Origin of the sequence: Halomonas sp. QHL1 (genome assembly GCF_001882345.1) — a bacterium.
In the GTDB taxonomy this organism is placed as follows: domain Bacteria; phylum Pseudomonadota; class Gammaproteobacteria; order Pseudomonadales; family Halomonadaceae; genus Vreelandella.
Map to the genome: position 1 here is coordinate 1,274,352 of NZ_MINL01000001.1, position 57,671 is coordinate 1,332,022.

General features: G+C 53.8%; 46 protein-coding genes, 4 tRNA genes, 3 rRNA genes and 1 pseudogene (1 of these 54 only partly in view). 16 read left to right on the forward strand and 38 right to left on the reverse strand.

All coding sequences use genetic code 11. The features are described from left to right. Positions 1-102: 102 nt before the first annotated feature. The 7 genes from rrf to QHL1GM_RS05860 form a co-directional block, all read right to left on the reverse strand. A 5S ribosomal RNA gene (rrf, locus tag QHL1GM_RS05830) occupies positions 103-218 on the reverse strand. 162 nt (positions 219-380) lie between these two features. Beyond that, positions 381-3,273, reverse strand: a 23S ribosomal RNA gene (locus tag QHL1GM_RS05835). Positions 3,274-3,591: 318 nt separating this feature from the next. Beyond that, positions 3,592-5,124 (reverse strand): 16S ribosomal RNA (locus QHL1GM_RS05840). Together the 16S, 23S and 5S rRNA genes form the textbook arrangement of a ribosomal RNA operon. Before the next feature lie 530 nt (positions 5,125-5,654). After that, entirely contained in the window at positions 5,655-7,460 is a 1,806-nt protein-coding gene (locus tag QHL1GM_RS05845; RefSeq protein ID WP_071693631.1) for an acyl-CoA dehydrogenase C-terminal domain-containing protein, read from the reverse strand. 241 nt (positions 7,461-7,701) lie between these two features. Further along, entirely contained in the window at positions 7,702-8,469 is a 768-nt protein-coding gene (locus QHL1GM_RS05850) for an SDR family NAD(P)-dependent oxidoreductase (protein WP_071693632.1), read from the reverse strand. Positions 8,470-8,521: 52 nt separating this feature from the next. Then, a complete protein-coding gene (locus QHL1GM_RS05855) occupies positions 8,522-10,192 on the reverse strand; it encodes an AMP-binding protein (protein WP_071693633.1) in 1,671 nt (556 codons plus the stop codon). A gap of 189 nt (positions 10,193-10,381) precedes the next feature. Next, complete coding sequence (locus QHL1GM_RS05860) at positions 10,382-10,951, reverse strand: TetR/AcrR family transcriptional regulator (protein ID WP_071693634.1); 570 nt, start codon at positions 10,949-10,951, stop codon at positions 10,382-10,384. 126 nt (positions 10,952-11,077) lie between these two features. Between QHL1GM_RS05860 and QHL1GM_RS05865 the strand changes: the two genes are divergently transcribed. Further along, positions 11,078-12,280 (forward strand): acetyl-CoA C-acyltransferase, encoded by a 1,203-nt coding sequence (locus tag QHL1GM_RS05865; RefSeq protein ID WP_071693635.1) that lies wholly within the window; start codon positions 11,078-11,080, stop codon positions 12,278-12,280. A gap of 67 nt (positions 12,281-12,347) precedes the next feature. Here QHL1GM_RS05865 and QHL1GM_RS05870 read toward each other — a convergent pair whose 3' ends face one another. Both QHL1GM_RS05870 and QHL1GM_RS05875 read right to left on the reverse strand, forming a co-directional pair. Continuing rightward, on the reverse strand, positions 12,348-14,045 hold the full coding sequence (locus tag QHL1GM_RS05870) for a methyl-accepting chemotaxis protein (RefSeq protein WP_071693636.1): 1,698 nt from the start codon (positions 14,043-14,045) through the stop codon (positions 12,348-12,350). Positions 14,046-14,068: 23 nt separating this feature from the next. Further along, positions 14,069-14,482, reverse strand: coding sequence for an arsenate reductase ArsC (locus QHL1GM_RS05875; protein ID WP_071693637.1), 414 nt, complete (start codon positions 14,480-14,482; stop codon positions 14,069-14,071). A gap of 151 nt (positions 14,483-14,633) precedes the next feature. Here QHL1GM_RS05875 and arsH point away from each other — a divergent pair, with 151 nt between their 5' ends. The 5 genes and pseudogenes from arsH to QHL1GM_RS05900 all read left to right on the forward strand — a co-directional run bounded on the left by arsH (position 14,634) and on the right by QHL1GM_RS05900 (position 17,706). Then, complete coding sequence (gene arsH, locus QHL1GM_RS05880) at positions 14,634-15,371, forward strand: arsenical resistance protein ArsH (protein WP_071693638.1); 738 nt, start codon at positions 14,634-14,636, stop codon at positions 15,369-15,371. A 13-nt stretch (positions 15,372-15,384) separates the two neighbouring features. Then, positions 15,385-16,461, forward strand: coding sequence for an ACR3 family arsenite efflux transporter (arsB, locus tag QHL1GM_RS05885; RefSeq protein WP_071693639.1), 1,077 nt, complete (start codon positions 15,385-15,387; stop codon positions 16,459-16,461). A 15-nt stretch (positions 16,462-16,476) separates the two neighbouring features. Further along, positions 16,477-17,145 (forward strand): NADPH-dependent FMN reductase, encoded by a 669-nt coding sequence (locus QHL1GM_RS05890; RefSeq protein ID WP_071693640.1) that lies wholly within the window; start codon positions 16,477-16,479, stop codon positions 17,143-17,145. A 37-nt stretch (positions 17,146-17,182) separates the two neighbouring features. After that, positions 17,183-17,365, forward strand: a pseudogene (locus QHL1GM_RS05895) (ArsC/Spx/MgsR family protein); the annotation flags it as partial. A 32-nt stretch (positions 17,366-17,397) separates the two neighbouring features. Continuing rightward, positions 17,398-17,706, forward strand: a complete 309-nt coding sequence (locus QHL1GM_RS05900; RefSeq protein ID WP_071693641.1) for a CC/Se motif family (seleno)protein — start codon at positions 17,398-17,400, stop codon at positions 17,704-17,706. Here the strand turns inward: QHL1GM_RS05900 and QHL1GM_RS05905 are convergent. The 17 genes from QHL1GM_RS05905 to QHL1GM_RS05985 form a co-directional block, all read right to left on the reverse strand. After that, positions 17,671-18,834 carry an MFS transporter gene (locus tag QHL1GM_RS05905; protein ID WP_071693642.1) on the reverse strand — a complete coding sequence of 388 codons (1,164 nt, stop codon included), beginning with the start codon at positions 18,832-18,834 and terminating at the stop codon, positions 17,671-17,673. The genes QHL1GM_RS05900 and QHL1GM_RS05905 overlap by 36 nt on opposite strands. Then, on the reverse strand, positions 18,831-20,042 hold the full coding sequence (gene arsJ, locus QHL1GM_RS05910; RefSeq protein ID WP_071695928.1) for an organoarsenical effux MFS transporter ArsJ: 1,212 nt from the start codon (positions 20,040-20,042) through the stop codon (positions 18,831-18,833). Before arsJ ends, QHL1GM_RS05905 begins: the two co-directional genes overlap by 4 nt. 16 nt (positions 20,043-20,058) lie before the next feature. Further along, positions 20,059-21,105, reverse strand: coding sequence for an ArsJ-associated glyceraldehyde-3-phosphate dehydrogenase (locus QHL1GM_RS05915; RefSeq protein ID WP_071693643.1), 1,047 nt, complete (start codon positions 21,103-21,105; stop codon positions 20,059-20,061). 164 nt (positions 21,106-21,269) lie between these two features. Next, positions 21,270-22,109: a phosphate ABC transporter ATP-binding protein PstB gene (gene pstB / locus QHL1GM_RS05920; RefSeq protein WP_071693644.1), complete on the reverse strand. Its 840-nt coding sequence runs from the start codon at positions 22,107-22,109 to the stop codon at positions 21,270-21,272. A 24-nt stretch (positions 22,110-22,133) separates the two neighbouring features. Further along, positions 22,134-23,300 carry a phosphate ABC transporter permease PstA gene (gene pstA / locus QHL1GM_RS05925; protein ID WP_071693645.1) on the reverse strand — a complete coding sequence of 389 codons (1,167 nt, stop codon included), beginning with the start codon at positions 23,298-23,300 and terminating at the stop codon, positions 22,134-22,136. 18 nt (positions 23,301-23,318) lie between these two features. Next, a complete protein-coding gene (gene pstC, locus QHL1GM_RS05930) occupies positions 23,319-24,569 on the reverse strand; it encodes a phosphate ABC transporter permease subunit PstC (RefSeq protein WP_071693646.1) in 1,251 nt (416 codons plus the stop codon). A gap of 153 nt (positions 24,570-24,722) precedes the next feature. Then, positions 24,723-25,733 (reverse strand): substrate-binding domain-containing protein, encoded by a 1,011-nt coding sequence (locus QHL1GM_RS05935; RefSeq protein ID WP_071693647.1) that lies wholly within the window; start codon positions 25,731-25,733, stop codon positions 24,723-24,725. A gap of 130 nt (positions 25,734-25,863) precedes the next feature. Further along, positions 25,864-26,595, reverse strand: a complete 732-nt coding sequence (locus tag QHL1GM_RS05940) for a sulfite exporter TauE/SafE family protein (protein ID WP_071693648.1) — start codon at positions 26,593-26,595, stop codon at positions 25,864-25,866. An 18-nt stretch (positions 26,596-26,613) separates the two neighbouring features. Further along, positions 26,614-27,801, reverse strand: a complete 1,188-nt coding sequence (locus tag QHL1GM_RS05945; protein ID WP_071693649.1) for a Bcr/CflA family multidrug efflux MFS transporter — start codon at positions 27,799-27,801, stop codon at positions 26,614-26,616. Positions 27,802-27,983: 182 nt separating this feature from the next. Continuing rightward, the gene (locus QHL1GM_RS05950) at positions 27,984-28,502 is read right to left on the reverse strand and encodes an STAS domain-containing protein (RefSeq protein WP_071693650.1); all 519 of its coding nucleotides are present in this window, start codon (positions 28,500-28,502) and stop codon (positions 27,984-27,986) included. Continuing rightward, positions 28,492-29,685, reverse strand: coding sequence for a PP2C family protein-serine/threonine phosphatase (locus tag QHL1GM_RS05955; RefSeq protein ID WP_071693651.1), 1,194 nt, complete (start codon positions 29,683-29,685; stop codon positions 28,492-28,494). The genes QHL1GM_RS05950 and QHL1GM_RS05955 overlap by 11 nt, the downstream gene beginning before the upstream one ends. 8 nt (positions 29,686-29,693) lie before the next feature. Next, a complete protein-coding gene (locus tag QHL1GM_RS05960) occupies positions 29,694-30,548 on the reverse strand; it encodes a VacJ family lipoprotein (protein WP_071693652.1) in 855 nt (284 codons plus the stop codon). Between the two features lie 32 nt (positions 30,549-30,580). Further along, positions 30,581-31,702: a beta-ketoacyl-ACP synthase III gene (locus QHL1GM_RS05965; RefSeq protein ID WP_071693653.1), complete on the reverse strand. Its 1,122-nt coding sequence runs from the start codon at positions 31,700-31,702 to the stop codon at positions 30,581-30,583. 128 nt (positions 31,703-31,830) lie between these two features. Continuing rightward, entirely contained in the window at positions 31,831-35,841 is a 4,011-nt protein-coding gene (gene hrpA / locus QHL1GM_RS05970; RefSeq protein ID WP_071693654.1) for an ATP-dependent RNA helicase HrpA, read from the reverse strand. Positions 35,842-35,970: 129 nt separating this feature from the next. Then, complete coding sequence (locus QHL1GM_RS05975) at positions 35,971-37,641, reverse strand: AMP-binding protein (protein ID WP_071693655.1); 1,671 nt, start codon at positions 37,639-37,641, stop codon at positions 35,971-35,973. A gap of 207 nt (positions 37,642-37,848) precedes the next feature. Next, positions 37,849-38,628, reverse strand: a complete 780-nt coding sequence (locus tag QHL1GM_RS05980; RefSeq protein ID WP_071693656.1) for a class II glutamine amidotransferase — start codon at positions 38,626-38,628, stop codon at positions 37,849-37,851. Between the two features lie 46 nt (positions 38,629-38,674). Then, a complete protein-coding gene (locus QHL1GM_RS05985; protein WP_071693657.1) occupies positions 38,675-39,100 on the reverse strand; it encodes a hypothetical protein in 426 nt (141 codons plus the stop codon). Positions 39,101-39,162: 62 nt separating this feature from the next. Here QHL1GM_RS05985 and QHL1GM_RS05990 point away from each other — a divergent pair, with 62 nt between their 5' ends. Then, entirely contained in the window at positions 39,163-41,265 is a 2,103-nt protein-coding gene (locus QHL1GM_RS05990; protein WP_071693658.1) for a S9 family peptidase, read from the forward strand. A 15-nt stretch (positions 41,266-41,280) separates the two neighbouring features. Here QHL1GM_RS05990 and QHL1GM_RS05995 read toward each other — a convergent pair whose 3' ends face one another. From QHL1GM_RS05995 to grxD, 8 genes are all read right to left on the reverse strand, one after another. Continuing rightward, positions 41,281-41,736: a YcgN family cysteine cluster protein gene (locus QHL1GM_RS05995; RefSeq protein WP_071693659.1), complete on the reverse strand. Its 456-nt coding sequence runs from the start codon at positions 41,734-41,736 to the stop codon at positions 41,281-41,283. 30 nt (positions 41,737-41,766) lie between these two features. Beyond that, complete coding sequence (locus tag QHL1GM_RS06000) at positions 41,767-42,345, reverse strand: ACP phosphodiesterase (RefSeq protein ID WP_071693660.1); 579 nt, start codon at positions 42,343-42,345, stop codon at positions 41,767-41,769. A gap of 12 nt (positions 42,346-42,357) precedes the next feature. Then, on the reverse strand, positions 42,358-42,672 hold the full coding sequence (locus QHL1GM_RS06005) for a YcgL domain-containing protein (protein WP_071693661.1): 315 nt from the start codon (positions 42,670-42,672) through the stop codon (positions 42,358-42,360). After that, positions 42,669-43,805 carry a ribonuclease D gene (gene rnd, locus QHL1GM_RS06010; RefSeq protein WP_083571078.1) on the reverse strand — a complete coding sequence of 379 codons (1,137 nt, stop codon included), beginning with the start codon at positions 43,803-43,805 and terminating at the stop codon, positions 42,669-42,671. The genes QHL1GM_RS06005 and rnd overlap by 4 nt, the downstream gene beginning before the upstream one ends. 47 nt (positions 43,806-43,852) lie before the next feature. Continuing rightward, positions 43,853-44,458 (reverse strand): recombination mediator RecR, encoded by a 606-nt coding sequence (gene recR, locus QHL1GM_RS06015; RefSeq protein WP_071693663.1) that lies wholly within the window; start codon positions 44,456-44,458, stop codon positions 43,853-43,855. Positions 44,459-44,461: 3 nt separating this feature from the next. Next, positions 44,462-44,788 (reverse strand): YbaB/EbfC family nucleoid-associated protein, encoded by a 327-nt coding sequence (locus tag QHL1GM_RS06020; RefSeq protein WP_071693664.1) that lies wholly within the window; start codon positions 44,786-44,788, stop codon positions 44,462-44,464. An 87-nt stretch (positions 44,789-44,875) separates the two neighbouring features. Then, positions 44,876-46,855 carry a DNA polymerase III subunit gamma/tau gene (dnaX, locus tag QHL1GM_RS06025; RefSeq protein WP_071693665.1) on the reverse strand — a complete coding sequence of 660 codons (1,980 nt, stop codon included), beginning with the start codon at positions 46,853-46,855 and terminating at the stop codon, positions 44,876-44,878. A 160-nt stretch (positions 46,856-47,015) separates the two neighbouring features. After that, a complete protein-coding gene (grxD, locus tag QHL1GM_RS06030) occupies positions 47,016-47,366 on the reverse strand; it encodes a Grx4 family monothiol glutaredoxin (protein ID WP_071693666.1) in 351 nt (116 codons plus the stop codon). Between the two features lie 169 nt (positions 47,367-47,535). Here grxD and argF point away from each other — a divergent pair, with 169 nt between their 5' ends. Beyond that, a complete protein-coding gene (gene argF, locus QHL1GM_RS06035; RefSeq protein ID WP_071693667.1) occupies positions 47,536-48,471 on the forward strand; it encodes an ornithine carbamoyltransferase in 936 nt (311 codons plus the stop codon). A 72-nt stretch (positions 48,472-48,543) separates the two neighbouring features. Here argF and QHL1GM_RS06040 read toward each other — a convergent pair. After that, positions 48,544-48,619, reverse strand: a tRNA-Ala gene (locus QHL1GM_RS06040). 195 nt (positions 48,620-48,814) lie between these two features. Between QHL1GM_RS06040 and uvrY the strand changes: the two genes are divergently transcribed. From uvrY to QHL1GM_RS06085, 8 genes are all read left to right on the forward strand, one after another. Next, a complete protein-coding gene (gene uvrY / locus QHL1GM_RS06045) occupies positions 48,815-49,465 on the forward strand; it encodes a UvrY/SirA/GacA family response regulator transcription factor (RefSeq protein WP_071693668.1) in 651 nt (216 codons plus the stop codon). Between the two features lie 41 nt (positions 49,466-49,506). Further along, entirely contained in the window at positions 49,507-51,321 is a 1,815-nt protein-coding gene (gene uvrC / locus QHL1GM_RS06050; RefSeq protein ID WP_071693669.1) for an excinuclease ABC subunit UvrC, read from the forward strand. A 96-nt stretch (positions 51,322-51,417) separates the two neighbouring features. After that, on the forward strand, positions 51,418-51,966 hold the full coding sequence (pgsA, locus tag QHL1GM_RS06055; protein WP_071693670.1) for a CDP-diacylglycerol--glycerol-3-phosphate 3-phosphatidyltransferase: 549 nt from the start codon (positions 51,418-51,420) through the stop codon (positions 51,964-51,966). An 84-nt stretch (positions 51,967-52,050) separates the two neighbouring features. Beyond that, positions 52,051-52,125: transfer RNA gene (locus QHL1GM_RS06060), tRNA-Gly, on the forward strand. An 11-nt stretch (positions 52,126-52,136) separates the two neighbouring features. After that, positions 52,137-52,210 (forward strand) — tRNA-Cys (locus QHL1GM_RS06065). 264 nt (positions 52,211-52,474) lie between these two features. Continuing rightward, positions 52,475-52,560 (forward strand) — tRNA-Leu (locus tag QHL1GM_RS06070). 1,171 nt (positions 52,561-53,731) lie between these two features. After that, positions 53,732-54,016, forward strand: coding sequence for a tripartite tricarboxylate transporter permease (locus QHL1GM_RS06080; protein WP_254795263.1), 285 nt, complete (start codon positions 53,732-53,734; stop codon positions 54,014-54,016). 363 nt (positions 54,017-54,379) lie between these two features. After that, on the forward strand, positions 54,380-54,700 hold the full coding sequence (locus tag QHL1GM_RS06085) for a hypothetical protein (RefSeq protein WP_071693672.1): 321 nt from the start codon (positions 54,380-54,382) through the stop codon (positions 54,698-54,700). A gap of 326 nt (positions 54,701-55,026) precedes the next feature. Here the strand turns inward: QHL1GM_RS06085 and QHL1GM_RS06090 are convergent, their stop codons facing one another. The 3 genes from QHL1GM_RS06090 to QHL1GM_RS06100 all read right to left on the reverse strand — a co-directional run. Continuing rightward, positions 55,027-55,584, reverse strand: a complete 558-nt coding sequence (locus tag QHL1GM_RS06090) for a hypothetical protein (RefSeq protein ID WP_254795264.1) — start codon at positions 55,582-55,584, stop codon at positions 55,027-55,029. A 271-nt stretch (positions 55,585-55,855) separates the two neighbouring features. Beyond that, a complete protein-coding gene (locus tag QHL1GM_RS06095; protein ID WP_071693673.1) occupies positions 55,856-56,407 on the reverse strand; it encodes a hypothetical protein in 552 nt (183 codons plus the stop codon). Positions 56,408-57,347: 940 nt separating this feature from the next. Further along, positions 57,348-57,671, reverse strand: partial view of a molecular chaperone DnaK gene (locus tag QHL1GM_RS06100; RefSeq protein WP_071693674.1) — the 3' portion only. It continues 18 nt past the right edge of the window; the window shows 324 of its 342 coding nt (coding positions 19-342); its start codon lies beyond the right edge, outside the window; its stop codon occupies positions 57,348-57,350.

Genomic DNA, 57,671 nt, shown 5'->3' on the forward strand with positions numbered 1-57,671 from the left:
AGTCGGCCGGCGCTCCGGGACTCTCCATGGGGAGACCCCTTGGTTTTCGTTCGCACAACTAAAATACCCCAGCTTCTCTCGAAGCTGGGGTACGGTATAGGTGCCTGACGATGACCTACTCTCGCATGGGGAGACCCCACACTACCATCGGCGCTAAGCGGTTTCACTGCTGAGTTCGGCAAGGGATCAGGTGGTTCACGCGTGCTATGGTCGTCAGGCGTAACGGGTGGTATATCATGCTGACGAGCGAGCTTTCTATCGTTGCTTGCTCAATTGTGTGCGTCTCATCGTGCCGCCCTGGCAGTTTGTTGCTTGGGCCACACGCTGCGTATCCGGTGTTCATTGACGTCATCATCGCGACCAGACCCCTTGGGTGTTATAGGGTCAAGCCTCACGGGCCATTAGTACACGTTAGCTCAACGCCTTGCAGCGCTTCCACACCGTGCCTATCAACCAGCTGGTCTCGCTGGGCCCTTCAGGAGGCTCTAGGCCTCAGGGATGTCTCATCTTGAAGGGGGCTTCCCGCTTAGATGCTTTCAGCGGTTATCCCGTCCGACCATAGCTACCCGGCAATGCCACTGGCGTGACAACCGGAACACCAGAGGGTCGTCCACTCCGGTCCTCTCGTACTAGGAGCAGCCCTTCTCAAACATCCAACGCCCACGGCAGATAGGGACCGAACTGTCTCACGACGTTCTAAACCCAGCTCGCGTACCACTTTAAATGGCGAACAGCCATACCCTTGGGACCGACTTCAGCCCCAGGATGTGATGAGCCGACATCGAGGTGCCAAACACCGCCGTCGATGTGAACTCTTGGGCGGTATCAGCCTGTTATCCCCGGAGTACCTTTTATCCGTTGAGCGATGGCCCTTCCATACAGAACCACCGGATCACTAGAACCTGCTTTCGCACCTGCTCGACGTGTCTGTCTCGCAGTCAAGCACCCTTATGCTCTTGCACTCAATGCACGATGTCCGACCGTGCTGAGGGTACCTTCGTGCTCCTCCGTTACTCTTTAGGAGGAGACCGCCCCAGTCAAACTACCCACCACACACTGTCCTCGATCCGGATAACGGACCTGAGTGAGAACGCCAATGATGCCAGGCTGGTATTTCAAGGTTGGCTCCCTCCGAACTGGCGTCCAGAGTTCAAAGCCTCCCAGCTATCCTACACAGGCAACATCAGCGTCCAGTGTGAAGCTATAGTAAAGGTTCACGGGGTCTTTCCGTCTAGCCGCGGGTACACCGCATCTTCACGGCGATTTCAATTTCACTGAGTCTCGGGTGGAGACAGCGTGGCCATCATTACGCCATTCGTGCAGGTCGGAACTTACCCGACAAGGAATTTCGCTACCTTAGGACCGTTATAGTTACGGCCGCCGTTTACCGGGGCTTCAATCAAGAGCTTCGCCTTGCGGCTAACACCATCATTTAACCTTCCGGCACCGGGCAGGCGTCACACCCTATACGTCCGCTTGCGCGTTAGCAGAGTGCTGTGTTTTTAATAAACAGTTGCAGCCACCTGGTATCTTCGACCGGTTCGGGCTTAGAGAGCAAGTCTCATCACCCTACGCCGGCGTGCCTTCTCCCGAAGTTACGGCACCATTTTGCCTAGTTCCTTCACCCGAGTTCTCTCAAGCGCCTTGGGATTCTCACCCTGACCACCTGTGTCGGTTTGGGGTACGGTCGCACATGATCTGAAGCTTAGAGGCTTTTCCTGGAAGCGTGGCATCAGTGACTTCCTGACCGTGGTCAGTTCATCTCGTGTCTCGGCCTTAAAAGGGTCCGGATTTACCTAAACCCTCAGCCTACTCACTTTCACCAGGACAACCAACGCCTGGCTCACCTAGCCTTCTTCGTCCCCCCATCGCAACCATGTCCGGTACGGGAATATTGACCCGTTTCCCATCGACTACGCCTTTCGGCCTCGCCTTAGGGGCCGACTCACTCTGCTCCGATTAGCGTCGAACAGAAACCCTTGGTCTTCCGGCGAGGGAGTTTTTCACTCCCTTTATCGTTACTCATGTCAGCATTCGCACTCGTGATACCTCCAGCAGACTTCTCAATCCACCTTCATTGGCGTACACGACGCTCCTCTACCGCTCATTCCTAAGAATGAACCCGTAGCTTCGGTACCTGGTTTAGCCCCGTTACATCTTCCGCGCAGGCCGACTCGACTAGTGAGCTATTACGCTTTCTTTAAAGGATGGCTGCTTCTAAGCCAACCTCCTAGCTGTCTGAGCCTTCCCACATCGTTTCCCACTTAACCAGGATTTCGGGACCTTAGCTGACGGTCTGGGTTGTTTCCCTTTTCACGACGGACGTTAGCACCCGCCGTGTGTCTCCCACGCGTTACTCACCGGTATTCGGAGTTTGCCTCGGGTTGGTAAGTCGGGATGACCCCCTAGCCGAAACAGTGCTCTACCCCCGGCGGTACTACGTGAGGCGCTACCTAAATAGCTTTCGAGGAGAACCAGCTATCTCCGAGCTTGATTAGCCTTTCACTCCGATCCACAAGTCATCCAAATCTTTTTCAACAGATCCTGGTTCGGGCCTCCAGTTGATGTTACTCAACCTTCACCCTGCTCATGGATAGATCGCTCGGTTTCGGGTCTATATCCAGCGACTGTGTCGCCCAGTTAAGACTCGGTTTCCCTACGGCTCCCCTATACGGTTAACCTCGCCACTGAATATAAGTCGCTGACCCATTATACAAAAGGTACGCAGTCACAGGACTAAGCCTGCTCCTACTGCTTGTACGCACACGGTTTCAGGATCTATTTCACTCCCCTCTCCGGGGTTCTTTTCGCCTTTCCCTCACGGTACTGGTTCACTATCGGTCAGCCAGGAGTATTTAGCCTTGGAGGATGGTCCCCCCGTCTTCAGTCAAGGTTTCTCGTGCCCCGACCTACTCGATTTCACATGATCAGGTTTTCGACTACGTGGCTATCACCCGCTACGGCCAGACTTCCCAATCTGTTCGCCTAATCAGTCACATGCTTAAGGGCTGCTCCCCGTTCGCTCGCCGCTACTAGGGGAATCTCGGTTGATTTCTTTTCCTCAGGGTACTTAGATGTTTCAGTTCCCCTGGTTCGCCTCGTACACCTATGTATTCAGTGCACGATACTCATCTTATGATGAGTGGGTTTCCCCATTCAGAAATGCCCGGGTCACAGGTTGTTGCCACCTCACCGAGCCTTATCGCAGGCTACCACGTCTTTCATCGCCTCTGGCTGCCTAGGCATCCACCGTGTGCGCTTCATTGCTTGACCCTATAACCCGAAGGAGTCTGGATGTCGCAATGATCACGTTTCATTTTGCCGGATACGCTGACGCGTATCACAATTTAAGACGCACTTCTTACGAAGTGTTCTTGTCAGCATGATATACATTGTTAAAGAGCGACTGCTATAAGCAGTGATAAGCGTTCTTTCGACTTAAAAAGAAGAAAAAGACCTTTAAAGATTTACAAACCTTAAAAGCTATTTTTTCTTTTTAACGTGAAAAAACAGAGACGCTTATCACTGCGTATCAACAGCTATCTGATCAGGTAATTCATTGTGGACGCTTGCCAACTGTGACGCATCGTTTAAGGAGGTGATCCAGCCGCAGGTTCCCCTACGGCTACCTTGTTACGACTTCACCCCAGTCATGAACCACACCGTGGTGATCGCCCTCTTGCGTTAGGCTAACCACTTCTGGTGCAGTCCACTCCCATGGTGTGACGGGCGGTGTGTACAAGGCCCGGGAACGTATTCACCGTGACATTCTGATTCACGATTACTAGCGATTCCGACTTCACGGAGTCGAGTTGCAGACTCCGATCCGGACTGAGACCGGCTTTAAGGGATTCGCTGACTCTCGCGAGCTCGCAGCCCTTTGTACCGGCCATTGTAGCACGTGTGTAGCCCTACCCGTAAGGGCCATGATGACTTGACGTCGTCCCCACCTTCCTCCGGTTTGTCACCGGCAGTCTCCTTAGAGTTCCCACCATTACGTGCTGGCAAATAAGGACAAGGGTTGCGCTCGTTACGGGACTTAACCCAACATTTCACAACACGAGCTGACGACAGCCATGCAGCACCTGTCTTACAGTTCCCGAAGGCACACCAGAATCTCTTCCGGCTTCTGTAGATGTCAAGGGTAGGTAAGGTTCTTCGCGTTGCATCGAATTAAACCACATGCTCCACCGCTTGTGCGGGCCCCCGTCAATTCATTTGAGTTTTAACCTTGCGGCCGTACTCCCCAGGCGGTCGACTTATCGCGTTAACTTCGCCACAAAGTGCTCTAGGCACCCAACGGCTGGTCGACATCGTTTACGGCGTGGACTACCAGGGTATCTAATCCTGTTTGCTACCCACGCTTTCGCACCTCAGTGTCAGTGTCAGTCCAGAAGGCCGCCTTCGCCACTGGTATTCCTCCCGATCTCTACGCATTTCACCGCTACACCGGGAATTCTACCTTCCTCTCCTGCACTCTAGCCTGACAGTTCCGGATGCCGTTCCCAGGTTGAGCCCGGGGCTTTCACAACCGGCTTATCAAGCCACCTACGCGCGCTTTACGCCCAGTAATTCCGATTAACGCTTGCACCCTCCGTATTACCGCGGCTGCTGGCACGGAGTTAGCCGGTGCTTCTTCTGCGAGTGATGTCTTTCCTGCCGGGTATTAACCGACAGGCGTTCTTCCTCGCTGAAAGTGCTTTACAACCCGAGGGCCTTCTTCACACACGCGGCATGGCTGGATCAGGGTTGCCCCCATTGTCCAATATTCCCCACTGCTGCCTCCCGTAGGAGTTCGGGCCGTGTCTCAGTCCCGATGTGGCTGATCATCCTCTCAGACCAGCTACGGATCGTTGCCTTGGTGAGCCTTTACCTCACCAACTAGCTAATCCGACATAGGCTCATCCAATAGCGGGAGCCGAAGCCCCCTTTCTCCCGTAGGACGTATGCGGTATTAGCCTGGGTTTCCCCAGGTTATCCCCCACTACCGGGCAGATTCCTATGCATTACTCACCCGTCCGCCGCTCGTCAGCATCTAGCAAGCTAGATCTGTTACCGCTCGACTTGCATGTGTTAGGCCTGCCGCCAGCGTTCAATCTGAGCCATGATCAAACTCTTCAGTTTAAGATCTATGCGGTTCTTACCTGTCACCGAAGCAACAGAAGCGAACCAAACTTGGCTCAAGGTTCAAACGAATTCACTGTGATACTCCGAAGAGTATCGATATGTTCGCTTGCCTTGATATTGGGTGATTTGTCACCAACATCAGCAAGCGCCCACATGAATTACCTGATCAAATTGTTAAAGAGCTGTTTCGCTGTGTTTGACTGGCGAACCGTTGAACTGGCTTGCCGCAGCGAGGAAGGCGTATTCTACGCATTTCCTAGTGGTTGTCAATATGCGATTTTCGCTATCTATAAAACCCTGACACGAAATCGCTAACCCTTTGACAAACCAAGGCTTTTACACCTTATGCACCGCTGGTAACGCTAGGCGTCCCCGGCAGCGGATGCGTACTTTAAGGCCTCACTATCAAGATAGCAAGTAAAAGAAGTTATTGCGTATAAAAAAGCGGCAGAAGGTTATCCTTCTGCCGCAAACCACCGATCAGAACGCCTGACCAGAGAGTGCTCTTTTAACATCCTAGCCGTTAATTAAATTTCAAAACCCAAGCCGAAGTCTTCGCTGGAGATAGCCATTAAGCTGGAAGCGCCTGATTGAATCATCTGTGCATGGGCCTTGGTACGCGGTAATAGCCGCTGGTAATAGAAGCGGGCCGTATTCAATTTAGCGGCATAAAAGGCCTTATCGTCACCTTCTAAAGAGGCAGACGCCTGTTTGGCCGCGCGGGCAAATAGGTACGCCAGCGTGACGTAGCCCGAGTACATAAGATAATCAACGCTAGCCGCGCCTACTTCTTCGCGGTCTTGCATTGCCTTCATGCCTACACCCATGGTCAGTTCGCCCCATTCTGCATTGAGTTTAGCCAGCGGCCCGACAAACTCTTTGAGAGCGGGATTGTCGGCTTCAGCTTTACAGAACTTATGGATCTCTTTAGTGAATACCTTCAGCGATTCACCCTGACTCATGAGTACTTTACGGCCCAGCAGATCTAGCGCCTGTATCCCGGTAGTACCTTCATACAAACGGGTGATACGCGCATCGCGCACCAATTGCTCCATACCCCACTCTTTAATGAAGCCATGACCGCCGTAAATCTGCACGCCCTCGTTGGTGCTTTCAAAACCAACTTCGGTCAGGAAAGCCTTAACGATAGGCGTTAGCAAACCAAGCAGGGTTTCAGCGTGATCTCGCTCTTCACCCGGCTCACCATGCTCCACCACGTCGAGCATTTGCGCGGCGTAAAGCACCAGCATACGCCCGCCTTCGGCGAAGGCTTTCTGGGTCAGCAGCATGCGGCGAACATCGGGGTGAACGATAATCGGATCAGCGGGCTTTTCAGGCGCCTGCTTGCCCGATAATCCACGCATCTGTAGCCGATCGCGAGCATAGCTCAATGAATTCTGAAAACTGGCTTCAATCAAACCCAGTCCTTGAATACCCACCCCGAGACGCGCTGCGTTCATCATGGTGAACATGCACGCCAGCCCTTTATTGGGCGGCCCTACTAAGTAACCGGTTGCGTCATCGAAGTTCATCACGCAGGTGGCATTACCATGAATGCCCATTTTGTGCTCGAGCGAACCACAGGTGACGCCATTACGCTCACCCACATTACCTTGAGCATCGGGCAAGAACTTGGGCACTACAAATAGCGAGATACCTTTAGAGCCTTCCGGTGCGCCGGGCAGTTTTGCCAATACCAAATGGACGATATTTTCAGCCAGATTATGCTCACCGGCGGAGATAAAGATTTTGGTGCCGGTAATCGCATAGGCGTCACCATCAGCGGGCACCGCTCGTGTCTTGATCAATCCGAGGTCAGTACCGCAGTGCGGCTCGGTTAGGCACATGGTGCCCGTCCATACCCCTTCAACCAGCTTGGTGAGGTACGTCGCTTTCTGCTCATCGGTACCATGGTGACGCAGTGCATCCGCCGCACCATGGGAGAGCCCTGGGTACATACCCCACGCCAAGTTAGTCGCGCAGATCATTTCCGACAGCAGCATCGCCAATGAAGGCGGCAGCCCCTGCCCCCCATGAGCAGGATCGGCGGCCAGGCTCGGCCAACCACCCTCTACGTACTGCTGGTATGCCTCTTTAAAACCGTTAGGCGCTTTGACCTCCCCCCCTTCCAGCAAACAACCCTCTTCATCGCCACTCTGATTGATCGGTAGCAGTACGTAGCGGGCGAAGCGCGCGCCCTCTTCCAAAATTGCGCTGACGACATCTGGCGACGCATCTTCACCGCTTGGTAGGCGCGCGTAATGAGCGGGGTAGTCAAGTATCTCGTCCATAACGAAACGCATATCACGAATAGGGGCCTGATAGCTGGGCATCGCACTTCTCCTAAAAGGGGGGTTGAGAGCCGATCAGTACATATGAGCTCACGACTTTCAAACACATGTTTGAAAATTAGCGCGAGGGCCTCTCAGAGTCAAGCGGGCGTTTGAATTTAACCTGCAAACACACTAGAACTTTGGTCGCCCAGTCTATAAACCCCTGGTGCAAATAATAAAAAAACTCGTCAACCAAAAGCCGACGAGTCGTTTATTTCTCTTTTACCTACTGGCCACCGATTTACTGCATGCGAATGCCGCCGTCTAAACGAATCAGCTCACCGTTGAGCATGGGATTGGTAATAATCTGCTCGGCTAATTGAGCAAACTCATCTGGCTTACCTAAACGCTTAGGAAATGGCACCGCTGCCGCTAGCGCCTGGGCAGCCTCGTCGGGAATTTCGCTCATCATCGGCGTTTCAAATACGCCAGGCGCGATTGCCATTACCCGAATAGCGTGCCGCGACAATTCCCGAGCCGCAGGTAAAGTCATACCCACGACGCCAGCTTTAGAGGCGCTATAAGCACACTGCCCCACCTGCCCATCGAAAGCAGCAATGGACGCGGTATTAATAATCACCCCGCGCTCGCCACTCTCATTGGGAGCGTTTTTAGCCATTGCCGCAGCCGCAAGGCGCATGACGTTAAAAGTGCCGACCAGATTGATATTGATCGTTTTCATATAGCTTTCTAAATCAGCTGGGTTGCCTTCTCGATCGACCAGCTTGGCTACGCTAACCACCCCCGCGCAATGAACCACGCCGGAAAGCCCACGTTCGCCACCCAGCGCTACCGCCGCCTCTACGGCCTGCTGCATCTGTTCGCCTGAAGTAATATCCGCCAGAATGGCGCGCGCATTTGCCCCCAGCTGCTGGGCATGGGTATTTACACTGTCGTTTAAGTCGCATATCACGACGCGAGCGCCTGCAGCGACTAAGCGCTCGGCGGTAGCCGCCCCCAACCCCGAAGCGGCCCCAGTAATTAAAAAAGTACTCTCCTTAACCTGCATCTCCGTATTCCCTATGTTTGTTTTGTATGGTTGCCATATATAGTCGATGGATTTATTCGCTAGCTTTGGCTTCTTCTACCGCCTGGGCACGCAGTTTAAAGCGCTGAATCTTGCCGCTGGGGGTTTTAGGCAACTCATCGACAAACTCAATAATGCGCGGAAAAGCGTGGGTCGAAAGTCGCTCACGTACTCGCTGTTTGATTTCATCAGCAAGCTCGTCACTGGCCTCATAGCCTTCTCGCAGCACGATATACGACTTGATCACCTCGCCGCGGATCTCATCAGGCTGACCCACTGCCGCTGACTCGGCAACCGCAGGATGCGTCATCACGCTATTCTCTACGTCCGTAGGCCCCACCCGGTAACCCGCGGTGGTAATAATATCGTCGTCACGCCCGGCAAATTGAAAAGTACCGTCTTCATTGCGGATAACCACATCGCCAGTCAGGTAATAGCCCTCTACAAAGGGGTTCTTCTCTTGCCAGGTGTAGCCCTGGAAAAAGTGCGCAGGGGAATTTTTGATATCGACGGCAAGGACACCAGGCTCCCCGGCAGGCAGCTCTTTATACTCCGCGTCCAAAATCGCCAGGCGATAACCTGGCATCGGCACGCCCATTGCGCCCACATGCTTAAGATGGTCAAGGGCATGGTGGTTATTACACGTCATGCCGGTTTCGGTCTGGCCGTAGTGATCCATGACCGGACAGCCCAGCGACTTCTCCACCCAGGTCACCACTTCAGTATTAAGAGGTTCACCCGCCGAGCTCGCCGCACGTAGCTCTAACGTTTCATGGGCGTCATCAAATAGCCCTGATGCTTTCATTAGCCGGTAGGCGGTGGGCGCAGCGGCAAAGTTAGTAATGTGATGGCGCTTCATAAACGCCAGCGCCCCTTCGGCGCTAAACCCTGCTTCGCAGAAATGGGTCGTCACGCCAAGCAGTAAAGGCCCGGCAATCGCATAGTAGAGACCATAGGCCCAGCCGGGATCGGCCATATTCCAGAAGCGGTCATCGTCACGTAGATCAATGGCCAGCTCCATATAGATTGCAAAAGCGGTCATCCCTGCCAATGGAACGGCAACGCCTTTCGGTTTGCCCACGGTGCCAGAGGTAAACATTTGCAGAAATGGCGCTTCAGGCGCGAGCCTTGGCGGTTTGTCGCTCATTGACGTATGCGTCAACGCCGCCTGCCAGTCGAGATCATCCGCATGCTCACTGGTCGCCCCACCCACGGCCAGTACCGGCGGGCACTGGCTAAGACCATCAAATTTATAGCGATTAGCGTGATCGGTGATCACCAGCTTGGTGCCTGCACGCCCGAGCCGATAGTCCACCGCATCGGGGCCGAAGGCGGTAAACAGCGGCTGATAAACCGCGCCAATACGCCAAGTGGCGAGCACGGCAATCAATAGCTGTGGTGACCGCGGCAGCATGCAAGCAATGCGGTCGCCTATACCCAACCCCTGAGACTGAAACCACCCCGCTAGCTTGGCGCTCTGCTCGTCTAGCTCGGCGTAGGTCAGGGTATGCATATCACCTTGAGAATCCTCTTGAACCAGCGCCAGCACATCGCCGCGGCCAGCGCGCACATGACGCCCACAGCAGGCCTCAAAGGCATTTAGCAGGCCGTCCCGGTGGTCATCCAGGCGAGCGATAACGCTATCCACGGAAAAGTTATCGAGGTAGTGGTGATAGTCGGGCAGTGAATGTGATGTCGCTGTCATGATGGCTCTCTTGTGTTATTGGAAATGAGCTCGTAGTGAGAATGGACGCAAGCAAAGTTGTTATATTTATCCGTTGACGTTAACGTAAGCTTGAAGATAATAGCAACGCTAAAAGTAAACGGCGCAGAGAGCAAGTACTGTTCTAAGTTGTGGCGTTAGACGTTGGTCGAGATCGAGGGCAGCGGAGCATCAAACCGAGGTAGGCATAATCATGGCAACCAGCTCGTCAGCGAGATCATCGGGCGAGCGTGGCCCGCTGGGGTCGTACCAGCGCACCGTCCAGTTAAGCGCTCCCAACACAAAGCGCGAGACAAGAAAGCGGTCGCCATGGATCAAGCCTGCTGCCAAAGCATCGTCGATAACAGCAACCCACAGCGCTTCATAAGCATCGCGTAAGTGGCTCAAATGAGCACTGGCCACCGGGTCGAGTCGGCGCCACTCAAAAAGTGCCACCACATGGGCATTGCGGTCAGTAAAGAGGGTTTCGAGATGGGCGCGCGCCATGGTGCGTAGGCGTACTTCAGGCTCGGCGGCGCACTCATTCAGCGCTTTTCTCGCAATCATCAAGGCATTTTGCGTGCCCTCTTCAATGACCGCAGCGAGGATTTCCTGCTTATCTTTAAAATGATGAAACAAGCTACCGGACTTAATACCCATTTCCTGCGCCAGCATACGCACCGTTGTGCGATCAAAGCCCTCTTGGACGAATAGCTGAGCAGCGAGGCGCGTCAATTCCTTGCGGCGAGGGGATGCATTCATTACATTCATGTTATTTACACTAGCGCTTGCTTGGTTACTCTGGAGAGAACCACAGCACCGTCTACGGGTCAACGTATCAACCACCACTTGGCATGATAATCACAATAATCCTGAAGGAGATTAGCCATGAGTAACCCCACCGATGTTGTATTTCTCGCTGCCAAACGCACCCCGATGGGCGGCATGATGGGCAGCCTAGCGAGCATGACAGCGCCTGAGCTTGGCGCCATCGCTATCAAAGCGGCCATTGAAGAGGCCAGAATCGATCCTGCGGCCATCAGCGAAGGCATTATGGGCTGTGTACTGCCCGCCGGTGTTAAGCAGGGCCCCGCGCGGCAAGCGATGCGCCAAGCCGGCATTCCTGATGCCAATGGCGCCACCACTATTAACAAGCTGTGCGGCTCGGGCATGAAAGCAGCGATGCTTGCCCACGATTTAATCAAAGCGGGCAGTGGTGATATTTTGCTGGCTGGCGGCATGGAGTCCATGTCTAATGCCCCACACGTGCTGACTAAGGCACGCGGTGGCTACCGATTGGGACACGGCGAGCTGAAAGACCATATGTTTTTGGATGGGCTGGAAGACGCCGAAACGGGCAAATTAATGGGCGTGTTTGCCCAGGATGTGGCTACTGAGCGCGGTTACACACGCGAGCGCCTGGATGACTTTGCTATTGCCTCCCTTGAGCGCGCCATGGCCGCTACCAACTCAGGCCACCTAAGCGCAGAGATGGCACCGGTAATGGTCACCTCTCGTCAGGGAGAAACCCTTGTCGAACACGATGAGCAGCCCTTCCAAGCTAAGCTCGATAAAATCCGCCAGCTGCGCCCCGCCTTTGCCAAAGACGGTACGATTACCGCCGCTAACGCCAGCTCAATTTCCGACGGCGCTTCGGCACTTATCTTGGCGAGTCAGGAAGCTGCAGATCAGCACGGCATTAAGCCGCTAGCGCGTATGCTAGGCCACACGACTCACTCGCGACACCCTAGCGAATTCACCATCGCGCCTGTGGGTGCGATTGAAAAGTTGATGAAAAAGCTCGATTGGGGCGTGAATGACGTAGACCTATTCGAGATTAACGAAGCCTTTGCGGTGGTCACACTCATGGCCATGGATGACTTGGGTCTCCCCCATGACAAGGTCAATGTGTTTGGCGGCGCCTGCGCCCAAGGCCACCCGATTGGCTCTACCGGCTCACGCATCATCGCCACGCTCATTCATGCGCTGCGCACTAAAGGCGGCAAGCGCGGCATCGCTAGCTTATGCATTGGCGGTGGCGAAGCAACCGCCGTCGCCGTCGAGCTAATCGATTATTCAGCGATTTCCTAGGCTAACCCACTGCGATTAACGCCCTGGCAGATTTCCGCCAGGGCGTTTTGCCAACTCGTAATTACGGCTATGAGGCGGCCAGCAAACGGGCTTTACGTTCATCCTGCTGGGGGCGTGCTATTGCTGATTCATCTTGGCTGAGCTGCTCCCATTCGGGATATGCAACGTCATTTTCATTGCCATGAAGTTGGCCTGCCTCAGCTACCTCCTCGGCAACACTAAATTGTCCGGCATATTCGCGCATCTGCAAGGCTTCTTGGGATAACACCTCCGCGCTCTGGGCCGCCTGATTGACTAAGCGCATGGTGTCTTGGGTGGTGGTATCGATTTGGATAACCGCCTGGTTGACCTCTTCAATACCTCGCCGCTGCTCCTCAGAAGCATGGGTGATTTGCGTCATCATCGTGTTCACATTACTGGCTGCTTGCATAATCGCCCGAGTATGTTCACCCGCTTGCTGGGACAGTACGCTACCTTGCTGGACACTTGCACTCGACGCTTCGATACGCGTCCGAATCTCGCTTGCGGCATTGGCACTGCGCGTTGCCAGGGCACGCACCTCATTGGCGACCACCGCAAATCCACGTCCGTGCTCACCGGCACGCGCCGCTTCAACCGATGCATTGAGCGCTAATATATTGGTTTGGAAAGCAATGCTTTCAATCATGCGAATGATGCTTTGAATCTCTTCGGAGTGATCATTTATCGCTTCCATGGTGGCGATAAACTGGGTAATCACCTCATCACCCTGCTGCGCTTTATGGGACACATCCGCCGTGGACTGATTAACATGCGCTGCACTTTCAGCATTCTGATTCACCGTAGCGGTTAGCTGTTCCAAGCTCGCCGCCATTTGCTGCAAGGCTGATACTTGAGTGTCGGTTTGGCTCGCCAAGAGCTGGTTCTGCTCGGTCATCTCCTGACTATTGCTATACACCTGCTGGCTGCTCGCATTGAGTCGATTAACCGTGGCCGTCAAAGAGTGCTGCATCTTATCCAGTTCACTAAATAGCTGACCAATTTCATTTGATGAGTGCGCCGTTACCGGCGCTGACAAGTCACCTTTAGCAATGCGCTGGAAGTGCCCAGTGATCGTCTTCAATGGTCTGAGCACGTTTTTACGCACGCCCCATACCACTACCGTAACTACCAACAGCGCGGCACCAAGCGCTGCAATCACACCCCAAAAAAGTAGTGAGGAGACCTGCTCAAAGCGCATAAGTAAGGCGTTACCCCGCTGAGCGGAAACGTCAAAAAAAGCCTCGGCACTTGCCACAAAGTGCTGGCTGCTATCATCCACTCGCGACTCACCCGAGAAAAAACCAGATACGTCGCGCTCTTCAAGCATCATCATTTGAAGGTTGAGATTATTGTTAACAAATGATTGAAAGTTTGACGCTAACTGATCAACAACCGCCTGCTGATCTTGATCAAAGTCGCTGGCTGTAAATTGATTGAAATGCTCAGATGCTTCATTAAGCAACCGCTGGGCTTCTTCTATCAGCGGGTCAGGTCGATCAAATGAAGGGGTACGAATTAACTCCGCCGCCCGACTCATCTGAATACGCGCACGCAATAGCTGGGAGTAGGCGCTATCAAGGTTACTAATTTGCGCCATGTCCCTTTCATGAAGTGACGTGAATGCATCACGACCAAAATGATTGGCGAATAGGCCCAGTGCGCCAATAACGACGACCAGGCCACTAAAGGCTACCAGCACCAGCGTCCAGCTCGCCTTGACGCTTAAGTTATTAATCCATTTCATCTCGACTCGCCCTTTCAGAAAGATTAATCAGACTTGTGAAGGGGCAGCCACAGCTGCAGGCGCCGACGAATCTCTAATAGGGCCTGCTCATAAGCATCAGACTTGCCAATCAGACGCGGGTCTCGTATGTCCCAGAACAGCACTTCGCCCGCCTTACCTTGCCAGTCGCGGCAGGCTTGCTGGGCCTTGTCACAGAGTATAATGACAAAATCGAAGGTCTCGCTTTCAAACTCATCCAGCGACTTACTGCGCAGGCCCTCAGTGGGAAGCCCGTGTTTGTGCAACACTTCAAGCGTCAATGCATGGGGTTCATCCGGCTCAGAACCGGCGCTGAACGCTTCAAAACGATCGTCTGCCAAATGGCGAAGCAGTGCCTCTCCCATCAGAGATCGAGCAGAGTTAGCATTGCAGAGGAACAACACGCGGCGCTTCGTCATAAATAAACAGCCTCTTATGTAATTAGTGGCTGTCACTCTACGCCGGGTTCATGACGGCAATATTGCAAACATAAAGCAGCGCTAGAAATATACGAAAAAACATATATGATGGAGAGATCGACTTAAAATGACTCGAAACGAGTAAACCGCGATGGCCCCACTATCTGATTGCTCCAAGCTTAATGATTTGCCCAATATAGACGCTGAACTCTTTGAGCCGCCCAGCAGCGAGCGGCTGGGCATCCCACAACGTGCTCAACACGCGCCTAAAATATTGCTGCTATACGGCTCCTTGCGTGAGCGCTCATTCAGCCGTTTAGCGGTTGAGGAAGCCGCACGCTTGCTCAGTGCCATGGGCGCAGAAATACGAATCTTTGACCCCCGGGGGCTACCGTTACCGGATGCTGAAGATGCCAGCCACCCGAAAGTCGACGAGCTGCGCCAGTTGGCCCAGTGGGCCGAAGGGATGGTGTGGTGCTCGCCGGAACGCCACGGTGCCATGACCGGCATTATGAAAGCACAAATAGATTGGATACCGCTTGCGCTGGGTGGCGTGCGCCCCACTCAGGGCAAGACATTGGCAGTCATGCAGGTGTGCGGCGGTTCGCAGTCCTTCAATACCGTCAATCAGCTACGTATCTTGGGGCGTTGGATGCGTATGCTGACGATTCCCAATCAGTCCTCGGTACCCAAAGCCTTTATGGAGTTTGATGATAAAGATCGGATGAAACCTTCACCGTTTTATGACCGGATCGTGGATGTCATGGAAGAGCTGGTGAAATTCACTCTACTGGTGCGTGATCGCAGTGACTTGCTGACGGACCGTTATTCGGAGCGCAAAGAGAGCGCCGAAGAAGTCTCCAAGCGCGTTAACCAGCGCGCTATCTAATCAGGAGTTTCATATGTCAGCACTGCAAGATAATGCATCACCCTCTACCGCCGAAGGCATGGGCGTGTTTGAGCGCTACCTCACGCTATGGGTAGCACTCGCCATTGTGGTGGGCATCTTGGTAGGGCAATTTATCCCAGCGGTACCGGAAACGCTTTCACGTTTTGAAGTGGCGCAGGTGTCGATTCCGGTAGCGGTACTCATCTGGGCAATGATATTTCCCATGATGGCGCAAATTGATTTCACTTCGATTCTGGGCGTGCGTCGTCAGCCCAAAGGTTTGATCATCACTACATCAGTGAACTGGTTGATTAAACCCTTCACTATGTTCGCCATCTCCTGGCTATTTCTGATGGTAATCTTTCGGCCGTTTATTCCCGCCGAGTTAGCCAGTCAGTATCTAGCGGGGGCGATTCTGCTGGGCGCCGCGCCGTGTACCGCCATGGTGTTCGTGTGGAGCTACCTGACCCGCGGCGATGCCGCCTACACCCTGGTGCAAGTGGCGCTCAACGACCTGATCATGCTGTTTGCCTTTGCCCCCATTGTGGTCTTCCTACTGGGTATCTCCAATATCCAGGTGCCCTGGGACACCGTCGCCCTGTCAGTGGTGCTGTATATTGTGATTCCCCTGGCAGCGGGTTATATCACGCGGCAAAGCTTGATTAAAAAGCGCGGCGCCGAGTGGTACGACAACGTGTTTATGAAGCGCGTTGGGCCGATTACCCCCATCGGCTTGATCATTACCCTGGTGCTGTTGTTCGCCTTCCAGGGCGAAGTCATTCTCAATAATCCGCTGCATATCGTATTGATCGCGATCCCGCTGATTATTCAGACGTTCCTGATCTTCTTTATTGCCTATGGCTGGGCTAAAGCCTGGCGGTTACCGCATAACATTGCCGCACCGGGGGCAATGATCGGCGCCAGCAACTTCTTTGAACTGGCGGTGGCAGCGGCTATCGCGCTATTTGGCTTACAGTCGGGCGCTGCGCTAGCCACGGTCGTTGGCGTATTGGTTGAAGTGCCACTGATGCTGGCGTTGGTGAGAATTGCCAATAAAACCCGCCATCATTTTCCGGCTGAAGCTTATTAATCGGGAGTAAGCGCTATGGCACACTATTTGGTATTTCTGGGTTCAACCCGCACCACTACGCCGCCCTCACCCGCCCGGCTTGGCGAGCGGGTGGCCAAAGCCTGCGAACGCTTGCTCACCTCACTCCCCAATACAACGGCGGAGATTATTGATCCGTTAGCACTAAAGTTAAGCGATCCGTTTAAGCCACATTTTGCTTACCCTAAAGCTGATGCGCCCGATGATTTAGCGCAGCTTGCAGACAAAATTGCTCACGCCGATGGCTATGTGATGGTCAGCCCTGAATACAACCACTCCATGAGCCCGGCGCTTAGCCATTTGCTTAATCACTTTGGGGCTTCGCTGTTTGCGTTTAAGCCCAGCGCCATCGTGACCTATTCTATGGGTCAGTGGGGCGGCGTGCGTGCTGCCGTTGCTATGCGGGCTTTTCTCTCCGAGCTTGGCTGCCTGCCGGTGTCGGCAATGATACATATACCTAAAGCACAGGAGGCGCTAAACGAGGACGGGCAGTTTGGGCAGGAAAAGGAACGTTGGGAAAGCTATTTCGGCCGAACATTTGGCCAATTAATGTGGTGGGCAGAAGCAGCCTCTAACTACAAAAGCCAAATAGACCCAACGAAGCTATCGCCCGCCTTTAAAACCGCGCCCTCTCAACGTAACGCACCCGGCAGTGAAAGTGGCTAAATCACTCATGAGGTCACCATGCCTGTCACTATTATTGAGCGATGATCAGCTTATCGACGCCATGATGGCTCACCCTATTTTGATTAACCGTCCCATTGTGGTCACAAATAAGGGCGCCCGGCCTTGCCGACCTTCAGAACAGGTATTAGACCTTTTGGAGCAGCCCGTGCACCACTTCACCAAAGAAGACGGTGAAACCGTTTGCTATCCAGCACGTTAATGGCATAACCGCGCCACGATATGGGAAGAGCGATGGATAAGGTGATTGATATAAACAGCATCGCATTAGACTTCATCAAGCAACAAGGCGGGGTCGTCACCATCCGTCTTTCCCCTAGGCATGGCTGCTGTGGCGGCCTTGCCAACGTTGCTGTTGCTGAGGCAAACACACCTGCAGACCCTTCGCGTTACCAACGCCATCGCTATCAAAATATAACGCTGTTCATTGACCCGACGCTGGCAGGCCAAGGACTAAGTGTCAACGTCGAGGGATGGTGGAAGCTTCGCCACCTTTATGTGGATGGCTCACTCCTGCAACCGGGGCACACGAATACAAAGTAGCGCTAAACATGCCGCCAGCATCAAAACAGTGGTCAGCCACAGCGCCCCAGCGCCATTTTGCTCTATCAATAAGCCAAACAGCAGCGGGGCAAAGGCTTGCGCTACCCTCGCCGGCGCAATAATTAACCCCTGGCGTTGCCCAAACCCTTTCGGGCCAAATAAAGCGAGAGGTAGCGTGCCAGACGCAATCGTCATCATGCCATTGCCCGCACCATGCAGCAATGCAAACCCTGCGGCGGGCATACCCACGGTTGCTAAAAGTGCCGCACCTAAGGGGTGGAGCGTTGTGGCCACGCGCGCGGCTACAAGCGGATGCAAGTGACGCAGCAGCACAAATTCACCTAACCGAGCCGCCACTTGCGCGGGTCCAACCAGCGCGGCGGCGGCAACGGCGACTGAAAGTGATACGCCGGTTTCCTGCAAAAGCCGGGGCAGATGAGCGGCCATCGCCGTTGAGACAAACCAGCCCGCGGCAAACACATAGGCTAAAAGGACCATCGCCAGACGGGGCCGCTCAGGCGATGGGGCAGATGCTTCTTCATTTGAGTGGTTTACGCTATCACCGGCTTTAGGCAAACGAGCATTAAGCGGCAGGCCTATCACTATATGCAGAATGGCCCAGGCACCACAGGCGACCCGCCACCCAAATTCATTTTCCAACAAAGCTGTCAGCGGCCAACCGATAGTGCTGGCAAACCCGGCTAATAGTGTGACACCGGTGATGGAAGCGCGGGCGCTGCGTCCTAGTAACCGCCCTAAAGTGGCAAAGGCGGCGTCGTATAACCCCATCGCCATGCCTACGCCGGTAATCAGCCAGGCGAGCATTAAGCTGAACACACCCTGGGACAGCGCCATAATGACCAAGCCAATCGCCAAAACAGCGTTCGAGGCCATCAGAACGCCTCGCCCGCCTTGGTGGTCAATCAAATGCCCAACGCTGGGCCCTAGCGTAGCGGTTAACAGCAAGGCGGCAGAGAACGCCGCAAACACCCAGCTTGGCGACATCCCCAGCTCGCGGGCCATGGGCACTGCAAGGATAGCGGGCAAGTAGTAACTGGATGCCCAGGCGAGAGTTTGCGCACTGCCTAAAGTGAGCGTTAAACCCAGCCTGGGCGAAGAGAGGATCATGCGACCTGTTTAGGCAGCGCCAGCGCCATTAAAGCGCTAGAAGCCACTAAGGCAGCCGACACCCACAGACAGGCGCTCAGCCCGTAAGCCATATACAGCCAGCCTGACAGTAGCGTGCCCACTAAACGCCCCATGGCATTGGCCATGTAATAAAAGCCAACATCCATAGAGACGCCGTCGGCGCGGGCATAATGCACGATCAAATAGCTGTGCCAGCTGGAGTTAATCGCAAACAGCACCCCAAAAGCGAGCAGCCCGACGACTAACCAGCCAACCTGCGCCAAGGGCAGCATCGCCAACAGAATCGCCAGCACTGCCAGCGCCGCGGCCCAGCCAGCGGTAAGCGCCCGCGCATCGCCTTTGATCAGCCGGGTTAACTTTGGCGCCTGGGTTTGCACCCCGCCGTAGCCAATAACCCATACCGCCAGCAGCCCACCCACGGTCCAGTGAGTCCAGCCATGCTGATCGTATAAGAACACCGGAAGTGCCACTACAAACCACACATCCCGCGCCGAAAACAGGCAAAAACGCGCCGCAGAGAGCACGTTAATCGCACGTGATTTTGAGAAGATTTCGGAGAATTTGGGCTTCACTTTCTGGCGGCCCAAATCCGCCTTGAGCCGCAGTAGTGAAAGCAGCAACACGCCGCCCAGCATCACTGCCATCACCAATACGGCCGCCTGGAAGCCAATCAATGTTAGCAGCACGCCGCCGACAAAAAAGCCCAGCCCTTTTAGCGCGTTTTTAGAGCCGGTTAGCATGGCTACCCAGCGGTAGAGCGAGCTATTGGCGTTGGCACTCTCTTTGGGCACCAGCACCTTAACGGCGCTTTTAGCACTCATTTTATTGAGGTCTTTGGCAATCCCCGAAATCGCTTGCGCGGCCATGACCCAAGCGACAGTCAGCAGGCTAGCGGGAACCATCAGCATGGCGAGGGCAATAATTTGCAGCCCAAGCCCCACGTTCATGGTGCGATTGAGCCCCAGCCGTGCACCCAACCAGCCGCCTATCAGGTTAGTCACCACGCCAAAGGCTTCGTAAAACAGAAACAGCATGGCGATTTGTAACGGCGAGTAGCCCAGCTGGTGGAAGTGCATAACCACCAGCATGCGCAGCGCGCCGTCGGTGACCGTGAACGCCCAGTAGTTGCCGGTAATCAGTATGTATTGGCGCACCTCGAAAGGTAGCGCCTTTACCCGTGTAAACATTTTCAACAACGGCGAATCAGCCACGGCTCACCTGCTCACCGCCTATCTGCCCGCTACCTACCATCAAGGCCAACTCGGCCGTGCGGTTGGCATAGCCCCACTCGTTGTCGTACCAGGCGAAGAGCTTTAGCTGGGTGCCGTTAATCACCATGGTGGAGAGCGCATCAATAATCGAGCTGCGCGGGTCAGTGCGGTAATCGATTGACACCAGCGGGCGCTCTTCATAGCCCAAGATACCGGCAAGCTCGCCATCGGCAGCGGCTTTTAGCGCCTGATTAACCTCCTCGACACTCACTTCCCGCTCAAGCTCGAACACCATATCAGTGAGCGAAGCATTAGCCAGCGGCACACGAATCGCATGGCCATTAAGCTTGCCTTCTAGCTCTGGGAAAATCGCGGTGATGGCTTTGGCCGAACCGGTAGTGGTGGGAATCAAGCTCATACCGCAAGCCCGGGCACGGCGCAGGTCTTTGTGCGGGGCATCAAGAATGGTTTGGGTATTGGTGATGTCGTGTACTGTGGTCATCGAGCCATGGCGAATACCGAAGGTTTCCTGAATGATTTTGACTACCGGTGCCAGGCAGTTAGTGGTGCAACTGGCAGCGGTGACAATCTTATGTTGAGCAGGATCGTAAAGATGGTCGTTCACCCCCACCACTACATTAAGTACGCTCGACTCTTTCATTGGCGCGCTCACCACGATACGACCAACGCCTTGATCAAGATATGCCTGGAGCTGATCAGTGGTTTTCATGACGCCCGAGCACTCAATCACAATATCGCAGTTCGACCAGTCACTATCGGCAATTGCCTTATTGGCGCTAAAGGCGAAAGAGTTACCGTCGATAACAATAGCGTCATCCGTTGCCGAGATGCCCTTCCCTGGTGCCCAGTGCCCGTGTACCGAATCAAACTCCAGCAGGTGGGCAAAAGTAGCCGCATCGCCACCGGGGTCATTGATACGCATCAGTTCAACGTCACCCGCTGCCACCTTTGCCCACAAACTGCGCAGTGCCAAGCGCCCAATACGTCCAAAACCGTTGATACCGATACGTAATGCCACGGGAGCCTCCTAAGCTTGCGGTTTTTCAAAGCTATATGTTTGCAAACTACCTGTTTAAAAAAGCATAACGACTATATACGTTAAAGCATATATAAATGCTGAAAAAAAGGTTCATAAATGAACAAGCCCACCGATTGACGATGGGCCTGCTTGGTAAGCGTTAATTAACCATAACGACCAGAGATATAGTCTTCGGTCTTCTTCTGCGCCGGGGTCGAGAACATCACTTTGGTGTCGTTGTACTCAATAATTTCCCCCAGGTGGAAGAACGCGGTGTAGTCCGCCACACGTGCTGCCTGCTGCATATTGTGCGTCACGGTGATGATGGTGAACTGCTCTTTCAGTTTGTCCATCAAATCTTCGATGGTGGCGGTCGAAATGGGGTCAAGCGCTGAGGTTGGCTCATCCATCAGGATTACATCGGGCTGTACCGCAATAGCACGGGCAATACACAGCCGCTGCTGCTGACCACCAGAGAGAGAGGTACCTGGTTCCTGCAGCTTGTCTTTCACTTCGTTCCACAGACCGGCGCTACGCAATGCCTTTTCAACCAGCTCATCCTGCTCTGCTTTACGACTGACCAAATCGTGCATACGTGGTGCGTAGGCGACATTTTCATAGATCGACTTAGGAAAGGGGTTCGGCTTTTGGAATACCATGCCCACCCGACGACGCAGCGCCACTTCATCCATTTTCGGCGCATTAACGTCTAGCCCGTCCATCTCGACCAGCCCTTCGGTACGTACACTGGGAATCAAGTCATTCATACGATTCAAGCAGCGTAAGAAAGTCGATTTACCACAACCGGAAGGGCCAATTAACGCCGTCACATTTTTCTGGAACAGGTCAATATTAAGGTTATTCAACGCTTGGTTTTTGCCATACCACAGATTCAAATCACGAACCCGGATACTCAAATCATGGCAGGCCTGATCGTTACGCGTGTAGGGCTGCCCAACCGCAGGTGCATGCTGGTCGTTCATTACAGGTGCTCGGCTATTCATAGTCATGTCCTCTATCGCGCTGGCCTACCAGCGACGCTCAAATTTCTTACGTAACACAACGGCGAAGGCGTTAAGTGAGATGAGTATGGTGAGTAGCACCAAAATACCGCCGGCTGTTTTCTCTACAAACGCTTGCTCAGGCTCGCCTGACCAAGTAAATATTTGTGCAGGCATAACGGTGGCCGCGTTAGTAAATGATGCGCCCACATCGGGGATAAAAGCCACCATGCCCACGATTATCAGCGGCGCCGTTTCACCCATCGCTTGAGCAAGACCGATGATGGAGCCCGTCATAATACCCGGCATTGCCAACGGCAAAACGTGGTCGCGTACGACTTGCCAACGCGAACAACCCACCCCAAAAGCGGCATGACGAATGGAGTCCGGTACGCTACGCAGCGCAGTTCGCGTTGAGATAATAATCACCGGCAACGTCATTAGCGCCAGCGTCATACCACCAGCCAGTGGCGACGAACGTGGCACCCCAAAGAAGTTGATAAAAATCGCCAAGCCCAGCAAACCAAACAGGATCGAAGGAATCGCAGCTAGGTTATTGATATTAATTTCAATCGCTTGGGTAAAGCGGTTATCCGGCGCAAACTCTTCCAAATAAACCGCGGTCATTACCCCGATTGGGAACGATATCAGTAGCGTTACGATCATGGTCATAACGGTACCCACTACTGCCGACAAGATACCGGCATTCTCGGCGATTTTTGAATCCCCAGATCCAAAGAAAGTGCTATTAAAGCGCAGATCCACTTGGCCCGCTTCAACTCGTGCATCAAGGGCTTCCTGCTCCTCTTCACTCAAGCGATTGCGGTGGCCCTTCAAGTATTGATCGACATCACTATTCGCTAATACCCACTGCGCTTCACTGGTGCCGATCATGTCAGGGTTGTTGCGCAACTCTAACGGGATTGTACGCACCACTGTACGGCTAATTAACGGCAACAGCTCTTCGTCAAACGCCTGCCGTCCGTCAGTTTCGGCTTCTTCGGTGTAGCTAATTTCGGTCTGGATATACGCCTGCTGGAAAGCTGGCAGACCTTTAGTCAGCATATCGGCAAAGAAGAGCACCAAAAACAGACCGGCAAGGCCTAAAGACCCCATCGAGATCCATTTAAGGCGGGCAGACTTTCGGTGACGCTTTTTAAGCTGCTGGCTTATTTCGTCAAAAGTATGGCTCATCGAAACAGTTCCTCAGCGTTACAGGTTATTCACGCGGTATTTTTCGCGGAAACGACGGATCATCAAAACAGACACCAGGTTCAGCGCGAGCGTTACCGCAAACAGCACTAGCCCAAGAGCAAAGGCTGACAATGTTTCTGCGCTTTCAAACTCTTGGTCCCCGGTAAGCGCGGCTACAATACGCACAGTCACCGTGGTCATATCTTCCAGCGGATTAGCGGTGAGATTGGGACGCATACCTGCGGCCATTACCACGATCATGGTTTCACCCAGCGCGCGCGACATACCTAGGAGTGCCGCTGAAATAATCCCAGGAAGTGCAGCAGGAATGACCACGTCTCGAATGGTTTCACCTTTGGTCATGCCTAATGCCAGCGACCCTTGGCGCATACTATCGGGCACCGAGTTGATCACATCGTCAGACAACGATGAGATAAACGGGATAATCATAATACCCATCACGACACCTGGGGCGACGGCGTTATTATAAGAAGCGTCGAGCCCAAAAAATCCGGCGATGTTGACGATAATAGGCGCCACAGTGATGGCGGCAAAAAAGCCGTAAACCACAGTAGGAATACCCGCTAGAACTTCGAGCACTGGCTTGGCAACGGTGCGCACATTACGCGGCGCATACTCGGACATATAAATCGCTGAGAGCAGACCGATAGGAACAGCTACCAGCATGGCGATAGCGGTTATCATAAAGGTACCGGCAAACAGCGGTACCGAGCCAAACTCTGCCCCACTACCATCGCCACGACCCGCTGACGCTAAAAAGCTCGCGCCTGGGTTCCACGTGGTGCCGGTAATAAATTCCCAGAAGCTGTGCATTTGGAAAAAGCGCAGCGCCTCGGAAATGATCGAGAACAAAATGCCGAACGTAGTAAAAATCGAGATTAACGCTGCACCGGCTAAAACCATGCGGATGACCCGCTCAATGGCCTGACGGGCGTGAAAATCAGGTTTAACTTGGTTAAGACTTACCATCAGCCCTATGGCTGCAATCACTAAACTCGCGGACAGCAGATAGAGTGTGGGTATATCGGCGCCCATTAGAAGCAGCACAAAAGCCCCCAGCGTACTTACCAGCACGGCTGGACCGGCAGTTGAGAGCACGGTAAACCAGGCGTATTGATCTGGCTGAGCAAACATCGCCGTACCCGCGCTACGTAAACGGGTGGCTTTTGAACGGCCAGCAAAAAACGCCAGCAGCCCCAGCAGTAGTAACGCACCGCAAAAAATCAGAAGAAGCTGGTTAGTCTGCATCGAATTTCTCTCGCATTACTTAATGAAATCGTATTGGCGACTACTTTGGGGCACAAACATTACAACAATGTGACAAACGCCAATTTATCGCTGTCATAAAACGAAAGGCCGGCAGCTTTCGCTGCCGACCATTTTCATTTCTAACTTAACGACTTACTTAAGAACGTCTGCTGACATTGTAGTGCGATCTGCTACCGCTTGACGCCACTCTTCACGTTCGTCTTCCGGCAGAACGATCAAGCCGATATCACGCAGGTAACCATCTTCACCAATCATCATCTCGCTCATAAACATGTCGGCGTACTCATACATCGGCGGCACTTCTTCAGCGTGCTGGTTCTTCACATAGAACCACAGTGAGCGCGCTACCGGGTAGTCACCTGAGCTAATAGCCTCTGGCGTTGGCTCAACGCCGCCAATGGTGGCACCGTTCAGCGTATCGGTATTCTCTTCAAGGAAAGAGAAACCAAAGATACCCATTGCACCGGTATCTTCACTCAAGCGCTGAACGATCAGGTTATCGTTTTCGCCAGCGTCGATGTAAACACCGTCAGAGCGAATTTCAGTGTAGGCTTCTTCATACTCGTCCATCTCTTCGGAAGCCGCTTCCATGACAAGCTCTTCAAAAGCGTCACGGGTACCAGAAGTCGTCGGCGGACCATAGATAGAGATTTCACGGTCTGGCAGCGATGAGTCGATCTCGCTCCAGTTAGTGTAGGGGTTGTTGACTAGCTCGCCATCAACCGGCACCTGAGCGGCGACTGCCATGAAAATCTGCTCAAGCGTCAGATCAACAACGTCATTTGTGTTTGACTGACCCAATACGATACCGTCAGAACCGATTTTAGCTTCGGTGATATCGGTAACGCCGTTCTCTTCACAACGCTCAAACTCAGCGACTTTCATGCGGCGTGACGCGTTGGTGATATCGGGCGTGCCTTCACCAACACCGTTACAGAACAGACGCAAACCACCGCCCGAACCGGTTGATTCGATAACGGGTGTCGGGTTGCCGGTAGTGGCACCGAACTCTTCAGTTACGTAGCTGGCAAACGGGTAAACGGTACTGGAGCCCACAATGCGGATTTGATCACGGGCTTGTGCAACACCGGCAACGCTCATTACAGCAGCCGCGATAACGGTGGTTTTGAGAATACGGTTCATGCGAAAAACTCCTGTTCATGTAGGGATCTAACCTTCGCAAGACACACCTTGCACTGGTTCCATGACAACTTCATGACAGCGCGCAAAACGTGAAAAAGTTTTCACTATGGAGGAGCATTCAAGCCTTACATCACCACAAAAGTCCTAGCGCGGCGAAGGTGCATAACGCCAACGAAACCCCTTGCAGTAGGCGTCTATCCAAGCGGTGGGCAACGGCATCTGCCAAGGCATTACCGATTAATACTACGGGTAGGAAGGTAAGCGCGACCTGGAAATGCCAGATCTGAATTTGGTCAGCCAAGGCGAGGGTAATCAAGGTCAACATGGAGGTTAAAATGAAAAAGGCGGCCAAGTTACCGCGCACGCGATCCGCCGGTAGGCCATGCATTAAAAGTACGATGGGCGGGCCACCAATAGCTGCAACGGTGCCGAAAATACCAGAGAGCACCCCCGCGCCAAACAGCGTTATTCGGTTTACCGGCAGCTGAAAGCGGCACAAGGTGACAAACACTGCAAACAGGACGATGACCGCTATCAGCTTTTCTAACACAAACATGGGCGCGGCGAGTAGCAGCCAAATACCCAGCGCATTGCCGGGAAGGCGTCCCACCAACGCCATACCAATGGAATCCAGACGCACCTCATGCCAGTAGTGACGAACCATCATCAGTGAGACGGTAAAACCAAACAGCACCAAAATGACCGGCACCAGACGAGGCTCCAGCATTAACAGCAGCGGCGCGCCGATAACGGCCAACCCGAAGCCGGTGGCACGCTGCACAAAAGCCCCCAGCAGAAGCACGGCAGAGCAAGCTAACCAAGTGCTCATCGGCATATTGACCCAGGCCAGCATACTATCCATTCAATCTATCCATACGCCCTATCCATCCGCAGCAGATACCTTAGTCAGTTTGCGCACGCCTATATTGCCCAGCAGCGCAGCGCCCAGCATGGTGAGCACCATCGGCCATAAGTGCTCAACCTCGAATAGTCCTACCATCACTCCCGCGAGGGCGCCGCAGGTAAACTGAATACCACCCAGTAGCGCTGTTGCCGTGGCGCTGATATGTCCAAAGTGATCCAGAAGCGCAGAGATCGCGTTGGGCGTAATCAGCCCAATCATGCCGGTAAACAGCATAATCAGCGGCACCACAATCGCTAGCGTCGCTATATCCAGCGCGGTCACCGCTACTAATCCTAACGCTGCCACCAACTGTATAAGTAAACCTAAACGTAAATTCTGCTGGGGAGTACGCTTGCGGAGCAGGTGGATATTGACCCGATTAGAGAGCGCAATTACCACGACGTTGACCCCAAACACCAGCGGATAGGTGCCTGGAGAAAGGCCAAAATAGTCGAGATAGAGAAACGGTGATGCAGTCACGAAGGCAAACAGACCTGCAAATGAAGCCGCTACCGCACAGATATAGCCCATACCTTCACGATGCTTAAGCACGCTGGCGTAGTTGCGGATTACCTGCCGTGGTGACGCGGCAGGCAGCGACATATCGCGGGTTTCAGGTAGTCGCGTTCCTAGCAGCCAGAGCAAAAAGCCTGCGTAAACCGCTAAGAACACAAAAATCAGCCACCAACCGGCAATATGCAGCAACAGGCTGCCCACCGCTGGTGCCACCAGCGGCGCCAGCATCATTATCATCGCCATGGTGGACATTACTTTGGCGGCCTCGCGCCCGCTAAAGCAGTCGCGCACAATTGCCGCCGAGTTGACCACGCAGGCCCCGCCCCCCAGCGCTTGGATAAACCGCCAGGCCAGCAATGTAGGCAAACTGTCCACCGTGGTAATGGCAAGACTTGCCAGCATAAACACCACCAGCCCGCCCAATAGCACAGGCTTTCTGCCCATGCGATCCGAAAGCGGCCCAAAGCAGAGCTGGCCCAGCGCAAAGCCGAACAAAAATACGCTAATAGAGAGTTCCGTACGGTGAATACTGGCGCCAATACTCTCAGCGATGATTCCCATGGCAGGCAAGTAGGCGTCGATAGCAAAGGGCGCCAGCGCCGTATTGGCGGCAACCAACAGTGCTACCCGGCGAGGATTAAGCTCCATGGGTCTCCTTAAGGCGATAGTGTACGCACTGAAATAGATAGGCCGCTAATCATAGCCGATTTGAAGACGTTTGTCGGGGCTGAGCACTATCGATGCAGGTCTTTGGCAGATAGCAAGCGCGTAAAAAACAAAAACTGCGATAGCCCTGGGAGATATCCAGGGGCTTATAAAGATGAGGGAGCTTAGCGGCGCGTGGTGGCGTCTTGTGACTCAAGCATGTCAACCAGTGGCTGAAACTGCTCACGGTTATGCTCGTTCATGTGCATCAAAATGCGGTGGGCTTCCAGGATCCGATCGCGCAGTCCTTCTTCATCGGCAGGCTCTTGGGGAAGCTCTTCAAGCTCATTGTTAAGCGTGGTCGCCTGCTGCAGCGGCGCTTCCATCAGCGTGAAAAAGCGCGCAAAGCCCATCACGTCCAGCATCTGCCGCACGTCAGGATTATCGACAATAATCGTCGGCGGTTGCTCCAGGCGCCCTTTCACCGCCATCGCGACCTTGGCCAGAAAGCCAAGCGCCGTTGAGTCCACGTTAGTGGCTTCTCGCAGGTCAATCAATACGGCACGCAACCCCGGCGTCTCGGCGAGACGTTGAGCTTGAGTATCCAGCGTGGCGCAAAGCGTCAAGCGCACATCGCCACACAGTTTTAGAACAAAAACACCAGAATCGAACGCCGCTTTAATGCGGCCTTCTTCAATCAGCATGACCAAATCCGCTCACCATCATGATTGTAATATCATCGGGTAAAGCATCGCGCTCTTGGTTAGCATCAAACTCCGCGTCTCCTTCTGCAAGGAGTGCGTTTGTTTCTGCTAGCCGGTCGCGCAACTGCTCAAGCGTGACACTCTCGCTTACTAATTGCTCAAGCTCCTTGAGCCGCGTGTCGAGCGTTGTACCCGGCAAGCATTCCAATACTCCATCTGAGCAGAGCCATAGACGAAATTTATTCGGCAATGCACAACTCAGCGAAGGATACTCCACATCGGGGAAAAGGCCTACCGGCATCCCCTCGCCTTCTAAACGGCGCAGCTCACCCTCAGCCGCCAACAAGGGCATGGGAAGCTGTGCACCGAGCGAATAGTGAAGAGTATGTGTCTCATGGTCAATAACACCGACGAATAAGGTGGCATGTTTACCAATATCGGTGCCCTGCAGCTCACGATTCATCGCCTTTAGCCAATCAGGTGGCAAGTTTTCCGGCTGCTGACCATCCCACTCACTCAGCCAGCGGTTACATAAATATTTGAGCAGCACCGTGACAAACGCTGACGAAGCGCCATGCCCCGATACATCAGCGAAATAGAAGGCACTGTAACGCTCGTTATAGCGTTGATAATCGAGGAAATCACCGGACAAATAGAGCGAAGGAGCAAATACGTAGTCGTAAAAGACGCCGTTAATCACTTTGGGGCGTAGCGGTAATAAACGCCGCTGGATATGCCCCCCGCTCTGCTGATCCATTCGCAACAGCGCCAGGTGTGTCTCCAGGCTCTCATTTAACTCCGCCAGCCGTGCATGGTCACGCTCGCGCTCCAACGCCAACTCGTTAAGCTCAATGGCCTTACGAATCATTCGCCGCAACAACTCAGCGTGACGCAGTGGATGAACGATATAATCCACTAGCCCTACATCAATGGCCTTGATCAAGTCGGCGTCCTGGCGCGAGTCGCTGACCACCAGCGTGGGTAAGCGGCGCGTCAACTGCGACCACTGTTGCCTGGGAACCGCTCGGGCATGAGCAACAATGAACGCCGTGTTAGCGGGTAAATGCTCGATATCCTCAGCGGCAAATACCCACATACCGTCGCAGGTAATAGCTTCAGCCAGTGCATCGCGTTCACGACCAGGTTCGTCGATTACCGCGATCAACTGCTTAGAATGATCCATCATATGCCTCAATCGGTGACTTCTTCGCCACCAAAGTCGCTGTCATTCTGGTCACTGTTGTCGAAGCCATTGTCTTCAAAATCGCCGTCTTCAAAATCGCTGTCATCAAACTCGAAGGTGTCGCTGGCAAAGGGGTCATCACCCAATTCTCCATCACTCACCTCAAACTGGCGGCTCTGTAAGTAAGCGTCACGAATAAAACGGTAGCGATCACCGCGAATTAATTCTTCCTGGTCAAGCAGACCCGCTCGAATATCAATCAAATTGAGTGCGGTAAGGCTTACTCGAACGGTATCGTCTTCTACATAGGTAACGGGGTACGTTGCCATATCAGCGGGCATACCGGTGGTGTCCCGCAGCGTGCTGGGGCCAAAGAAAGGTAACACCAGATAACGCGAATCTTCCCACCCCCATACCGCTAACGTTTGGCCAAAATCTTCTTGATCGGCGGTAATTTCCATCCGGGTGGCAGGATCTAACAGCCCGCCAACACCTACCGTGGAGTTAATCAAAAAACGGGATGTGGCGAGGCCCGCGTTGGCCGGTTTGCCCTGCAGCACGCTATTGAGCGCAGTACGCACTTCACCTAAGTTGGAGAAAAAATTACCCACCCCCGTTTCCACCGGGTCTGGGGTAATAGCGCGATAGCCTTGTGCCACCGGCTTGAGTGCGTAGCGATCCAACACATCGTTAAACGCAAACACCTTGCGGTTAAAGCCCTCCCAGGGGTCTTCTGGAGCAGCATTTTCCGCCATTTGCGTGCTGGCACAGCCGCCGGTTGCGAGTAACGTCACCAGCAGTAGTGGCAACCCTTTGCTACGCAGCGAAAGCGCTGGTTTCTCGTTATTTAACCACTGCCACATGACTTTTTCCTTTTTTCAATTCCGCAACACACTCACAAACGCCGGATAACCACGCTGCCCGCGCTATAACCTGCCCCAAAGGAGCAAATCACACCAATATCGCCCTCCATAAGCTGCTCACGATGGAGGTGAAAAGCAATGATAGAACCCGCTGAACTGGTGTTGGCGTAACGATCCAAAATAATCGGCGCCTGTGTTTCACTCGGGTCATAGCCCAATACTTTGCGGGCAATCAAATCGTTCATATGCCGGTTAGCCTGGTGTAGCCACATGCGCTTCAGATCGCCACCGGTCAACTCTAAGGAGGCCAAATGGTCAGTGATCAATTTAGCCACCATCGGGCAAACTTCTCTGAACACCCGACGCCCTTCCTGCACAAACAGCTTATCCAAGGCCAGTGGATCACTGTCCGTTACACGGTTAAGAAATCCTGCATTATTACGAATCGCGTTGGAAAACTGGGTGACCAAGCGAGTACCGAGAATTTCAAACTGCTCATCAGCAACCGCAACGGCGCTATTTTCTAGTACCACAGCGGTACAAGCATCGCCGAAAATGAAGTGGCTGTCACGGTCTCGGAAGTTGAGATGCGCCGAGCAAATTTCCGGATTGACCACCAGGGCGCGCTTCACACTGCCGGAGGCTATAGCGTTGGCAGCCGTTTCCAGGGCAAATGTCGCAGAGCTACAGGCCACATTCATATCAAACCCGTAGCCGCTTGTTCCCAGGGCACGCTGTACTTCGACCGCCACGGCGGGGTAGGCGCGCTCCAGGTTTGAGCAGGCCACGATTACCAATTCGATGTCAGCAGCATCGACCTTGGCAGTCGCCAGCGCCTGCTGTGCGGCAGCGGTTGCCATCTCGCACTGAATAGAGGGCTCGTCATTGCCCCGCTGCGGCAGTTTAGGCCGCATGCGCTGTGGGTCAAGGATGCCAGATGCATCGAGCACGTAGCGGCTCTTAATACCGGAGGCTTTTTCGATAAATTCGCTACTCGAGTGAGCCAACGGTTCGCGCTCGCCGCGCGCAATGGCTGCGGCGTGCTGTTCATTGTCGCTGTCTACCCAAGCATTAAATGCTGCCACCAGGGCCGCATTATCAATGGCGTGTTCCGGTGTATAGAGTCCTGTACCGGTTATCACCACATGTGTCATGCCAATCTCCTCTAAGCGGCTTGCCGACGTGACCGGCCATCAATGGCTAGCGCGTGACTTACGGCGAACCCATCACGTTACTGTGTGCGTAAAATAGCGGTTTTTCCAGCAACTTTTTCAACCCCTAGCTAAACACTAGTGATCTCTTGCCAGCGTTTTTCCAGTCGTTTTACCGACACCACCATGCTAGTCCCCAACTGCTGCGCAAATAGCGACACTCTAAGCTCTTGCAACCACCAGCCAAAAGCGACCAGTTCCGGGTCTTCCACCCTTCCGCGCCGCTCGCTTTCGCGGCGCGCATCAAAACGGGCCTCTAATGCTTGGACGTCTTGCATCATCATTTGATCGCGGCCGCGTTCCCGGACCGCTTTTTCAAGGCGAATGAGCGCAGCCTCTGTGTAGCGCGGGTATTCGTCCAGCCAAGCGCCCGCATCGCGGATAAAGCCTGGATATACCAGGCGCTGCATCTGTGCACTAACATCGCTGTACACCAGCGCCAGCGCAAAATTAAGCTTCCCTTTGAGCACCTTACTGACCGCCAGATGGCCTTTTAGAGCGGCCTCTACGCGTATCAAAAGCGCTTTCACTTCGTCCACGAGTTGGTTCTTAGTAGCGTCGAGGCGCTGGCTAAACTCCCCTTCTGAGCGCGGCAGGGGGTGCTGAGCCACTACTTGGGTAAACACCGCTAGCAGCAGATCGTCGATCAAGGCTTGCTTACTGCCCACTTTGGCGAACAGCAGCGCGCACTTCTCAACACCCGGCAGTTGCTTAATCGCTTTAACCTGTTCGGGAAGCTTAGCAATGCCCAGCCGGGCAATGCCCTCTTGGTGGGCGGCGTCAGCCTTTGCAGGATGATCAAACAGCGCCACCTTGAACTCGCCTACCCTGGTTTCAGCGACCAGGGCAGGATACGCCTCTACGCGAATACCTGCCTGGGTAGTGACCCGTGAAGCTGGCAGGGGCGTCTTGGGTAGCCCGGCAACGGCGGGCTCATGGCTAACCTGTTCGGCCAGGGCCTGAGCGCCTGCGCTGGCTGCCGTTTCAAAGCGCTGTTCCAGGGCGCGCAGATCGCGCCCCTGGCCTAAGGTTTCGCCCGCGTGATCGACCACGCGAATATTCATGATCAGGTGCGGTTCGAGCAAGTCTAGGCGCCAATCGTCAGGATGCACCCGCGTCGATGTCCGGCGGCGAATAAACTCCCCTAACGCCTCGGTTAACGGGCGCTGATCGGGCACCAGGGTTTCCAGCGCTGCATCCACCCAATCGGGAATCGGCACCACCTGGCGACGGATGCTTTTCGGCAGCGATTTGAGCAGCGCAATACACTTTTCACGCAATAGCCCAGGCACCAGCCACTCCAGTGCGTGCACCGGCACCTGGGGCAGCATGGCGGCGGGAACGGTCAGGGTAACACCGTCATCCTCGGCTTCAGGGTCAAAGTGGTAGCTTACCGGATACGCAACGCCCGCCAGAATCAAATGATCAGGGTACTGCGCCTGGGTAACGTCATCAGCATCCCGCGCTTTGAGCGAATCAATATCGAAATGCAGTAATTGCGGGTCTTGCTGCTCGGCCTGTTTGCGCCAGTGCTCAAAGCCCTTGCCGTTGACGATCTCGGCCGGAATCCGCTGGTCGTAAAAATCAAACAGCGTGTCTTCATCGACCAGAATATCTCGCCGTCGAGCGCGATCTTCCAGCGCTTCGACTTCGGCGATCAGCGCGCGGTTATGGGTAAAGAAGGCCCCTTTGGTTTGAAACTCCCCTTCCACCAGCGCGCGTCGAATAAACAACTCCCGGGACTCTTGAGGCGCGATTGGTCCGTAATGTACTTTGCGCCGCGCCACAATCGGCAGACCAAACAGCGTAACCTGCTCAAAGGCCACTACCTGGGCGCGCTTCATTTCCCAGTGCGGCTCGCTGTAGCTGCGTTTAACCAGGTGCTGCGCCTGGGGTTCAATCCACTGGGGATCGATTTTGGCCACGGTGCGGGCAAACAGCTTGGAGGTCTCCACCATCTCGAACGCCATGATCCACTTGGGCGACTTCTTGGCCAACCCTGAGCCAGGGTGAATCATAAACTTGCGATTGCGGGCACCGAGATACTCGCGGTTCTCCCCCAGCGTTCCCAGGTTGGAGAGCAGCCCCGAGAGTAGCGCCTGATGCACCTTGCCCGAAGTTTTACGCCGCGCTTGGCGCGCCTGCTCTTCGCTCTCGTCTTCATTGCGGGGCGGCGGCGCGGGCACGTCGATATCCATATCGCGCAGTAGTTGGCGCAGCTGGCGGAAGGTGTCGTGCCACTCGCGCATACGCAGGTAGTTGATGTAGTGCTCGCGGCACCAGCGGCGCAGCTGATTACCTGAAAGCGCCTCATGGGCATTCTCAATGCCGTGCCAGAGATTCAGCAAGGCGACGAAGTCAGAATCCGGGTCGTGCCAGCGCTGGTGGGCTTGGTCGGCGGCTTGGCGTTTGTCCGCCGGTCGATCGCGGGGGTCTTGGATGGCCAGCGCAGAGACCACGATCAGTACATCGCGTAGGCTGCCAAATTCGGCACCCGCCAGCACCATACGCGCCAGGCGTGGGTCAATTGGCAACCGCGCCAGCTTACGCCCGAGCGGAGAAAGGTGCTGCTTTTCATCCACTGCGCCCAGCTCGAACAGCAGTCGGAAGCCGTCTTTAACAAAGCGGCTATCCGGCGGGTCCACAAACGGAAAGGCCTCGATATCGCCGAGCTTGAGACCCAGCATCGAGAGAATGACCGAAGCAAGGTTGGTGCGCTGGATTTCAGGGTCGGTAAAACCGGGTCGGGAGAGAAAATCCTCTTCGCTGTAGAGGCGAATGCACACGCCTTCGGCAATACGCCCACAGCGCCCTTTGCGCTGATTGGCGCTGGCCTGGCTAACCGCTTCCACCGGCAGGCGCTGAATCTTGGAACGGTAGCTATAGCGGCTGATACGCACCAGGCCGGGGTCGATCACATAGCGAATCCCAGGCACTGTTAACGAGGTTTCCGCGACGTTGGTGGCGAGTACAATCCGCCGACCGCGGTGCGGCGCAAACACGCGGTTCTGCTCTTCGTTAGAAAGCCGTGCGTAGAGCGGCAGGATTTCGGTGCCTTTCAGCTCGGCGCGGCGCAGGGTATCGGCGGTTTCACGAATTTCGCGCTCACCAGGTAAGAACACCAGCACGTCCCGTGGGCCGTGCAACCAGCCTTTTGCGCGCTCAACGGCTTCAATCTCTTCCACCGCGTGGAGAATGCCCTCTTGCAGCGTACGGTCTTCTTCATCGTCCTCGTCGCGTACCAGCGGCCGGTAGTGCACCTCAACGGGGTAAGTGCGCCCGGTGACTTCCACCACCGGTGCAGGCGACTTGGCAGTGCCGAAGTGTTTGGCAAAGCGTTCTACGTCGATAGTCGCCGAGGTAATAATGACTTTTAGATCGGGCCGTTTGGGGAGCAAACGCTTGAGGTAGCCGAGCAGGAAGTCGATATTCAGGCTACGCTCGTGGGCTTCATCAATAATGATGGTGTCGTAACGCAGTAGCAGCGGATCATGCTGGGTTTCGGCCAGCAAGATCCCGTCGGTCATTAGCTTAACTAAGGTCGTCGGGCTGCTTTGGTCGGTGAAACGCACCTGGTAGCCCACCTGCTCGCCCAGGGAGACGGCCAACTCTTCCGCCAGGCGATTGGCAACGCTACGGGCGGCCAGGCGCCGCGGCTGGGTGTGACCAATTAAACCACGGCGGCCTCGCCCTAGCTCCAAACACATTTTTGGCAGCTGGGTGGTTTTGCCTGAGCCGGTCTCCCCCGCCACCACCACGACCTGATGATCGCGGATGGCGTTGAGAATATCTTCCCGCCGTTCGACCACTGGCAATTCTGGCGGGTAGTTGAGGGCGACCTTTTGGGTTTCGCGCTGGCCAAGCTGCTGCTGGGCGCGGCTAAGCTCGCGCTGCACTTCGTCCAAGCCAAGGCTAATCGGCTTGTTATCGCGTAGGCGACGGTTTAAACCGGCCAGCCGCCGCTCCAGCCGCTCTGCATCGCGTAGCATCACATCGCCCGCGGCCTGTTTCAGCGACGCAAGACGTTGGCTATCGGTGGGGGCTGGGGATGTGTCGGTGGTCACGATTGAGTCGGCTTCCATTCGCTTGGCATTAACAAGAGATATTAATAACAGATATAAAAAATCAACCCGCTCAATTGAGCGGGTCGTATAGTGTAACGCTTTCAGCTCGGCGACGCCTAACCACAGCGCCGAGTCGTCATTTAACGGTTACGTTTTTGAGGGCTCTTCGTCGCGCAGCTGGCGGCGGAGCACTTTGCCTACGTTGGTTTTGGGCAGCTCATCACGAAACTCGATGATCTTGGGCACCTTATAGCCCGTGAGCTCTTTTTTGCACCAGTCGCGTAGCGTTTTTTCATCTAGCTGATCATTTTTACTGACCACAAACAGCTTGATGGCTTCGCCGGCATTTTCATCTGGCACACCGACCGCCGCCGATTCAAGTACATCTGGGTGGGCTGCCACCACATCTTCAACTTCGTTGGGGTAAACATTAAAGCCAGAAACCAGGATCATGTCTTTTTTGCGATCAACGATGCGGATGTAGCCGTCATCTTGTAGCACAGCGATGTCGCCAGTGTGGAACCAGCCATCCTCATCAATGGAGTCACGAGTTTCGTCTTCGCGCTGCCAGTAGCCTTTCATCACCTGCGGGCCTTGGACACACAGTTCTCCCGGTTCGCCCAGTGCCACATCGTTACCGTCGGCGTCGACGACTTTTACCGCGGTACCTGCCACAGGCTTACCGATAGTGCCCAGTTGAATCCCATCGGTGGGGTTGAAGCTAACAATGGGAGAGGTCTCGGTCAGTCCATACCCCTCGGCGATTGGGCAGCCGGTGGTCGTTTCCCAACGCTGCGCCGCTGCTTTGGTCAGCGCCATACCCCCGGAGATCGTCAGCTTCAATTTGGAAAAATCGAGCTGCTTGAAGTCGTCGCGATTACACAGCGCATTAAACAGCGTATTGAGGCCGATAAAAGCGGTAAAGGGCAGCCCCTTGAGCTCTTTGACAAAACCATCCAGGTCGCGAGGATTGGTGATCAGCAGAGAGTGGTTGCCGGTTTCCATTAAAAACAGGCAGTTAACCGTAAAGGTGTAGATGTGATAAACCGGTAGCGGTGCGATAACCAGCTCTTCGCCATCGGTCAGGTGAGGCCCAATCGCTTCCCGCGCTTGCAGCATATTGGCGATCAGGTTGCGATGAGTCAGCATCGCACCTTTGGGCATACCCGTGGTGCCCCCAGTGTATTGAAGTGCGGCTAAATCGTCGGGGATTCTCTTGACCTCGGTATGGCTAAGTGAGGCACCTTTTTTCAATGCATCGCGAAACCCCGTCGCACTGGGCAGTGAATAGGCAGGCACCATTTTTTTAACGTGCTTGACCACTGCATTGATTAACCAGCGCTTGGGTACATCATGCAAGTCGGCTAGCTGGGTGACTAAAACGTGTTTGATATCTGTTTTATCGAGTACTTTTTCCAGCTTGTCGGCCATATTGGCCAAAATCACAATGGCTTTAGCGTTGGAGTCCTTGAACTGATGGGCCATTTCCCGCTCGGTATACAACGGGTTGGTGTTGACCACTACCAAGCCTGCACGCAGTGCGCCGAATACCGCTACCGGGAACTGCAGTACGTTGGGCAACTGGATCGCGATGCGGTCGCCGGGAACAAGGTCGGTTTCATGCTGTAGCCATGCCGCAAAGTCTGCGGAAAGGCGGTCAAGGTCGGCGAAAGTGAGCGTTTTCCCCATACAGGAAAAAGCTGGCTTATCCTTAAAACGTGCTACTGCGTTATGAAAAACATCCGTGACTGAATCATATTGATCCAACCCTTCAAGCGCTGGGCCACGTAAAACGGCGGCGTTGGCGTGTTCGCTCATGGGCAATCTCCGCTATTGGCGTCGGTGTAAGTCACCGACCTTGTTGTTGTCGCTAGGCTCTATCTGAAAATAGGTTAAGAAGCCCAACGATATACGACCTACAACAGGCTGTAAAACGATCGATTGAAACTGACGTTTCAACTTTAGCCCATAGTCGGGTTCGCTTTATTTGCTGCTTCCCTCATTACAATTTAGTAGATCGTTCTTTTATGGACAGTAACGGGCCTGAATTTCTCCATCGCGCCAGACCAATAGCTCGCCTGGGACCATGCGCTGCCAGGCTTCATTGTGCGTGAGCGGCTCGGTGGCAATGACTGAAACGATGTCGTCAGGCGTAGTATGTTCGGCAAAATTCACCGTCATCTCGGCGTCGGAGAGCTCCGCCTCGCCGAAGGGCGCGCAGCGGGTAATATGCACAAGCTTTGTGGTGCAAAACGTATACAAGTAGCAGCCATCGGAGAGCAGCATATTGAACACGCCCAGCGCCCTTAGCTGCTCACACAGCTGGTGCAAGCGCTCCCACAACGTTGTGGGATCCGCTGGCGGGGAAGGAAACTCGCGGCGAAGCTCACCCATTAACCAGCAGTAGGCGTGCTCGCTATCGGTGCTGCCAACCGGGGTGTAGTTTCCTAATGCTAGGCTTTCCCAGCCACTTAATTGGCCATTGTGGGCATAGCACCAGGGTCGCCCCCACATTTCTCGCGTGAAAGGGTGGGTATTGGCAAGCTTTACGCCCCCCACGTTGGCTTGGCGAATGTGACTGATCACTACATTGGACTTGATCGGGTAGTCGCAAATTAGCCGGGCGATGGGGGAATCGACGGAGGGGTGGGGGTCGCGAAAATCGCGGTAACCACCCTCTTCGTAGAAGGCAATTCCCCAACCATCGCGGTGGGGGCCGGTGCCCCCACCGCGGTGCAAAAAACCCGAAAAGCTAAAACAGATATCGGTGGGCACATTGGCGCTCATACCCAGCAGTTCACACATACGCTTTACACATGCTTAGACACCAAAACGTTGTTCAAAGCTGCCATCAACCAATCACCGGTTCGCGACGGCGTGGAGACTCGCTTTCATCGGCACTCTCTTCTTCCTGGACAACATACTCATCGTCCCCAGGGCGGCGCCACCACCACAGGGCAACGCCAATCAGTGCGCCTAATGCCATCCCCAACACTAGCCACATCAGCCCGCCACGAAGTGCCGCGCCGTTGTTTTCTAAAAAGCCAACCGCTGCCACCATCGCCGAAGGTGCCCAACCGGTATAGAATTCACCCTCTTCTATTAACGGCAGCCGGAAAGTGGCGGGTGCCCATATCGCCCCTGCCACCATCCAGGTCAGCACAAGACGTGGCAAGCGAGGCAGAAAAGTGAGCGCAAAATAGACCGCGACAACCACTAACAGCGACAGCCCGTAATAACTCAACCACAGTAGTGGCGTTGAATTTGCAAACAGCATAATACCCCTCATATGGGTGAGCTCACCCGACGTTGATTTCCCGTTATGGTACCTATCAATTTATGAAAGCACAGCAAGGCATACCTTCAGGCTTACCCGCTGCACGCTATTATCGCGCTAATGACCCGCAATGGCACTGGTTAGAAGAGCGCGATGACCCACAGGTCAGCGCCTTTTTAGAGGCCGCCAACCAGCAACAAGCCGATTGGTTTGCCCCACTTGCCCCGCTGGAAGAAGCGTTATACCAGAGTCACCTAGCGCGCCGCGAATTAGCCGTGACCAGTCTTAAGACAGCGCTTGACCACTTCACGTTCTGGAACGAAACCGGTGCCGAGGATGACTACCCCTGCTGGTGGCGCCACCCCAACCAACAGCCTGAACAGCACGAATGCTTTTTTGACGTTAGAGCCCGTGCCGCCGAGCACGACTTTTACGACATGGGCGATATGGCGCTCTCTCCTGATGAGCAGTGGTTGGCCTGGACAGAAGATACTCAAGGCGACGAGCGTTTTACCCTGTGGCTGAAAGCACTGCCTAGCGGGTCGCCCGTGCAACTGTTAAGCGATATTGGCGCGGGGCTGTGCTGGGCAGAAGATCAAACTGCCACCACGGCGACGCTGCTGTTCACTCGCTTTGACGACACTCAACGCCCCGACAGCGTTTGGCGCTTTTCACTTTCGCTGACGGAGCCTGGCGCCTCAAAAGAGCCAGTACTGGTGCTGCGGGAAGAAGATCCGGAGTTTTGGCTCGGCATCGGCAAAACGCGCTCACGGTCATGGCTGCTGCTCGAAAGCGGGTCAAAAGACACCAGTGAAATTCACCTGTTGCCTGCACACTCGCCTGATTCAGCACCGCAGTGTCTCCAGCAGCGCCAACCAGGGGTTGAGTACAGCATTGATCACCGCCCAGGCAGCTTTTATCGCCTGCATAATCAGGCAGATGCTCACTTTCAGCTCGATTTCCTGTCCGAAAGTCAGCTTGGTCAGTCCCAATTGAATTGGCAAACGCTAATCGCCCACCGTGAAGAAGCCACCCTGGAAGGCGTTGATGCGTTTTCTTGGGGGCTGATGCTGGCTGAGCGCGACCATGCCCAGGCGCAAGTGCGTTTACGGCGTTTGCTTTTCGATGCCCAGCACAGCTCCACCCTGGATGAGACATTGGCACTGCCTGAACAACCCTGTTCGCAGATGCTGGAAGATGCGCCGCACTTCGATACCCAGGTAGTGCGCCTGCGTGAAGAGTCGTTTACCCAGCCGCCCAGTTGGTTTTCACTCGATCTAACCAGCGGCGAACGGACACTGCTGAAACGGGTACCTGTTTACGGCAATTTACAGCCGGAACAGCTAGTCAGCCGCCGCCTTTGGGCAACCAGCCGCGATGGCGAACAAGTGCCCGTATCGGTGGTGATGCGCGCCGATCTGGCGGATCAACCCTTACCCACGCTGCTGTATGGCTACGGCGCCTACGGCGATGCGCTCGACCCCTGGTTCTCGATTGCCCGGCTGGAACTGCTTGAGCGTGGTGCGGCCTTTGCCGTTGCTCATGTGCGCGGCGGCGGCGAGCGCGGCGAACCCTGGTATTTAAACGGCAAGATGGCCCACAAGGAGAACAGTTTTGACGATTTCCTGGCCGCCCGGGATGCGCTTGTGGAGCAAGGTGTCAGCGATTCACAGCGCATAGCGGCCTATGGCGCCAGCGCCGGTGGGCTTCTGGTCGGCACCTGCATTAATCGCGCGCCGGAAAAATTTTGTGCTGCGCTGCTAGATGTGCCCTTCTTAGACGTACTGCGCACGATGCAGAACCCGGAGCTGCCTCTGACCACTGCGGAGTACAGCGAGTGGGGCAACCCTGAAGAACCAGAGGTCGCCGAGCGAATAGCCGCTTACTCGCCTATCGATAACATTAAAGAGCAGGCATACCCTGCCCTATGGATTGAAGGCAGTTGGTTCGACACCCGGGTCAGCTACTGGGAGCCCGCCAAGTTTTATGCCCAGGTGGCACAACTGCAGCAAGGTTCAGCGCCGGTTTTGATGCGTACCGATATGAGCAGTGGCCACGGCGGCGCATCCGGTCGATTCAAAGCGTGGCGCGATACCGCCCGCCAAGACGCGTTTATTCTTTGGGCGCTGGGACTGCACTCGCAAGCATCTTTAACTTCTGAGTAAAGTGCTCGAAGGGAGCTACATCGGCAGCACGGCAATAATGTGCGACTCTAATTGCTGCTCCGGCACCTCGTCTTGGGACACCGCAAAGCTGCGCACGCTGATGCCTTTGCGGTGAACCCGCTCGGCGTCATTACTTAACAGCGGATGCCAACCAGCCAGCTTGCGCCCTTCCGCCACCCGTCGGTAGCCACAGCTCTGCGGCAGCCAGGTGAACTCTTTAACCAACGCAGGCGTCAGCTGGGTGCAGTCTGGCACGCTGTCAAAACGGTTAGCATAATCACTACACTGACAGCTGTGGGTATCCAGCAGACGGCAGGCAACATTGAGCACCGCCAGCTCTTGGGTGTCCTCGTCGTGCAACTTCAGCAGGCAGCACTGACCACAGCCATCACATAGCGCTTCCCACTCCCGGGGCGTCAGCTCTTCAAGGGTAAAGCGCTCCCAAAAACGTTCGCGCATCGCGGTTTCCATCCTGCTACCTCATTGTCACTGAATAACTCTTTATGATGGGGATCTGTCTTGGTGGCTTAATTCAGCCATAAGAGCGGGCCATAATGTCTGGAAATCGCCCTCTAATGCTTGATAATCGTCGTATAGCCAAGGCACTAAAGCAGCCAACTGATTAGGGCCAGACAAACGTCGCCCAATGCCGGCAACGGCCCGGCAGGTAAACGCAAAGTCAGCGTAGCCTCTTAGCCAGTCCTGCTCGACGAGAATCGGCATCATACCTGCTAGCCGATTCGGCGCAGTGCGAGCGGAGAGTAGCCGATAACAACGCTCAACAATCGCTTCTTGATGCGCCTGCCCCGCCGTATCCCGAGCCAGGAAATGATCCCACACCATATCCAGCGCTATTCCCGCATAGCGACGCTGACCCGTTGGCGCACGCCGCCGCGCATTAACAACGCTAGGATGGCTATCCACCCAGGCATCCACTCGCCGGTGATGGCGAATGCCCAGCGCAGTAGCAGGGGACCAATCGCTTAAATCGCGCCCCTTAACGCCATCGGCTATTAAATTGCCGTAGAGAAAATCATCGCTACCGGCGCTCACCAACCACGCATGGGCCAGAAAATTCATAACTGGGTGGCGCTACTGTTCGTCAGAAGGGGCATCAGAACGCGAGGCAACATGGGCGCGGTGCACATCAAGCAAATAGGCCTCTTTAGGCGGCGGCATTTGTAAATAGAAGCCTTTGTCTTTAATCCCTTCCACTACGTCTGCCGCATTCACCCGTGACAACTTTTTGTCAGCGGTCAACAGCATGGTAAACACCGGCACCGGCTTGCCGAAGGTCTCAAGCAATTGCTCTGGAACGTCTGCAAACCCTTGACGCTTATCGACGTATAGATACATTTCATCTTTACGCGAGCTTTTGAAAACCTCGCAGATCAATTTATCGCTCATGATGGACGCTCCTCAAGGGCTTGGGCCAACGCAGCATTCAAACATTCGCCCCGCCAACCGCTCGGCCAGGTAAACGGCTCACCCGCCAAGTCCTGCATCACCAGTGTTTCAATATCACGGCGGCGCATGAGCATTTCCGGCGCCACTCCCAAGTCATTGGCTTTACCCGTGACCGCTTTTTTAAGTGCTTTAAAGCGTGACTTAAACGTCGGGTGCATGGGGTCTGGCCAACGCTTGGGCAGCGCCGCTTCATCGCAGTGCTGGGCCTGTTTGATCATCGCCAGCAGCGCATCGCCCTCTTTTTTGATCAGCATAGGCTTAATGCCTTCAACATCAGCAAGTTCAAAGCGATTGCTGGGCATCTTTTCTGCGATCGCAAACAGCAACTTGTCGCCAATCAACCAGTTGCGCGGCAAGTCGCGGCGGCGTGTTTCACCTTCACGCCAGGTAGTCATTAGCCGATACGCTTCCAGCTGGCGGGGCGTTAAGCGCCATAGCTGGCGTTGACGGGTGTACCACTGTTGATCGTTATCAACGCTCCGGCCAGCCTGTTCAATAAGACTCGCGCACTCAGCATCCACCCACTCACGCCGCCCCAATGTGGCGAGCTTGTCAGCCTGTAACGTCCAGACTTTTAGCAAATAGATCACATCCAGCGCAGCGTAATGGCACTGCGCAGGCGACAGCGGGCGCAACAACCAGTTTGAGCGGGTCTCCTCTTTGGGCAGGGTTTCGCCGACCCAAAATTCAACCAGCTTTTGATACCCCATGCCTGGGTTATCGCCCAAGAACCCTTGCACCACCTGGGTATCAATTAAGGGTGATGGCAATACGCCCGCCCAGTGCTGGAAGACTTCCAGGTCTTCGCTGCAGGCGTGCAGTAACTTGATGGCACTATTTTGCAGCAGAGCGCGGAATTTATTGGTACACGGGACGGCTACCGGGTCAACCAGATAAGCCTCTTCACCCGCGGTAAATTGAATCAATGCAGGCACTGGAAAAAAAGTGTTCTCTCGAAAAAACTCGGTATCCAGAGCAATTACTGAAGCATCGGATACTTGCTCGCACGCCGCATCGAGCGCCTCTGGAGTATCAAGCCATTGAAAAGAGGGGGTAAGAGAGGACAAAAGTATTCTTCCAGGTTGGCGCAAACGCTAAAGCGTTTGCGTTTTAGGTAAGCTTATTCGCTGGCAAACGGCAGACGACCATTGAATGCACGACTCAAAGTGCCGCCATCAACGTACTCCAGCTCTCCACCCATGGGAACACCATAGGCAAGCCGCGAGAGTTTGACGCCGTGTTCGGATAGCAGCGAAGCAATATAGTGGGCAGTCGCTTCACCCTCGATGGTAGGGTTAGTTGCCAACACCACCTCTTCAATGAGCCCTTCTGCAACTCGCGCTTCCAGCAAGTCTAAACCAATCGACTCAGGCCCCACCCCATCTAGCGGCGAAAGGTGCCCGTGGAGCACAAAGTAGCGCCCTTTATAGCCACCGGCTTCTTCAATCGCCAGTTGATCGGCAGGCGATTCCACCACACACAGCAGTGAATCGTCGCGTCGCGGGCTTTCGCACAACATGCAGATCTTAGCTTCAGTAAGCGTGCGGCAACGTTGGCAATAGCCGACTTCTTCGATCGCCTGTTGAATAACCGCAGCAAGTCGCTGTCCGCCTGGCCGTTCACGCTCGAGCAAATGCATTGCCATGCGCTGAGCCGTTTTGGGCCCAACGCCTGGCAGTATGCGAAAAGCATCCATTAACTGCTCAACGAGAGGAGAAAAACGCATTGCTTAGAACGGCATCTTAAAGCCGGGCGGAAGGTTCAAGCCTGCCGTCGCTTCTTCCATTTTTTGTTTAGAGCTAACTTCCAATTTGCGCACTGCGTCGTTGACCGCTGCCGCTAGCAAATCTTCCAATAGCTCTTTGTCCTCTTCCATGACGCTGGGGTCAATGGACACATTTGAAACGTCATGGCGACCGTTCATAGTGACCTTGACCATACCGGCACCCGCCTCGCCCTGTACTTCGGCTTTGGCGACCTCTTCCTGGGCTTGCTGCATTTTTTCCTGCATCTCTTGGGCTTGCTTCATTAAGTTGCCCATTCCACCTTTAAGCATGGTCTTATCTCCAACGTACGTAGTTAAAAGGTCTAGTTAAACTGTCTAGTTAAAAAGATGTTTATGTCTCGCCTAAATAACAAGCGCTTAGCGTATCGCGTCGGCAGGCTTAACGCTGGATTCTATCAGTTTTGCACCAAACGCCTGCTGTAACTTCTGTACATGGGGGTCGTGATTTAGCAGATCAACCGCCTGGGCATGGCGCTCTTTATTAAGGCGCTCTTCCCGCTGCCGAGGTGTTTCCAGGCTATTAGACAACTCAGCAACGTAAAAAGCTATTCGCCGTGGCATGCCCTGCTCTTTAAGGGCACGCTCAATGCGCGTTTGGTGCACTTCCGCCTGCATTGCCTCTTGGCTTGGGTCTAGGCGAAGCGTCAACAGCGTACCGTCGTCGCTCTCTACCAAACAGTTGCCTGCCAAGTTACGGGTTAAGCCGCCCAAGCCCAGCGAGTCAAAGCACTGCAACCACTGCGCATTATCCAACTTGCCTGGCTGGGTTTCTGGAAAGGCTTCTGGCCGGGTTTCTGGCCGGGCTTCTGGTTGAACTGTAGGCACCTCAGCTGCGGTGGGCTCTACCGTCGCTTGGGACTCAGATACCGGCTCAGGTGTTAGGGCCTGCTCAGCAACAGGTTCTGGCTCCGCCATAGCCGCTGGCTCAGAGGCTTGCTGGGGAGTGTCAGCCTCGATTGCCTGTGCGTCCGTTTCGATTGCCCAAGGCGGTGGTTCTTGTAGCGGAGGCTCCTCTTCAGCGACAGACGCTGTCTGCTCAGGGCTTGGCTCTAATTGCGTTTCAGGCTGAGCGTCTGGCGTGGAATGAACGTTTGGCTTTGCATCAGCTACTGGCGCGGGCTGCGGCTGCGGTGATGGCGTCTCTGTCACTGCTACTTGAGGGCTCGTTTCCGCCGCTGTCGCCTCGGATGGCTCGCGGCGAAGCGGTAGCGGAGTGCGCGGCGGTTTCGGCACGCCCTGGGGGCGAAACGCTAGCATGCGCAGCAGCGTCATCTCTAACGCGCTACGCAGATCGGGAGCGTGCACCATGTCCCCGCGGCCCTGAATACCAATTTGGTAATAGAGCTGAATATCTTCGGCGGTGAAGCGGCTTGCTAGTTGCAGGATAACGTCGCGATCACCGTGGCTGTTATCCACGGCGTCCGGCACCATCTGCGCCACCGCTAAGCGGTGAAGCATACTCGATAGCTCATCCAACACCGCGGCAAAGTCCGGGCCTTGCTCTGCTAACTCGGCCACTTCGGCCAACAAGCGCTGTACATCCACATCGGCCAGGGATTCTGCCAGCCCAAGAATATGACGATGATCCAGGGTGCCCAGCATGGCGGCCACATCCGCATGGCGCACCGCTCCTTGCCCAAACGCAATGGCTTGATCGGTGAGACTCATGGCATCGCGCATTGAGCCTTCCGCCGCCTTACCCAATAGCCACAAGGCGCTTTCATCAAAGGCGACGCCCTCCTCACCCAGCACATAGGTGAGGTGCTCAACCACACGCTCTGGTGGCATATGCTTGAGGGTAAATTGAAGGCAGCGTGAGAGTACCGTCGGCGGCAGTTTTTGCGGATCGGTGGTCGCCAACAGAAATTTAACGTGGGGGGGAGGCTCTTCCAACGTTTTCAGCAGCGCGTTGAAACTGCTGGTGGAGAGCATGTGTACCTCATCGATCAGGTACACCTTATAGCGCCCTTGGGTAGGCGCGTACTGAACGTTGTCCAGCAGTTCCCGGGTATCTTCTACTTTGGTTCTTGACGCCGCATCGACCTCAATAAGATCAACAAAGCGCCCTTCATCGATTGCTTGGCAGCTATCGCACTGCCCGCACGGGGTAGAGGTAATGCCTTCATCGCCACGGCCGTTGGCCGTACAGTTCAAACACTTGGCAAGAATACGCGCCAAGGTGGTTTTACCCACACCGCGAGTACCCGTAAACAGGTAAGCATGGTGCAGACGGCCCTGATCAAGGGCATTCACCAAGGCGCGCTGAACATGGGCCTGGCCCACGAGTTCGTGGAATGTGCGAGGCCGCCACTTGCGGGCCAGTACCTGATAGCTCATGAAGCTGTACTTCCTTCGGCGGGCTAATTTGCCCCGCGCTGGAGCCAGCGCGGGGCAAAGGCCACGATGCATAATAAAGACGATGCGAGAACAAACGCCATTCTAACGGTTGCACCGCAGCCCGCCAACCGCCTGAATAAAGCGGACTGTTAGACAACGCCTAGGCGTTATCACCACTTTCCGCCGCACCGGCACGCTCAGCAGCGGCTTTTACCAGCTTTTCCAGCTCGCCACTCTGATGCATCTCAACCACGATGTCACAGCCACCCACCAGCTCGCCTTCTACCCACAGCTGCGGGAATGTCGGCCAGTTAGCAATCTTGGGCAGCTCAGCGCGAATATCCGGATTATCCAGAACGTTAACGAACGCAAAGCGCTCACCGCAGCTCATCAGCGCTTGAACGGTCTGGGCTGAAAAACCGCACTGGGGTAGTTGGGGCGAGCCTTTCATGTAAATCAGGATCGTGTTTTCGCTAATTTGACGCTGAATGTTTTCGGCAGTCGTGCTCATACTATTTCCTCGCTTATCGATGACCGATGCTTACCCGCCTAGCACTTGAACTAGTACCTGAGTAAAGCGCTCGGCTTTAACGTGTAAATGGCATTCTACGCATGCCGTTCGCGTTGCGCATCCCCTGCAGCATAGCTAGGATAGTGTTTTTGCGCGGAGAGAAGCCCTTATGGCGACACGCCATTTCCTGACCTTGCTAGATTTGACCCCGGATGAGCTGGACTATTTGATCCAGCGCGCCATTACGATCAAAACCAATCTAAAAGCCCAAGGTCCTGTTTATACACCATTACCCAACCGCACCCTGGCGATGATCTTTGAAAAATCTTCGACGCGTACACGGGTTTCGTTTGAAACGGGAATGGCACAATTTGGCGGCCACGCACTATTTCTCTCCCCCCGCGATACTCAGCTCGGTCGGGGCGAGCCGATTGAAGACACCGCTCGCGTATTGTCTGAAATGGTCGATGCGGTAATGATTCGCACCTTCTCTCATGCTGGGCTGGAAACCTACGCCAGCGCCAGCAGCGTACCGGTGATTAACGCCTTAAGCGATGACTATCACCCCTGCCAGCTACTTGCCGACGTGATGACCTGGACCGAGCTACGCGGTAGCGTAAAAGGGCGCACAGCGGTATGGATTGGTGATGGCAACAATATGTGCCACTCCTGGATCAATGCTGCTCGACAGTTCGGTTTTCATCTGCGTATTTGCTGCCCGAAAGGCTACGAGCCACGTGCCGACATCATGGCAGCCGCTGGCGATCAAGTGACGCTGCTACACGACCCCCAGGAAGCGGTAAAGCAGGTCGACCTGATCACCACCGATGTGTGGGCTTCCATGGGTCAGGAGGAGGAGCAGGCAAAACGTGAAGCCGACTTCGCAGGCTTCCAAGTGACAGAGGCGATGCTGGATCAGGCTAATCAAGATGTACTCTTCTTACACTGCCTACCCGCGCATCGCGGCGAAGAGATCAGTCACACGCTGCTTGACGACCCCCGCGCAGTTGTCTGGCAGGAAGCTGGCAACCGCCTGCATGCACAAAAAGCGCTGATCGAGTTTTTGCTACTGGGCCAAATCACCGAACAAAAGGCGACTAACTAACCGCCGCTATAAAGCCGAGCAAAAGCAAGACGAAAAAAAGCCTCGCTAAACAACGAGGCTTTTTTAGAATTTTGGTGGAGCCTAGCGGGATCGAACCGCTGACCTCAACACTGCCAGTGTTGCGCTCTCCCAGCTGAGCTAAGGCCCCACGTACTGTCTTCCCAACAGCGAGGCGCATACTACGGTGAACATTTATCCCGGTCAAGTTTTACATCATCAGTGGCCAACTAATTCTCCTTTGTCTTCAGCTGTGGCACTCTATATGCACATTTAGTTAACAAGATAGAGCAGCGTCCAAGGCCAACGCCTGAGCCCATGATGTTTCCAAGCAGGAGCCTTTCCATTGATCAGTGTACTTATCGCCGATGATCATCACCTAGTAAGAACTAGCATTGCTCACCTGCTAAACGAAGAGTGTGATATTAAAATTGTGGGCGAGGTAGACGATGGTGAAAGTGCGGTAACACAGTGCCGCCATTTAAAGCCCGACATCGTGCTAATGGATATTCGCATGCCAGGCATCGGCGGGCTTGAAGCCACTCGGCGTATTCACCGCACCATGGAAGACATTAAGGTCTTAATCTTGACCGCACATATGGAAGACAGCGTATTACGCCGTATGCTTGAGGCCGGTGCCTCTGGCTTTTTAAGCAAAGGTGCAGATGCGATAGAAATGACGGATGCCATTCGTCAAGTATTCCATGGTCGCCGCTACGTCAGTCAAGAAATAGCCCAGCGCTTGGCCCTTTCGCACTTCACCAATGAGGATAACCCGTTTAGCCACCTATCTCATCGTGAGCTACAGATTGCCCTCATGATTGTGAACTGCCAGCGTGTGCAAGATATCTCCGATCGCCTACATTTAAGTCCTAAAACGGTAAACACCTACCGTTACCGACTCTTTGATAAACTACAGGTTGCCACCGATGTCGAGCTTACTCACTTAGCGCTACGTCACGGGCTGGTCGAGGGGTTTGACGCTACTCAAATATAACCCCATCTTCCCCTGCTGTTATCGGGTACCAACACGCTGATATGACCTTTGATTCAAAACAGTTCTTGAGCTCGGTAAGCTCTTCGCCTGGGGTTTACCGTATGCTCGATGAGCAAAGTAATACGCTCTATGTAGGCAAAGCCAAGCGCTTAAAGGCGCGCCTTGCCAGTTATTTCCGTGGGCAACTGAATACCAAAACCCAGGCCATGGTGGGACGCATCGCCGATGTCCAGGTAACCGTCACGCGCACGGAAACTGAAGCCCTGCTGCTAGAACAGACACTGATCAAGCAACTGCGCCCGCCCTATAATATTTTGCTGCGCGACGATAAGTCCTACCCGTTTGTCTTTGTCACCGATCGCCATCCCTACCCGGCGCTTGAGTATAAGCGCGCCCGGCAACGCAGCAACGACGGTCGCTATTTAGGCCCCTATCCCAGCAGCGGCGCCGTGCGTGAAAGCTTAGCGCTGATGCAAAAGATATTTCATATTCGCAACTGTGAGGACAGCGTTTTTGCCCACCGCTCGCGCCCCTGTTTGCAGTACCAGATACAGCGCTGTAGCGCCCCCTGCGTCGACTATATCTCTGCCGAGGACTACCGGCGCGATCTCGAGCACGCAGTGATGTGCCTGGAAGGCAAAAGTGAAAGTGTTACTCAAGAATTAATGAAAGCGATGGAAGCGGCCAGCCAGGCGCTCAACTTTGAGGAAGCTGCCCGTCTTCGCGATCAGGTTCAGCAGTTACGCCAACTGCAACAGCGCCAGTTTGTTGACACCGGTGGCGGTGATGCTGACATTTTCGCCCTCGCCCAGCGCCCCGGTGCGCTTGGCGTTTCAGTGTTAAGCGTTCGCGATGGCCGCCTGCTGGGGGCACGCCATCACACGCCTAAAAACGGTCTGGATCTACCGCTTGAAACGCTACTCACCGAGGTGGTTAGCCAATACTATTTTGGCCAACCGCATAACGTGCCCAGCGAAGTGATTACCAGCCACCCCTTAGACGACAGCGAGCTGATTGCCGAGGCGTTGACCCAACAGGCAGGAAAGCGCATTCGCGTCACCAGCCAAGTGCGTGGCCACCGCGCCCAGTGGCAACAGCTCGCCATTACCAACGCTGAGCAGCAGCTAGCCTCCCAACTGGCCAATCAAACCCAGCTCACCCAGCGCTTTACCGCCCTGCAGAAAGCGCTGGGTTTAGAGGACACACCGCAGCGCCTAGAGTGTTTCGATATTAGCCATAGCCACGGTGAGGCGACCGTTGCCTCCTGCGTGGTGTTTGATCATCAAGGCCCTCGTAAAAGCGACTACCGCCATTTCCGCATTGAAGGAGTCGCCGCGGGTGATGACTACGCTGCCATGCAGCAGGCCCTGACACGGCGTCTTAAGCGGGTGAAAAATGGTGAAGCAGTGGCCCCCGATATTTTGATCGTCGACGGCGGCAAGGGGCAGCTCAATATGGCCCGCGAGGTGTTTAAAGAACTCGACATCACCAACATCATTCTTTTAGGCGTCGCCAAAGGCACGACGCGCAAGGCGGGGCTTGAAAGCCTGTTTTTGGAAACCGCCGACAACCCACTCAACTTGGACCCTGCCTCCCCCGCTCTACACTTGATCCAGCACATTCGCGACGAATCACACCGTTTCGCTATTGCTGGTCACCGCGCTCAGCGCGACAAAGCGCGGCGCACTTCAACCTTGCAGGATATTCCTGGTATTGGCCCAAAACGCCGGCGAGAGTTACTGCGGTTTTTTGGCGGCCTTCAGGGCGTTCAAAAAGCTAGCCGCGATGAACTTGCCCGCGTGCCGGGCATTAATGCGTCATTAGCCGAAAGTATTTACCGGGCGCTCAACGGATAAACGCCCGTTTGGCATGGATGCCATAGGCCAAGGGGGATAGAATGACCCCCAGACATTTCAAATCCTCTGATTTTCCGGCAAGGATCGCACCCTGCGATGAATATACCTAACATACTGACACTGGCGAGAATCGCCTTTATTCCGCTGCTGGTGGTGCTGTTTTATCTACCCTTCAGTTGGAGCATGCCCGTGGCGGCTGGCCTATTTGGACTGGCCTCCATTACCGACTGGCTGGATGGCTATTTAGCGCGACGCTGGAATCAATCAACGCCCTTTGGCGCTTTTTTAGACCCAGTGGCTGACAAACTCATGGTGGTCGTCGCCCTGGCGCTATTGATTGAGCGTTATGACACTCTGGTACTAACGCTCCCTGCGCTGGTGATTATTGGCCGTGAAATTGTCATTTCAGCGCTGCGGGAGTGGATGGCTGAAATGGGCAAACGCGGCATGGTAGCGGTCTCCTGGGTAGGCAAGCTGAAAACCACCCTGCAAATGGTGTCGCTGTTAATCTTGCTGGCGCTGCCTCCGACCCACGAATTTGCGCTGCTGGGCGTGGTAGTGCTTTATACCGCCGCTCTCCTAACGCTGTGGTCGATGATTCAGTACCTGAAAGCCGCTTGGCCGCATCTAAGCCGCTCAATGTAAGCTGCTGATAAGTAAATAAGGAACACGCGTTAATTCATTGATTGACAACCTGATGGCGATCCGTATAATTCGCCCTCGAGTCGAGCGGGAATAGCTCAGTGGTAGAGCATCGCCTTGCCAAGGCGAGGGTCGGGAGTTCGAATCTCCTTTCCCGCTCCAACGACTTTTGAGGCTGGATGGCAGAGTGGTTATGCAGCGGACTGCAACTCCGTGTACGCCGGTTCGATTCCGACTCCAGCCTCCATCTTTGTGTAGCAGTGGTGTTTTAAGTAGCAAGAAACAGCATTGCGATGTGATTGTTTTGTGATGTATAGCCCGGATGGCGAAATCGGTAGACGCAAGAGACTTAAAAGCTTTCAGCGCTATCATTGAATTATCTTGGCGACAGTCTAGAAAGACATTAAATTTCAATAAGTTAGATCAAGCGACAGCTTAGCAGTGAAAAATGTTGCTAGTCGCTAGCGACGATTTGACAACAGATATTTAACAACTTTATTAAATATTTATCGCGGGTGTGGTGGAATAGGTAGACACACAAGACTTAAAATCTTGAGGCCATTGGCCGTGACGGTTCGAGTCCGTCCACCCGCACCAACAACATAAAGCCCCTGGCCATGGCCGGGGGCTTTGTCGTTTTTAGGTGTTTAGCTCGCGGTTTTTGTCAACGTAGTTGTCCGCAGACCATTTATATTTCTTCGTCACTTGATGTGCATTTGGCCTGATCGAACAGGCGGCCCACCGGGCTGCAAATCAGATAGATCATGTCGATGAAGTTGACCTCGTTCCGGTAGTGCGTACATGTGATCGAGCCGCCTGGAACAGACCATTCATTCCTTCCAGCCTTGCGTTCGTCAGTCCCAAGAGCCAGCGTCTGACCACCGTGTCGCTAAAGCGTCGCCAGAGCCCTCCCCATCGGCTTCAGTAGTGGCTTTTCCGAGACCGCCGCCTCCATTCCATGACCTTGAGGTAGTGCGTGATGCGCCACAGAGCCGCTCTGGGCGTCGGGGCTTTCTGGAATCCAGCGTAGTTTCTCGTTGATCACCCAGGCAATGGCAGGGCGCTCTGATCAGCTACCAACTCCTGGAGCGTCGCCAGCTGTTTGAGTTTTCCAAGTTCTTCTGTAGTGCCCAGCGCAGCGACTTGGGGTGTACTTGCTCGCGGTGCTCTTTCTTGCGTCCCTCCTCCAGCCGCTTGGCAAAGTTCTGCACAATAAAGGATCAGTCGATCGTTACCTCGGCATGGGGAAGATATCCGGTCAGACCGCTGAGGAAGGCAGGCGAAATGTCGCAGACGACCTCGACCACATTGTTCGTATCGCCGCCACGGGTCGCAGGAAGGCGCTAAACGCCTTGATAGTATCGTTGCCATGGCCAAGCACAGCGAATATCACTGGTTTCTGATTTCTCTGCATATTGAGGAACACCGTGACGTAGCGATGGCCTATCGGGAGGCCGTCTCGTCCACGCCGACAGCGGCCACCCGTGATATATCCAACTCGGCCCACGTAGTGAAGCACGATTCGCCATAGGCGCTTGCTAGAAATCTCCAGCTGCCGGGAGACTGCCAGCACCGGCATATCCTTTGACGAGCGACATAGCCGCTTGCTCGAACAACAAGGTGAAGTCGCTGCCGGTGCGAGCCCAAGACACCTCGATGCGCTTGATGCAATGTTCGGGGCACTTAGTGCGGCACACGGGAGTATAAAAGAAGTTCAGATGCCGTCACAGCCGCCGAATCAGGTAACAGTGCCGATAATGCTTCGGCGATGATTCCATCCCTAACGCTAGGGATTCCGGGCAACTTGGTAGCGGCTTTGGGACTCGGTGCGTTGATGATTCATGGGCTTCAACCCGGACCACAACTGTTCACCAAGTCGCCAGATGTGGTCTTCGGTTTTATGTGGCAGATGCTGTTTACTGCAATGCTACTTCTGCTGCTAGGAGGCATGGTGGCAACCCGCCTGTTCGCTCAGGTCTTGCGTATTCCCACCACCTTAGTGCTCATGGCCGCGGGGGTTTATACCGTCAAAGGGAACATGACAGACCTCTAAACCGACATACTCGAACTCGGGGAGCTGGTCGGCTTTTTTATTAAAGCCGATTCGAACACCATACGGGAAGATGCTTGCACCCGTGTGCTTCAGTACCAAATGACTAACCAGCTCATGGGCAAAGACTAGGGTCGTTTCGACGATGGAGGATTATCATTTCGTCAGGATCTGCCCTTTTCGGCTGCCCCACAGACATAATAGTCATTGCCTGCCAAGGTAACCCTGGTTAACCATGCCTGGTTCAAATCATCTAACCGGGGGCACGCCTCAGAACACTGATGCAGACAATGGATGCGGAAATAGGGTGTAAGAGCGCCGTATACGGGCGTTACTCTATACAACAAACCATAAGGAGAAGAAGACATGGCCAAGCTGCTGGAGAACGAGGAGGTGTTGGTGGGAAAGGCCCGCGTCGAGATGCAAGAAGCAATGGGGACGGGCGAGCCGCTGTCCTTTGTGGCCTTCGTAGTTACCCTGCCTGGAAGCGATGAGTTCCTGCATAAACACCAGAAGGCCAAGGGGGTAACACTATATGAGTGGGCGAAGAGTCGTCCCGAGCTGGCCCATCCTTTTGCTCGCCTGAAAAAGGCCGAGGCGATAGCAGCTGAAAAGGAGAGTGCTGAGGTGGGCATACTTTTTGAAATGCAAAGGCAATACCTACTCTTCACAGACCTCCCGAAATGAACCGGCATTTTGGTATGCGTTATGGTGGTCCACTATAGTTGGGCAATAGGAACGAAAATGGTCGTTTTCTTTACGCTCGCCGACCGCCACTCCAGGAGGCCCATAGCACTGTAATCGTCAACTGATTTTGGGTTTTCACACAGCCTCGGCCAAAAGCAGACGTTCGACGCCATCTGAGTGCATACTGGCAAGAGTCATTCAGCGCCGTAGCGATCACGCTTCTCTCGTGTCAGCATTTACAACAGGACTACTTACTATTTTTGGACATACAGCATTATTAAAAAATCTTAATAAAAATTAAAAAAAGCTAACTATAAATAAAACAATTATAGTGTCTTAACAGAATTTGCTAAGCGCTTTTCGCCCCCAAACGGCGTAGTATAAAAACGCTGCTCAATACCATATAGAAGTAACTTCAAGTCTTCATCATCACTCACTTTAACCTTCTCTCCGTTGGAGTGAATTTCTAGCTTTGAACTACAATAATTCCCAATATATCCTAGCATCTTGTAACGATCTTCATTTGACATGCTTTCCAACGTACTCATGGCCAGTGCAATACGTTTCCGGTTTGGCTTAGATACATTATTTTCACCAAAACCACCTAAAGTAATGATAAACGGCTGTTTAAGAAAACTGTCTACTTCTTCTGCTGTTGCCTCTTTATAAATAGCATCGATACCTTTAAATATGCTAGAAATAGTAGCAAGACTTCTAAATACAAGTGTGTCTTCTCTTTTAAAGTAAACGGAATCTGGCTGTGAGTGAACAACAAGGCGACTACCGCTATCTTGAACTTCTGCACACTCTCCGAAAGAGATCATTTTTCTTCTTAAAAATAGTGATGGTGTTACTTTCTGAAAATAGAAATCTTCACCCTGCACAGAGCAAAGATATACAATATCAGAAAATCGGGCTTTTGGAAGATCGTCGTACTCTTTAGAGTCAAATTTTTTTTCAAAAAAACATTGCAATATTCTTTTTTACTGAACTGCTCTATCTTGAACCAAGAATCTTCGTCAAGGTTATGGTCAGGGTCGTAGTCCGCGCAAGCTCCTATGCTTATACTTAAGTTATCAAACAGCCTTTGATCAGATAACAGCTTAAATATCTTCTTTCTCTCACGACTTTTTATTTTAGCAACAACATGATCCATCAATCACCTCGCTCGATAAAAGTATAATTATTTATACGAAAAGCTTTATTTACCAAAACTTCTCCCGGCGTCTTATATCTACCTCTACTTATTAAAAACACAGCTGCACCATTCCTTGTTGTGATGTTATAAAACTCGAAACCATACAGAAGAAAAAGAGGGTTGAAATATAGAGCTTGAGATAAAAAAGTGAAAACGAATAGCACTCCATATACAAACACTAAGGTTTCCCAATTACCAACACTCAAGGCTACAAAAAAATAACCAAGATAACTTGGAAGAAAACTATTGTTCGCATGCTCGATACCCTTAACTTCACCTGGATTAAATTTATCTTTACCCAATTTTGAGCTAAGCAATATGCTAACCCCGGTCAACAAGACCGGGACAAGAAAATATGCCAAATATGAAACCATATTTGGTAGAGCTGCCAAAATTTTATAGGTTGAGAAGAAATAGTTAAGCGTATAACCTTTTTGTACGGCAAAAATTATCAGCAATAACGAAGTCGAATTAAAAGCCAATAACAGCCGAAACGTGAAATTAATCATCTATTATTTTTTTATAATTAGGTTTGTGAAATTCATCATTAAATCTCCAAACGGTTACTGTGAAGCCAACCCAAGGTTCATATAAATTAACTCTATACTGAAGCTAATAATAATTTATACTTTGAAATAGGGATATACACTATTACTCATCAAAAATATGAGAAAATAACCCCGCTTGCAGCATTTTCTTCGAACTGAAAGCTGACATTGCGTATCATTTCATGTTTGGCAATAACCACCGTAATATTACATTCACTAGCACTAATCAAATATCTATTAGCCTCAAAACTACCAAATTATGCTTACCCCGTCACTATAAATAGTCTAATTTCTAGCATTTTACCCATTTTAGCCTCCTTACATCGAACACGGAAAGCTTAGCGGAGCATGCGATGCTATATAATAATATCCCACAGGGCTCTGGTCCTTATCGCCATTGGCCGCAAGAGCGAGACTGACACTTCGGCATTCAGCTCATCGCGTAACCCAGTAGGGAAACAGTAGATGGTGCCATGCTGAACTGTTCTCGTGCGTAATGGAGGTCTGCCCTCCCGACTGCTGAGTGTAAGTGGTAGCTTACTAAAGCTTTCAGAAGGAGTGAATGAGTGGATATTTGGTTAGCATTTATTCATCGAAGAGCTGCTAGCTTTAATGCAGCTAACGGCCGAGGCTGTGTGAAAACTGTTGGAGAGTACGGGGTCCGGCCAAAAGGTGATTAAAAATTGCGCTCCCTCGCTAATTCTGAGTCTCCTTCATTGCAAAACTTCTCCAGATTTCGCGTATGGACGCCAACTTTTGGACGGCTGAAGAGTTTTCACACAGCCTCGGCCAAAAGCAGTCTTTTAAAATATTCTAATATAATTCTCTTACAGCGCTTTATTAAAATTCAGTTAATAATTGGAGAGCTGCAAAGCGTTCGGGAGGAGCCTGCATACCCTAGCTAATCGGCACACTCAATACACTTCAGTACTAGCGGGTCCCAAGTGAGGCGTTTGGCCCCAATCCATTCGCCGCACTCAATACACTCACCGAAGTTTTCACCCTCTATACGCTGAAGTGCAGCGGCAATCTGCTTCAGCTTTAACTGGCGGCGCTTCTCGCCTGCTTTGGCCATCGCTTGCCCCTGCATTGCATCCATACGCGACAGCCGACCTACCGACGTTTGATCCAACATTACAGTATCGCGTGAGTCTTCACTGCTTGCGCTCTCCTCGCGAAGCGTGGTGTCGAGTGTCATCAGCTTCTCACGGATAACGGCTATATC

Coding starts and splice junctions, on each gene's coding strand:
- QHL1GM_RS05865 (WP_071693635.1), top strand. CDS start 11,078: ATGAGTAACCCCACCGATGTTGTATTTCTCGCTGCCAAACGCACCCCG.
- pstC (WP_071693646.1), bottom strand. CDS start 24,569: ATGCAGACTAACCAGCTTCTTCTGATTTTTTGCGGTGCGTTACTACTG.
- QHL1GM_RS06095 (WP_071693673.1), bottom strand. CDS start 56,407: ATGATTAATTTCACGTTTCGGCTGTTATTGGCTTTTAATTCGACTTCG.
- QHL1GM_RS06000 (WP_071693660.1), bottom strand. CDS start 42,345: ATGAATTTTCTGGCCCATGCGTGGTTGGTGAGCGCCGGTAGCGATGAT.
- dnaX (WP_071693665.1), bottom strand. CDS start 46,855: ATGAGCTATCAGGTACTGGCCCGCAAGTGGCGGCCTCGCACATTCCAC.
- QHL1GM_RS05935 (WP_071693647.1), bottom strand. CDS start 25,733: ATGAACCGTATTCTCAAAACCACCGTTATCGCGGCTGCTGTAATGAGC.
- QHL1GM_RS05890 (WP_071693640.1), top strand. CDS start 16,477: ATGGCACACTATTTGGTATTTCTGGGTTCAACCCGCACCACTACGCCG.
- QHL1GM_RS06080 (WP_254795263.1), top strand. CDS start 53,732: ATGATTCCATCCCTAACGCTAGGGATTCCGGGCAACTTGGTAGCGGCT.
- recR (WP_071693663.1), bottom strand. CDS start 44,458: ATGCGTTTTTCTCCTCTCGTTGAGCAGTTAATGGATGCTTTTCGCATA.
- QHL1GM_RS05980 (WP_071693656.1), bottom strand. CDS start 38,628: ATGTGTGAACTGCTGGGTATGAGCGCCAATGTGCCCACCGATATCTGT.
- arsJ (WP_071695928.1), bottom strand. CDS start 20,042: ATGTTTACACGGGTAAAGGCGCTACCTTTCGAGGTGCGCCAATACATA.
- QHL1GM_RS05975 (WP_071693655.1), bottom strand. CDS start 37,641: ATGAGCGAACACGCCAACGCCGCCGTTTTACGTGGCCCAGCGCTTGAA.
- uvrC (WP_071693669.1), top strand. CDS start 49,507: ATGACCTTTGATTCAAAACAGTTCTTGAGCTCGGTAAGCTCTTCGCCT.
- QHL1GM_RS05850 (WP_071693632.1), bottom strand. CDS start 8,469: ATGCAGGTTAAGGAGAGTACTTTTTTAATTACTGGGGCCGCTTCGGGG.
- QHL1GM_RS05965 (WP_071693653.1), bottom strand. CDS start 31,702: ATGACACATGTGGTGATAACCGGTACAGGACTCTATACACCGGAACAC.
- QHL1GM_RS05995 (WP_071693659.1), bottom strand. CDS start 41,736: ATGGAAACCGCGATGCGCGAACGTTTTTGGGAGCGCTTTACCCTTGAA.
- QHL1GM_RS05990 (WP_071693658.1), top strand. CDS start 39,163: ATGAAAGCACAGCAAGGCATACCTTCAGGCTTACCCGCTGCACGCTAT.
- QHL1GM_RS06005 (WP_071693661.1), bottom strand. CDS start 42,672: ATGAGCGATAAATTGATCTGCGAGGTTTTCAAAAGCTCGCGTAAAGAT.
- argF (WP_071693667.1), top strand. CDS start 47,536: ATGGCGACACGCCATTTCCTGACCTTGCTAGATTTGACCCCGGATGAG.
- QHL1GM_RS05955 (WP_071693651.1), bottom strand. CDS start 29,685: ATGGATCATTCTAAGCAGTTGATCGCGGTAATCGACGAACCTGGTCGT.
- QHL1GM_RS05855 (WP_071693633.1), bottom strand. CDS start 10,192: ATGACAGCGACATCACATTCACTGCCCGACTATCACCACTACCTCGAT.
- QHL1GM_RS05900 (WP_071693641.1), top strand. CDS start 17,398: ATGGATAAGGTGATTGATATAAACAGCATCGCATTAGACTTCATCAAG.
- QHL1GM_RS05985 (WP_071693657.1), bottom strand. CDS start 39,100: ATGCTGTTTGCAAATTCAACGCCACTACTGTGGTTGAGTTATTACGGG.
- QHL1GM_RS05875 (WP_071693637.1), bottom strand. CDS start 14,482: ATGACGAAGCGCCGCGTGTTGTTCCTCTGCAATGCTAACTCTGCTCGA.
- QHL1GM_RS05950 (WP_071693650.1), bottom strand. CDS start 28,502: ATGCTGATTGAAGAAGGCCGCATTAAAGCGGCGTTCGATTCTGGTGTT.
- pstA (WP_071693645.1), bottom strand. CDS start 23,300: ATGAGCCATACTTTTGACGAAATAAGCCAGCAGCTTAAAAAGCGTCAC.
- QHL1GM_RS05905 (WP_071693642.1), bottom strand. CDS start 18,834: ATGATCCTCTCTTCGCCCAGGCTGGGTTTAACGCTCACTTTAGGCAGT.
- QHL1GM_RS05940 (WP_071693648.1), bottom strand. CDS start 26,595: ATGGATAGTATGCTGGCCTGGGTCAATATGCCGATGAGCACTTGGTTA.
- arsB (WP_071693639.1), top strand. CDS start 15,385: ATGTCAGCACTGCAAGATAATGCATCACCCTCTACCGCCGAAGGCATG.
- QHL1GM_RS05845 (WP_071693631.1), bottom strand. CDS start 7,460: ATGCCCAGCTATCAGGCCCCTATTCGTGATATGCGTTTCGTTATGGAC.
- QHL1GM_RS05960 (WP_071693652.1), bottom strand. CDS start 30,548: ATGTGGCAGTGGTTAAATAACGAGAAACCAGCGCTTTCGCTGCGTAGC.
- QHL1GM_RS06085 (WP_071693672.1), top strand. CDS start 54,380: ATGGCCAAGCTGCTGGAGAACGAGGAGGTGTTGGTGGGAAAGGCCCGC.
- hrpA (WP_071693654.1), bottom strand. CDS start 35,841: ATGGAAGCCGACTCAATCGTGACCACCGACACATCCCCAGCCCCCACC.
- QHL1GM_RS05945 (WP_071693649.1), bottom strand. CDS start 27,801: ATGGAGCTTAATCCTCGCCGGGTAGCACTGTTGGTTGCCGCCAATACG.
- pgsA (WP_071693670.1), top strand. CDS start 51,418: ATGAATATACCTAACATACTGACACTGGCGAGAATCGCCTTTATTCCG.
- grxD (WP_071693666.1), bottom strand. CDS start 47,366: ATGAGCACGACTGCCGAAAACATTCAGCGTCAAATTAGCGAAAACACG.
- QHL1GM_RS06020 (WP_071693664.1), bottom strand. CDS start 44,788: ATGCTTAAAGGTGGAATGGGCAACTTAATGAAGCAAGCCCAAGAGATG.
- QHL1GM_RS05870 (WP_071693636.1), bottom strand. CDS start 14,045: ATGAAATGGATTAATAACTTAAGCGTCAAGGCGAGCTGGACGCTGGTG.
- arsH (WP_071693638.1), top strand. CDS start 14,634: ATGGCCCCACTATCTGATTGCTCCAAGCTTAATGATTTGCCCAATATA.
- QHL1GM_RS05860 (WP_071693634.1), bottom strand. CDS start 10,951: ATGAATGCATCCCCTCGCCGCAAGGAATTGACGCGCCTCGCTGCTCAG.
- pstB (WP_071693644.1), bottom strand. CDS start 22,109: ATGAATAGCCGAGCACCTGTAATGAACGACCAGCATGCACCTGCGGTT.